Below are 54,808 nucleotides of genomic sequence, written 5' to 3'. Positions count from 1 at the left end.
GTTCCCGAGAGCGACTGGCAGCAGTTCACGCATCTCATGATCGACCACGGCCGCGCCACCTGCACCGCGATCAACCCGGACTGCGACGACTGCGCGCTCGCCGACGTCTGCCCCTCGGAGAAGGGAGACGCTGAGGTCGACCTCGCGAGCGGCGAGGCGTGGTGAGCGCGGCGAGAGGTGAGCGCGGCGAGAAGCGGTCGATGCCGATAGCGTTCGGGACGTGGTATTTAAACTCCCCTCCGATGAGGGGAACTACCCGGATCCGTCCCGCCGAGGGGGAACCCGCTCTCCGGTTTATCCGTGTCACCGGCGTATCCGGAAGTGAGGAGAGACACAATGTCCACCAGAACGAACGAGTTCGGCGGGGAGTTCGGCGGTATCACGCTGCTGGGGAAGGCGCACTCGCTGTCGGCGCTGTTCATCGTCGCGCTCCGGGCGGTCATCGGCGGGATGATCCTGTTCGCGGGGCTCGGGAAGGTCTCGGAGTGGCCGTTCGACGCCGCGGGCTACCTCGCGAACGTCGACCCCGCGAGCCCGGTCAGCGGGCTGTACGCCCTGATGGCGTCAAGCCCGGCGCTGATGGAGGTCGTGAACGTGGTCGTTCCGATCACGCAACTGCTCATCGGCGCGGCGCTCATCGCCGGGGCGTTCGTCCGGCTGGCCGCGCTCGGCGGCGCGATGCAGATGGCGCTGTTCTACCTCGGCGGGTGGAGCGGCGACGTCCTCGCGCTGTTCGACTCGACGCTGGTGTACGCGGTCGTGTTCCTCACGGTCGCGGCGTTCGGCGCGGGCCGCGTCCTCGGGCTGGACGCGTACATCGAGACCGTCGAGGTCGGCGGCGAGGCGCTGGTCGAGAAGTTCCCGACGCTCCGGTACGTCCTCGGCTGAACGGGGACGGTATCGGGTGCGAGGAGTCGGGGTGACCGGATCGGGCGCGTGAAGACGCGCCGCCGACTCGTTTTCGGTGAATTCGGCTTCGGATTCGGTTTTTACCGGTCGTACCGTCGCGGAGCGACGACAGGACGATCATCGATCGTGCGTCGGGGTCGAATCGGAGACTCGTCTGTGATGAACACTTCCAAAGCCCCAGCCGGTGAGGCGGGCGCAGGCGACGGAAGCACCACAGGGAGCGAGCGACGCGAGCGACCGAGGAGCGCAGCGAGCCTGCGCCCGTCTCACCGGCTGCCCCTTTGAGTCCCACCCCGCACCGCACAGCACCCGCACCTCACGCCTCCCCAGCCTCGCCGCTCGCTCGGGGCTCCCTGCGGTCGCCCTCGCTCACGGCGTCCCTCGCGCGTGCGGTTCGCGGCCTGTCGGCCACTCACCGGCACGCGCCACCGCGACGGTTTTCGAACGCAGAGCGTCGACACCGGCGCTCCGTTTCGGGTTCCATTCGATATAAGACCGCGGGGGCGAAACGACGGGGTAATGGATCTCGGTTCGCGGGACGCGTTCGCCCGGATGGGAACGCTCGGCATCGAGGAGGAGTTCTACATCGTGGATGCCGACGGTCGCCCGACCTCCGGAACCGACGACCTCGTCTACGGCCGCGACCCCCCGGCCGCGGTCCCGGAGGGGTTCGACCACGAGCTGTTCAAGTGCACTATCGAAGCGCAGACGGAGCGCATCGAGGACCCGGCGAACGCCGCGGACGCGCTGTCGACGGTGCGGGAGGCGCTCGTCGACCACGCCGCCGCCGACGGCTACCGGATCGCCGCCGCGGGGCTCCACCCGGCGGCGAAGTGGCGCGAACTCGACCACGTCGAGAAGCCGCGGTACACGGCGCAGCTCGACCGGATTCAGTACCCGCAACACCGCAACACCACGGCCGGGCTCCACGTCCACGTCGGCGTCGACGACGCGGACAAGGCGGTGTGGATCGCCAACCGGCTCCGGTGGCACTCCCCCGTGCTGCTCGCGCTGTCGGCGAACTCCCCGTTCTGGAACGGCTTCGACACCGGGCTCGCGTCGGCCCGCGCGAAGATCTTCGAGAACCTCCCGAACACCGGGATCCCGTCGGCGTTCGACGACTTCGAGGCGTTCCGGCGCTACGAGCGCCGGATGGTCGAGACGGGCTCGATCGCCGACCGCGGCGAGCTCTGGTTCGACGTGCGCCCCCACACCGGCCACGGCACGGTCGAGGTGCGCGCCCCGGACGCCCAGCGCGACCCCGCGGTCACCCTCGCGCTGGTCGAGTACGTCCACGCCCTGGTCGTCGACTACGCCGAGCGCTACGCGGACGGCGAGTCCGCGCCGGCGCTTCGCCGCGAGCTCCTCGACGAGAACAAGTGGCGGGCGATCCGCCACGGCCACGACGCCTCGTTCGTCGCCCGGAGCGGCGAGGAGACGGTCACGCTCGACGAGGTCGTCGACCGCGAGTGCGACCGGCTCGGGATCTCCGGGATCCGCGACGTGTACGACGCCGAGAGCGGGGTCGAGCGCCAGCGGCGGCTCCGCGAGGAGTCCGGACTGGACGCCCTCTGTGAGGACCTGGTCCTGTCGCCGTAGCCGGCGAGCGGGGACCGCGGCGGCGCGGGGCCGTTCGGACGCCCGCGTTCCGTCGGAACGAAAGCGACGAGAAACGCTTTTGGGCGCGCGGACCCCACTCTGCGGTATGACGAGCGACGAGTTCGACGATGACGACGACCCCGCTGCGGACGCCGACGGCGGCGTGGCCCTCGACCCGGAGGGCGAGGGAGACGAGTCGCCGACCGAGCGGACGCGAGAGGAACTCCGCAAGACGAGAGAGCGGCTCGGCGAGGGCGCGGACAAGGCCGTCAAGGGGTTCGACGACAACGTCGTCGACCTGCTGGCGTGGCTGCTCGACACCGAGACCCGCGCCCGGATCTACGTCTACCTGCGCGACAACCCGAACAGCACGAGCGACGAGGTCGCCGACGGCACCGGGCTCTACCCGAGCACGGTCCGCGAGGCGCTCGCGGAGCTCCACGACGAGGGGACGGTCGAGCGCGACAAGCGCGAGGCGAGCGGCGCCGGCAACAACCCCTACGAGTACGAGGCCATCGCGCCGAGCGAGCTGGTCCGCGGGGTCGTCGGCGACGTCCAGCGCGAGCTGAACGCCGTCTTCAACCTCGACCGTCGCCTCGGCGGCGAGTCGCCCGACGGCGACGCGGAGCCGGTCCAGATCTCCGTCGGCGACGACGGTGACGGGGACGAGCCGGACGGAGCCGACGAGGGCGACGCGGCCGCGGGGAGCGACGACGACGGGACGGCCGCGGGGAGCGACGAGCGCGACGACGACCGATAGCGGTGGCGCGGCGCGCGCCGGACTCGACGGACGCCGCCTCCGCGTCGGTCCAGAGTTCGGGACAATTTAAGTTCCGGCCGCGCAACCGACGGGCATGAACGTCGCGCTCGGTGGTACGTTCGATCCCGTTCACGACGGCCACCGGAAGCTGTTCGAACGGGCGTTCGAGCTGGGGGACGTCACCGTCGGGCTCACGTCCGACGAGCTCGCGCCGGAGACCCGCCACGTCGAGCGCTACGTCCGCCCGTACGACCGCCGCAAGCGCGACCTGGAGGCCGAGCTGGAGCCCCGGGCCGAGGCGCACGACCGCGAGTTCGCGGTCCGCGAGCTCACCGAGCCGACCGGGATCGCCGTCGAGCCGCAGTTCGACGCGCTGATCGTCTCGCCCGAGACGAGGGCGGGCGGCGAGCGGATCAACGAGATCCGCCGCGAGCGCGGCCACGACCCCCTCGAACTGGTCGTCGTCGACCACGTCCCGGCCGAGGACGGCGAGCGCATCTCCTCGACGCGGATCGTCGCCGGCGAGATCGACGAGCACGGGAACCTCACGCCCGACCGCGAGGGGCGCGGCGCGACCCGCCCGGAATGACGGCCGACGACGACGGCCCCGGGACCTTCGCCCGCGTCGCGCTCGGGGAGACCGGGTTCGAGCGCGCGGCCGTCTGGAGCGCGGTCGGCTTCGCCGTCTCGTACGCCGCCTTCGACGCGGTCGCGCTCGCCGGCGGACTCGTCGGGGTCGTCTCCGCCTCGGGCGCCGCCGTCCCGGTGACGTCGGGCGCCGGCGTCGTGGCACCGGTCGCCGCGGTCCTCGCGGCGCTGACCGCCGTCGGGACGGTCGCGTACGCCGCGGTCGGCGCGGGCGCGCTCCCCGCGGTCCTGCTGGCGTACGGCCCGCTCGCGGCGGTCCTCCTGCGAACGGTCGGGCCGGCGCCGTACGCGGTCCCCCTCGCCGACCCCCTCCCGTTCGCGGTCGCGGTCGCCGAACCGCTGGGCGTCGCCCTCGCGGCCGCGGTCGCGGTCGGCCTCGCGGGCTACGCGGTCGGGCGGGTCGTCGCCGGCGTCGGCGGCGATCGCGAGGCGGGAGCGGAGACCGACGGCGGGGCGACCGCCGGCGGCGACGCCGACGCGATCGACTGACCCCTTCCCCTACGCTTCCCCAAGCGTCCCGTTGAGCACCTTCGCCGCGACGAGGACCGGGTCCCACACCGGCGAGAACGGCGGCGCGTACGCGAGGTCCAGCCGCTCGACCTCCGGCACGGTCATGTCCGCCTCCAGCGCGGTCGCGAGCGTGTCGATCCGGATCGCGGCGCGGTCGGGCCCGACGATGCTCCCGCCGATCAGGCGGCCGGAGTCGCGGTCGGCGACGAGCGTCACGTCGGTCTCGGCCGCGCCCGGGTAGTAGCCCGACCGAGAGCCGGCGGTGACGGTCTCGCGGACGGGATCGAAGCCGGCGTCGCGGGCGGCGTCGTCCCCGACGAGGCCGACGCGGCCGGCCTCCATGTCGAAGGCCTTCACGACCGCGGTGCCCGCGATGTCGCCGACGGGCGTGGGGTCGCCCGCGACGGTGGCGCCGATCGCCCGCCCGGCCCGGTTCGCGGTGAGCCCGAGGGGCATCCACGCCGGCTCGCCGGTGACGGCGTGGAAGGCGGTCGCGCAGTCGCCGGCGGCGTACACGTCGGACAGGCTCGTCCGGCCGTGCCCGTCGGTCAGTATCGCGCCGCCCTCGCCGAGCTCGACGCCGGTCCCGTCGAGCAGCTCCGTGTTCGGGCGGATCCCGACGCCGACGACCGCGAGGTCGACGGGGAGCGTCTCGGCGCCCTCGCCGTCGGCATCCCCGCCGAACGTCACGGCCTCGATCCGGTCGTCGCCGACGAGCGCCTCGACGGGGGCGTTCGTGTGGACCGTGACGCCCTTCGCCCCCAGCTCCTCTGCGACGCGCTCGCCGACGGCCTCGCCGAAGTCAGAGAGGAGGTGCCCGGAGCGGTGGAAGACGTGCACGTCGAGTCCGCGACCGGCGAGCGCCTCGGCCATTTCGACGCCGACGTAGCCGCCGCCGACGATCGCGGCCGTCTCGGGGGCCGGCATCGCGGCGTTGCGCTCGACGCGCTCGCGGTCGACCGCGCTCACGTCGGCGCGGGCGGGGTCGTAGGCGTCCGGCTCGGCGACGTACGCGTCGATCGCGGCGGCGGCGTCCATGTCGTGGAGGGTGAACGCGCCGTCGACCCCGCGCGCGTCGAAGGGGCCGGTCGTCGCGCGCGCCCCGGTCGCGACGAGGAGGTCGTCGTACGGCTGCTCGAACGAGTCGCCATCGGCGGTCTCGACGGCGACGGTCTTCGCCTCGGGATCCACCGTGACCACCTCGTGGCCGCGCCGGAGGTCGATCCCCCGCTCGTCGACCTCGCTGGGCGACAGCGAGAGGAGGTCCGACATCCGCTCGACGCGGCCCTCGACGAAGTACGGCATCCCGCAGAAGGCGTACGAGATCCACCGGCCTTTCTCGAAGACGACGACCTCGCGGTCGGGCGCCTCGCGACGGAACTTGCTGGCCGCGCTCAGCCCGGCCGCGTCGGCGCCGACCACGACGAAGGGGTCGCTCATGGGCGCGACGACGGCGGGACCGCACAAAAAGCCACGCCGGGGGTGCGGGCCGGACGCCCGGCCCGGGGCCCGCCTGTCACTCGTCGCCTTTGCCGTCGACCAGCCGCGACAGCGTCTCGCGGGCGTTCTCGACGGCGGCCGCCTTCTTCGCCGGGTACGCCTCCACCTTCGCGCGGACGGTGATCCCGGGGCCGAGCCGGACCTCGCCGCGGAACGCGGCCTGCTTGTCGACGCGGAGGAACAGCGCGCAGTTGTCGTCGACGCGCTGGTCGAGCTCGTCGATCACGCGGTCGACGTCGTCGAGGTCGGCCAGCGCGTCGAGCACGTGGCGCATCCCGTCGGCGTTCTCGATCCGCGCGGAGAGCACGGCGATCCGGTCGCCGTGGTGACCGACGTTCTCGACGCGGTCGAGCTCTGCGTCCTCGGGGAGGAACCGGCGGAGGGCGTCCTCGACCCGCTTCTCGTCCTCGGTGGCGTACGCGAACGCCCGGAGGTCGACGTAGTGGAAGGGGACTTTGGCCATGCGGGTCGGAAAAGGGGGTCGGTTACTCCTCGCTCTCGACGGCGTCGAGCGCGTCCTCGGGGACGCCCGTCTCCTGGCCGTCCTCGAAGCTGACCGTGTACGTCGCGTCGCCGAACATCGTCTCCATCACCTGCGTGACCGTGCCCGTCTCGCCGTCGTACTCGCTGTGTTTGTCGTGGAGCACGACCTCGTCTTCTTTCTCGAAGCTCATGGCGTTCCGTTCCGGTGGGACGGTTAAAAGCGCGCGGATCCGGAGCGGCGGGACGGTCGCGCGGCGGGGCGAGGGGCCGACGGCGGTCACGCGACCGCGAGCAACACGGCCGCCAGCGACACCGTCAGGACGACGCCGACCGCGACGGAGACGATCACGCTGTCGACGGCGAGCGCGAGCGCGACGCCGGCGGCGACCGCGAGGAGACCGAGGACCGCCCCGGGCACGCCCCCGCGTTCCACGAGGCCGGCGATCGCGTTCGCGGCGCGCTGCCGCGGCGGGGGGTCGGGGGTGCGCTCCGGGGGTTTCGTGAACGTCTCGTCGACGGTGACCTCGTCGGGCCCGGTCTCCCGCGGGGGGTCGAGCCTGACGTCCACGTACCGGGTGTTCGAGCCGTACCCGGTGACGACCTTCAGCTTCCCGGCGATCGGCTCCTCGATCTCGGCGGCGGCGACGTGGACCCGTCTGGTCGACTCGTCGTCGACGTAGTGGTTGGCCTCGCCGATCGAGAGGGCCCGGTCGAGCTCGTCGTCGAAGTGGAGGTGGACGTGGGTCGACCGGCCGCGGTTCTCGAGGGCGATCGAGAAGGGACCGGTCGCCTCGAACCGGTCCGGCGCCCGGATCGAGTGGACGGTGTCCCCGTTCAGTTCGACGGAGAGTGTCTGCACATGCGGGTCGACGAACTCACACTAAAAAAAGATGCAGTACGATTCGAGCTACGCCGCCGCCTCTTCCCGCATGTCCGGCGGGAGCAGGTTCGGGATCCCGTCCTCGATGGGGTACGCCTCCCCGCACTCGGTGCAGGTGAGCGTCCCGGCGAGGACCTCCTCCTCGTCCCGGTCCTCGACGTCGAGTTCGAGGTCGGCCTTGTCGAGCGGGCAGCAGACGACGTCCATCAGGGACTCCTTCATACCACGTCGTTCGCGTGGACCGATAAAAAAGCGTGCGGGTCGGCCGCGCTCGGATCGACCGCCGAGAGACCGATCGTCTCGACCGCCGAGAAACCGATCGTCTCGACCGCCGATGGCAACGACTTTGCCGGTCCGTCACGCCCGGCGAGACATGGGGATCCCGTCGGAACGGATCGAGCGCCTGTTGACGCTCGCCCGCGAGGCGGTCGTCGACGGCGAGTACGACCGCTCCCGGGAGTACGTCGCGCTCGCGCGCCGGATCGCGGAGCGGAACCGCTGCGGCCTCCCGGCCGACTTCTCCCGGCGGACCTGCGACGACTGCGACGTGTACCTCCGGCCCGGGAAGACGGGCCGCGTCCGGCTCCGGCCCGGCCGCGTCGTCGTGCGCTGCCGCGAGTGCGGGTCGACGGCGCGGTACCCGTTCGAGTGAGTGCGGCGGGGACTCGTCATCCGGCGAGGTCGACCGCCACCCGCCGAACCGCCGCTGTCGCAACGCTTTATAAACCGCCGACGGGTGGTGGAGGTATGGACTACCGACGGCTCGGGAACACCGGACTGAGCGTCTCGGAGCTCTGCTTCGGGACGTGGCGCTTCGGGCGCGAGACCAACGGCGTCGTCGAGACGGGGCGCGAGGAGGCCCACGAGCTGCTCGACGCGGCCGAGGACCACGGGATCAACTTCATCGACACCGCCAACGTCTACGGGAACCCGAACGGGACGAGCGAGGAGTACGTCGGCGAGTGGCTCGCGGAGCGCGACCGCGAGGACTACGTGATCGCCTCGAAGGTGTACTTCCCGTTCGACGGGCGCGGCGAGCCCGGCCCGAACGACTCCGGGCTCGGGCGCAAGCACGTCCGGGCGCAGGTCGAGGGGACGCTCGACCGGCTCGACACCGACTACCTCGACGTCTACTACATCCACCGCTGGGACGAGGAGACGCCGATCGAGGAGACGATGCGCGTCCTCGACGAGCTGGTCTCGGAGGGGACGGTCCACTACCTCGGCGCGTCGACGATGGCGGCGTGGCAGCTGACGAAGGCGCTGTGGACCGCCGACGTCAACGACTACGCCCGGTTCGACGTGGTCCAGCCGCTCCATCACGCCGGCTACTACGAGGACGTGAAGGAGTACCTCGACGTCTGTATCGACCAGGAGATCGCGGTCTGTCCGTACTCCCCGCTCGCGGGCGGGTTCCTCACCGGGAAGTACGAGCGCGCCGACCCGGACGATCCCGAGCAGGTGATCGCGCCGGACGGCTCGCGCGCGAGCTTCGACGACCGGTTCGAGCGGTTCTACCTCTCCGAGCGCGGCTGGAAGGTGCTCGACGCGGTGCGCGAGGTCGCCGACGAGCTCGACGCGACGCCCGCGCAGGTCGCGCTCGCGTGGCTGACGGAGTGGGACGAGTTCACCTGCGTCCCCATCGTCGGCGCGCGGACGACCGACCAGCTCGCCGAGAACGTCGCCGCGACCGACCTCGACCTCTCGGACGCGCAGTGGGACCGGATCATGGACGCGCGGTACGCCCCGGACGGGACGCTCTGGGGGCATTGAACGGACGGACCGAGGAGGCCGGCCCTACTCGTCGAAGTCGGGGAGGTCGTCCGGGGCCTCGAAGTCGGCCTCCCAGTCGATGTACTCCTCCTTGAGCGTCTCGCAGACGATCTGGCCGAGCTCCGTGAGCCCCGCGTTGATCGCGGAGACGGTGCCCCACGAGTCGAGGTCGGGGTGGAGGTCGCGCTCCTTCCAGTCCTCCGGCAGCCCGGGGGCGTGGTAGCCGACGCGATCGGCGAAGTCGTCCCAGAAGAAGTCGAACCGGGAGACGAGCCTGAGGTCGACGGCGATCCGCCAGTCCGACTCGTCCATGTCGCTGCCGGCGGCCCACTCCGCGAAGGCGTCCTCCCACGCCCCCTCGCGCAGGAGGGCCTCGATGTCGTCGCGGCGGTACTCGCCGCCGGCGACCTCCGCGTCCTCGTACTCGTTCGGGTCCACGGCGGCGAGCTCTGGCGGCTCCGGCGGGTCGACGTCGAGACTCATGGCTCCCCCTCCGCACCGGCGACGCAAAACGGTACGGGGGTCGGCGGCGCGGGGAGGGGGCGGTGCGAGGGTCGACGGCGCGGGGAGGGGCGGTTCGGAAGGGCCGCCGCGGTCGCCGCGGTCGCCGGCGATCCGGTCCTTTTACCGCGGTCCCGGACCGACCGGCGCGTATGGACCTCCGCGACGCCTCGCGCCGGGTCGGGATCGCAGCCGCCGTCGCCACCGTCGTCGCGCTCGGCGCCCCGTACGCGGTCATCACGGGGCCGGAGTACGCGACGCAGCTCGCCGACTACTACGCGTCCGGGGCCGTCGGCGCCGCCGGGATCGCGCTGTTCGCGCTGCTGAGCGCGGTCGTCGTCGCCTCGGTCGAACGGGGGAACCTCGACCCCGGGACGCTCGCCGGCGTCGCGGTCGTGCTCGGGGCCGCAACGACGCTGAGCGCGGCGACGTGGGCGCTGGCGATCGAGCCGAGCCCGATGTTCCGCGACAACCTCTGGCTGGTGTGGCACGCGCGCGTCGTCGTCGCGCTGTCCGTCCCCGTACCGCTCTCCGCCGCGGCGTACGCCCGGGCGCTGCTGGCGTAGCTCGGGAGCCGCCGAACGAAAGGCCCTTATGCCGCACCCGAGTATCGCCGGACGGACTAGGTCGGGCGGTTAGGCCCCGCTCGTCACCCGTGAGGTAGTCTTCAGCGGGGACCGAACAGCGGGCGCGTCCGGTCAGACCGGCGCGGGCCCCGAGAGCCAACGTGGAAGCCTCGTCCGCCGGGGACAGCGGTCCGCGGCGCCCGCTCGCAGGAGCGGTCCGTCGCGGTTCGTCGGCGACACCGGGTCAGGCGCGGAAGCGAGCAGCCCATCGCCGAACGCCCGTCGCTCGTCGGGTCGCGGGGTGGAGAAGGCAACCGGGATACCCCGCACCGGAACGCCGGGCCACCCCGCCAGTCCGCCATTCATACGCGTTTTATTCCGGTGAGCGTGAGCGATACTCGAACGGCAATACAGACGATTGTTTATAAATGTTTGACAGCGGATCGCCGGTGAAAACTTCCAAAGCCCCAGTCGCGACGACTCGCGCGGCTTGTTGCGCTCCTCGCTCAGTCGCTTTCGCTCCTTCGCTGCGGTGCTTACTGCGCCGGGCTTCGTCCTCGCGACTGCCCCTTTGAGCCCCACCCCGCACAGCACCGAACCGCACCTCACACCTCCCCAGCCTCGCGGTTCGCTCGGGGCTCCCTATGGTCGCCCGCATCGCTCACCGCGTCCCTCGCACCGTCGGTTCGCGGCCCTCCGGGCCGCTCACCGGGGCGCGCCGGACCGGTTGGTGTGGTCTCGGCTGTCGGCTTTTATAAGCGCTACCCCGTCTCGCCGCTGTCCTTCCACGCGGAGAAGCCGCCCTCGACGAGCGTCTCGGACTGGCGGTCGATGTACTCGCGCTGGGTGTCGTGGACCGCGGTCTCGAAGTCGTCGCCGGCGTCGAGGCGGGCGCGGACCCGCTCGCGCTTCCAGCTCGCGGGAGTCGTCCGGTTCGCGACGCGCCACCGCAGCGGCGCGAGCCACGAGGCCGCCTCCTCCTCCGGGCAGCCGGCGGTGCGGAGCCCGGCCTCGGCGTGGTCGAGGAGGTCCTCGTACACGGCGTCGGTGTCGACCGTGCAGTCGCCGTCGCCGCGGACCCACTCGATGTCGGCGTCGAGCCCGTCGGCGACGGCGGCGTAGAAGTTGTCGCGGGCGGTCTCCCAGTCGAGGCCGGCCACGGGGTGTTCGCGCTGCGGGAGCGACTCCATCAGCCCGGCGAACGCCGCCTGGAAGGCGATCGAGTCGCGGACGGTGGGCTGGGCCGCGATCGGGCGGAACTCGATCCGGGCGTTCGCGCTCGACCGGCTCGCCCCCTCGAAGACGGGGCGGACCCACCGCCAGTAGCTGGCGTGTTTCGTCCGGAACGTCGCGAACGCGTCGTCGAACCGGTCGGTCCCCTCGGGCTCCGGCATCGGGATGAGCGTCTCGTCGCCGGCGATCCGGTCGATCGCGGTCTCGACGTCGTGCACGTCGCGCGGGAACCGGACCTTGTCCTCGTCGGTCCGCTGGTTGAGCACCGACTCGAACACGTGGATCCGGTTCTCCGCGGCGCCCTCGTCGAGGACGCGCTCCCCGTCCCAGCCGTCGTCGTACAGGTCCGGCGGGAAGAAGGGGGAGTTGACGCCGAGCGCCAGGAGGGGCCCCGCGACCCGCAGCGCGTACCGGAAGTGACGCGGGAGCGTCTCGGCGTGCGCGACCTGGTAGTGCGGCTGGATCGAAGTGATGAGACTCTCCGGCATCACGGTGTCCGCCGCGAGCGACACCCCCGGCGCCTCCAGGGTCGTCGCGCGCTCGTCGCCGTCGCTCGCGTTCGCCATCGCGTGGTACCGGACCGCGTCGCTCATGTTGACCGCGACGGTGACGCCGTCGACGTCGACGCTGTCCGTGAGGTACCCGTGGGCCGTCTCGCCGGTCGGCGGGATGGTCCAGAGCCCGTCGGAGACGAGCCGCATCCCCTCGACGCCCGCGGTGTTCTCGGCCGCCTCCAGCCGCGCGCGCACCTCCGCGAGCTGCGCCCGGAGCCCGTGGTCGGAGAGCGGCTGCGGGCTCGTCGACATCTCGGCGTTGTGGAGCCCGAGCTCCTTCTCGAACCCCATCAGCTCCAGTAGGCGGCGCGGAACGCGCATCAGGGCGTACTCGCCCGCCCGCGACTCCTCGCTCCACCGCCCGTCGGCGACCGCGTAGAACTCGTACTCGAAGCCGACGATCGACTGGTGGTTGTCGAAGGCCCCGTCTCGGAGCTCCTGTTTGACGATCTCCGCCTCCTCCTCGGCGCGCGCGGCGAACTCGTCGGGGTCGACGGCGAGCGCCTCGCGGACGCCGTCTGCGAGGGCGGACTCCGTGCTCATGCGACGGTCGACGTGCCCGGCTGATAAAAAGGGCTACGGCCGATCGGCGGCGTGGGGATCCTCGCCACGATCGGCGGACGCGACGCCGGGCGGTCGACGCGGAGGCCGGCGCGGGGGACCGGGGCGCTTTTGCCCGCCGGTTTCCGACCTCGCCCATGGAGTTCGCCACGTTCGCCGCCCGGGCGGAGCGGATCGCGGCCGAGCCGAGCGACATCGGGACGACGCTCGCGGTCGCCGACCTGCTGGCCGAGACCGGCGGCGAGGACGGGGCGGGCGGGAGTGAGGACGCCGGCGGCGGAGCCGACGACGACCTCGCGACGGTCACCCGCCTCCTGCTCGGGCGCGTCTTCCCGGCGCACGACGCGCGGACGCTCGATGTCGGGCCGACCCTGTGTCGGGAGGCGATCGCCCGCGCCGCGGGCCCGAACGTGACCGCCGCCGACGTCGAGGACCGGCTCGCGTCGGCGGGCGACATCGGCGCGGTCGCCGCCGACGTCGACCTCGGCGGGCAGCGCGGGCTCGCCGCCTTCGGCGACGGCCGTGACGCGCTCACCGTCGCCGAACTGGACGCGGCGCTGCGGGAGCTGGCGGCCGCGTCGGGCGACGGCAGCGAGTCCCGCAAGCTCGACGCGTTGTTCGGCCTCTTCAACCGCTGCGAGCCCGCCGAGGCGAAGTTCCTCGCACGCCTCGTGCTCGGCGAGATGCGGATCGGCGTCGGCGAGGGGACCGTCCGGGACGCGGTCGCCGAGGCGTTCCTGACCGACTCGGAGTTCGAGTCCCCCGAGAGCGACGACGCGGAGCCGACGCTGTACGCCGGCGACGAGGCGGTCGCGGCCGTCGAGCGCGCGCTCCAAGTGACGAACGACTACGGCCGGGTCGCGGTCCTCGCGCGTGACGACGGGCTCGCGGGCCTCCGGGCGGAGGGCCTCGTCGTCGGGCGCCCCGTGCAGGCGATGCTCGCGCAGGCGGGCACCGCGACGGACGCGGTCGAGTCGTTCGGCGAGGTCGCCGTCGAGACGAAGTTCGACGGGGCGCGCGTGCAGGTCCACTACGCACCGGGAGGCGAGGACGGAAACGTGCCCGGGAGCGGGGACGGGGAGGCCGCCGAGAGCCAGGACGGGGAGACCGCCGAGAGCGAGGGTGGCGGCGCCCCCGAGGGCGACGGGCTCGGCCCGCGGCTCTACTCCCGGAACATGGACGACGTGACCGACGCGCTCCCGGAGATCGCCGAGCGCGTCGCGGCCCGCGTCGACGGCCCGGTCATCCTCGACGGCGAGGTCGTCGCGGTCGACGACGGCGGCGACCCCCTTCCGTTCCAAGAGGTGTTACGGCGCTTCCGTCGGAAACACGACGTCGACCGGATGCGCGAGGAGGTGTCGCTCCGGCTCCACGCCTTCGACTGCCTCCACGCCGACGGCGACGACCTCCTCGACGAGCCGCTCCGCGTCCGCCACGAGCGCCTCGTCGACGCGGTCCCGGACGCGGCCGCGACCCTCGACCTCGCGAGCGACGTGGAGTCGATCGAGGCCGCGGAGGCGGCCGCGCTCGACGCGGGCCACGAGGGGGTGATGCTGAAGGACCCCGACGCGCCCTACACCCCGGGCGACCGCGGGCAGGAGTGGCTGAAGCGCAAGCCGGACGTGGAGACGCTCGACGCGGTCGTCGTCGGCGCCGAGTGGGGCGAGGGGCGCCGCGCGGACCTGTTCGGGACGTTCCTGCTCGGGGTGCGGGCGGGAGGAGACGGCGGCGGGGGCGAGACGGACGGCGGAGGAGGCGAGACGGACGGCGAGTTCGCGACGATCGGCAAGGTCGCGACCGGGCTCACCGACGAGGCGCTCGCCGACCTCACCGAGCGGCTGGAGCCCCACGTCGTGAGCGAGGACGGGACCGAGCTCTCGATCCGGCCCGCGGTCGTCTTGGAGGTCGGCTACGAGGAGATCCAGGCGTCGCCGACGTACTCGTCGGGGTACGCGCTGCGGTTCCCCCGGTTCGTCGGCGTCCGGGAGGACAAGTCGGTCGCGGACGCCGACTCGCTGGAGCGAGTCGCGCGGCTCGCGGGCGACTCGGCGTGATCGGCCGAGCCACACGCCGCCGGACCGAGCGCGGCTGGGTCCACGCGAAACTCCTTGGGCCTCGGGCCCGTACTCCCGTCCATGCCAGGCCCCCTCGGGGACGCGACGCGACGGCGGCTGACGGACGCGGCCGCGGCGCGGCTCGCGGACGACGGGTACGCGGTCGCGCACCCGGAGACGCGGGCCGAGCCGCCGGCGGTGGCGACCCGCCGGGACGACGAGGCGCCCGTCGCGGTCGAGCCGCTCACGGCGGACGACGCGACGCCGACGGTGGTCGCCTCGCGGCTCGCACACGCGCTCGACCGCGACCGCCGCGCCTGCTTCGTCGTCGCCGACGACGCGACGGCCGAGCGGGTGCGGTCGCTGCTCGCCGACCCCCCGCTGCTCGCCGACGAGCGAGACGGCCGACGGACGTTCCACGCGGGTCCGGACCGGATCCCCGTCGCGGGCGGCGGGTACGCCTGCGTCCGCTTCGAGGGGCTCGGCGAGCCGACGTTCGCGTGGCGCGAGACCGACACGCCGGTCGGCCCGGTCCCGGCGGGTCCGGAGGTCGACGCCGCCGCGGTCGACGAGGCGGGTCGCCCCGCCGTCCCGCGGCTGGTCTGCGAGGTCGACGGGCGCGTCGTCGCGGTCCTCGCGGGCGTCGAGAGCCTCCGGGAGCCGCCGGCAGAGGCGTTCCCGTACGCGTACAGCCGCCACCCCGACGACAAGCGGTTCCGGGTGCGTCGCGGCGCCGACGGCGCGGTCGTCGAGAGCGCGAGCGGCTTCGCGCCGATGCGCGCCGCGGGCTACGTCCCGATCCCGATGCCGATCGTCCCCGAACACGTGCTCGGCCCGGCGTTCGCGCCCGAGCGGGGCGAGACCGCCGGGAGCGGCGACGCCCTCGATGGCGAACCCGACCTCGACGACGCGTGGGACCTGATCCGCGTCGACGACGGGGGCGAGACGCCCGGCGGCGTCGATCCCGCATAGCCACCCTCAAGGCGCCCGCGCCCGGAGCGTGAGCCATGACGGTCCGCTACGACGGCTTCGCGGTCGAGTGGCTCGGCTACGCGACGGCGCGGCTCGCGCCCGAGGACGGCCCGGTCGCCTACACCGATCCCGGGCGATACGGCGTGCTCGACGACTACTGGGCGCGCGACGGCGACCTCGTCGTCGTCACCCACGACCACCACTACGACCCCGACGGGATCCGGTCGGTCGCGAGCGACGACGCGACGCTCGTGATATACGAGGCGGTCGACCCCGCGGGGATCGACCGCGACGTGGAGCCGATCGGCTCGCTCGCAGACGAGTACGACGTGGTCCGCGTCGACGACGAGGCGCGCGTCGACGTCGACACCCCCGCCGGCGAGGCGACCGTGTGGTCCGTCGCGGCCCACAACGACCCCGAGGGGCCGAACGCCGGCCCGGACGGCTCGGTGACGCACCCGCCCGGGTTCGGCTGCGGGTTCCTGCTCGGCCTCGGCGACCGCACCGTCTTCTGGCCGGGCGACTCGGACGCGCTCGACGCGTTCGCGGAGCTCGACGTCTCGATCTTCCTCGCGAACATCGGCGGGGGCGGCATCGTCTCCGACCGGCGCGCGAGCGCCGAGCTGGCCGAGGCGATGGACCCGGACCTGGTCGTTCCGATCCACTACGACACCTTCGCGCAGTTGGAGGCCGACGGCGAGGCGTTCGCGGGCGACGTGGCCGCCCGGTCGATCCCCGTCGCGCTGGACGCCCCCTCGGCGAATCAGTAGGGGTCGACGCCCGGGAACCGCCTCACGGCCGCCGCGCGATCAGCGCCGCCGCGACCGCGGCGACCAGCGCGGCGACGACGCCGAATCCGGGCGCCTCGTCACCGGTGGTCGCGTCGCCGCCGTCCTCGGTCGCCCCGTCGTCCGTGCCGTCGTCGGCCGTGCCGCCGTCGCTGCCGTCGGTCTCGCCGTCGCTTCCGTCCTCTCCGTCGCTCCCGTCAGTCGCACCGTCCTCCGTCTGGAGCTCCTCGACCGCGGTCGAGAGCGTCGTCGTCGACTCGATCACGCTGCGCGGCGCCGGCTGGTTGAGGTAGTTCACCTCCATCACGACGTAGTTGCCCTCCGCGCCGGCGGTGGTGCTGGCGTACGGCTCCTCCTCCAAGATCGCCGCGTCGGGGGTAGTGACGAGGATCAGCTCGGGGTCGGTCCGGAGGATGACCTCGTCGGAGAGCTGCGGATAGCCGTCGCCCTCCGCGGCCGCGACGTTGTCCACGCCGCCGGCCTCCATGATCGAATTGATGAACGTGTTGTTCGCGGCCACGAATCCGCCGCCGAGCGGGTACAGCGCGTCCGGGCGGTCGAGGCCGGCGGTCCGGTTCTCCGCGGCCGCGACGGCCGCGTTCATCTCCGCGTTCACGTCGGCGGCGGCCTCGCAGTTGCCGACGAGGCGGCCGACGGTCCCGGTCTTCTCCGCGATGGCCTCGATGGAGGTCGCCTCGGGGAAGTGGTACACCGTGAGCCCCTGGTCGCGGAGCGCCTCGACCTGTCCCGCCGACGCGTTCGGGGCGAGCACGAGGTCGGGCTCGGTGGCCACGACGCGCTCGACGCTCACGCCGAGCCCCTCGGCGGAGACGTTCTCCCGCTCGCTCGCCCCGTCGAGGTAGGCGGCGTACTGGGTGACGCCGACGACGCGGTCCCGCTCGCCGAGCTCCCAGAGCGTCTGGGCGGCCGACGGGTTCGTCGTCGTGATCCGCTCCGGCGCCGCGTCGAGCGTCACCGTCGTCCCCGTCGCGTCCGTGACCTCCAGCGGGAACCCGCACGTCTCGCCCGCCTGGTGAACGACCGGCCCGTCGGTCGTGGTCTCGGTCGTCGGCGACGGCGCCGTCGCCGGCTGTGCGCCCGCGGCCGGGCCCGCGACGCCGCCGACGAGGGCGGTCGTCACGAGCAGGGCCGCCGCGATGACGTGTCCGGTTCGCATTGGGTCCACGACGCGCCCCGTCCAATAAGTACTTACCTACTACAACTCCTCTTGCAGAACGAATGAACGCGTGGACGCGGGCGTCCGTCTGGTCGGCGGGGTTAGCGGTCGCGCTCGTCGCCGCGATCGTGGCGAGCGCCGCGATCGGTCCCGTCCGGATACCGCCCGCGGCGGTCGCGAAGGCGGTGTTGAACGCGGTGTCGGTGCCGACCGGGATCGAGACGAGCCCGGCCGGGGCGGGAGCGCTGATGCTGCCGGAGATCGGTCTCGCGTACGCCTCGCCGTTCGCGTATCCGGTCGACGGCGTCCACGCGCAGATCGTCGTCGGCGTCCGGCTCCCCCGGATCCTGATGGCCGCGCTGGTCGGCGCCGCGCTCGCGTCGGCCGGCACGGTGATGCAGGGGTTCTTCCGGAACCCGATGGCGGACCCCTCGATCATCGGCGTCTCCTCCGGCGCGGCGGTCGGCGCCGTCGCCTTCATCGTCTTCCCCGCGGCGCTGTCGGCGACCGTGACGCTCCCCCTGGTCGGCGCGGTCGACCTGGGGCTCTCGCACGGCGCGGGCGTCAGCCTCTCCGCGTTCGCCGGCGCGCTCGCGGCCGCCTTCGGCGTCTACGCGATCGCCACGCGACACGGCCGGACGCCGGTGGCGACCCTGCTGCTCGCGGGCGTCGCGGTCCAGACGTTCCTCGGCGCGGTCATCTCGTACCTCCAGCTGCAGGCCGGCGAGTCGCTCCGACGGGTCGTCGCGTGGCTGATGGGACACCTCTCGGGCGCCTCGTGGAGCGAGGTCGCGGCGACCGCGGTCGTGGTGCCGCCGCTGTTCCTCCTCCTGCTCGCGTACGCGCGAGACCTCAACGTCCTCCTGCTCGGCGAGGAGGAGGCGCGCGGGCTCGGGATCGCGGTCGAGCGCACCAAGCGGATCCTCCTCGCCGCCTCCGCGCTGATCACGGCCGCGGGCGTCGCCTTCGCGGGCGTCATCGGCTTCGTCGGGCTGATCGTCCCGCACATCCTCCGGCTGGTCGTGGGGCCCGACCACCGGGTCCTGTTACCGACCGCGACGCTCGCGGGCGGGTCGTTCCTCGTCGCCGCCGACACGGTCGCCCGCGCCGGGAGCACGGAGCTGCCGGTCGGCATCGTCACCGCCGCGGTCGGCGCGCCCTTCTTCGTCTACCTGCTGATGAACCGGGAGGTGCACGAGCTGTGAGCGCGGGACCGACCGCGGAGGGCGACGGGAGCGGTGGTGAGGGGATCGGCGGCGACGAGCCCCTCGTCGAGGTCGCCGGTCTGACGGTCTCGTTCGGCGACGTGCCGGTCGTCGCCGGCGTCGACCTCCGGGTCGAGCGCGGCGAGCTGGTCGGGCTCGTCGGGCCGAACGGCGCGGGGAAGACGACCGTGCTCCGGGCGATCAAGGGGACCCTGGCGCCCGACTCGGGGAGGGTTCGGATCGACGGGGACCGCGCCGGCGACCTCTCCCCGCGCGAGGCCGGCCGCCGCGTCGCCAGCGTTCCGCAAGAGACGAGCCTCGCGTTCGACTTCCGGGTGCGCCACGTGGTCGAGATGGGGCGGACGCCGCACCTCGGCCGGTTCGACGGCCACGGCGCCGACGACGACCGGGCGGTCGCGAAGGCGATGGACGCCGCGGGCGTCGCGCGCTTCGCCGACCGCTCGATCACCGAGGTCTCGGGCGGGGAGCGCCAGCGCGTCCTGCTCGCGCGGGCGCTGGCGCAGGGGACGCCGGCGCTCCTGTTGGACGAGCCGACCGCGAGCCTCGACGCGAACCACGCGGTGCGCACCCTCGAACTCGTCCGCGACCTCGTCGACGACGGGCGGGGCGCGCTGGCGGCGATCCACGACCTGGACATGGCGGCCCGGTACTGCGACCGGATCGTCGTCCTCGCGAACGGCGGGGTCCACGCGGCCGGCCCGCCCGACGAGGTGCTGACCGCGGACGCGCTCCGGGCCGCGTTCGACGCCGAGGCGTTCGTCGGGCGGAACCCCGCGACAGGGACGCCCGCGGTCACCGCCTTCGACGCGGTCGAGGGGACGGGCGAGGGCGACGCGGACGCCGACGACGCCGACCGGCGACGCCTCCACGTCGTCGGTCGGGGGCGGGCGGCCTCGAGGGTCGTCGCCCGCCTCGCGGCCGCGGGCCACGAGCTCTCGGTCGGGGTGGTCCCCGAGGGCGACGCGGCCGCCGAGACCGCCCGCGACGCCGACGCCGCGCTCGTCACCGCGCCCGCGTTCGAGCCCGTCGACGCGGAGGCCCGCGAGGCGGCAGTGGCGCTCGCGCGCGAGGCCGACGCGACGGTCGCCGTCGGCGGCGGCGCGAACGACGGCGTCGCGACCGGCGGCGTTCCCCCGACCGAGAGCGACCGGGCCGACCCGAACGCGGCGGTCCTCGCGGCGGCCGACCGGCTCGTCGAGGTCGACGCCGACGGCGACGCGGGCGCCCTGCTCGACGCGGTCCGCGACCCCGACGGCGACGCGGGACGCTCGCGTGACGCGTGACGGCAATCGGTTCCGGTATCGGACACGGCCGGTTTCGGAGGGCTCACGGGCCGCGAGGCGAGCGCCTCGCGCGAACCGTCGTCTGCGTCTCCGAGGCGGCGGATCGATCCCTGTGGTCGTCTCGCACGCTCCGTAATTAATTATCATCAAGCATCATAGCTGCAGATAAGTATTCTCCATAGGCATACGTCCTTATCAGTGGGTCCGGTACGAGGTGGTACGATGGAACGAAGACGGTTCCTGCGCGGCACCGGCGCGGCGATCGGCGGCTCGCTGCTCGCCGGCTGCGCCGGGAGCGACGGACGGACTGTGACGGTCGACTACGCCTACTACAACCCGGTCAGCCTCGTGTTGCGCGAGAAGGGGTGGCTGTCGGCGGCGTTCGCGGAGACGGACGTCGACGTCGAGTGGGTGCTGAGCCTCGGCAGCAACCAGGCCAACGAGTACTCGCAGAGCGGACAGGCTGAGGTCGCCTCCACGGCCGGGATCGCGGCGCTGATGGCGCGGTCGAATGGCGTCCCGATCACGACGCCGTACGTCTACTCGGAGCCGGAGTGGACCGCGCTCGTCACGTTCGCGGAGACGGGCGTCGAGTCGGTCGCCGACCTGGAGGGGAAGCGCGTCGCCGCGACGCGCGGCACCGACCCGTACTTCTTCCTGTTGCAGGCGCTCGACGACGCCGGGCTGAGCGAGGAGGACGTCGAGGTCGTCCACCTCCAACACCCCGAGGGGCAGTCGGCGCTGGTGGGGGGCGACGTGGACGCGTGGGCCGGGCTCGACCCCCACATGGCCGAGCTGGAGCTGGAGCACGACGGCGCGGAGCTGTTCTTCCGCGAGCCCGCGTACAACACCTACGGCTTCCTCAACTTCCTCGACGGCTTCCTCGCGGACCATCCCGAGGACGCCCGACGGGTGCTCGAAACCTACGAGCGCGGCCGCGAGTGGGCGATCGACAACCCGACCGAGACCGCGGGGATCCTCGCGAGCGAGTCGGAGATGTCGCAGGCGGTGGCCGAGCGCGTGTTCACGCGCCGCACCGACCTCTCCGAGCCGCTTCCCGGGGAGTCCCACGGCGAACTGCTCTCCGACCTCGCGCCGATCCTGGAGCGCGAGGGGCTCGTCACCGACGACGCCGACCCCGCGGGGAGCGTCGACGACCTGCTCGACCCGGAGTTCGCGGCCGAAGTCGTCGGCGACGCCGGGAACGGGGGCGAGTGAGATGGCGACGACGCGCGAGGCGGAGCGCACGGGGATCGAGACCGCCGCCGGCGTCCTCCCCGACGCCGACCGGTTCCGGTGGCTGCTCGGCTTCGTCGTGCCCGCGGCGATCGTCGTCGCCTGGCACCTGCTGGTCGCGACGGGCGTCTTCGCCGCCCACCAGCTCCCGACGCCGCTGCGGGTGGTCGAGACCCTCTACGGGCTCGGCGCCTCCGGCGAGCTCTGGGGACACGTCGCGATCACGGTCCGGCGCGTGTTCCTCGGCGCCCTCCTCGGGACGGGCGTCGGAATCGCCCTCGGCACGCTCACCGGGTTGTACGGCCTCGCCGACGACCTGCTCGACCCCCTGCTCCAGAGCCTGAAGAACATCCCCTCGCTGGCGTGGGTGCCCCTGTTCCTGCTGTGGTTCGGGATCGGCGAGGGCGCGAAGGTGCTGCTGATCGCCGTCGGCGCCTTTTTCCCCGTCTACCTCAACCTCTCGGCGGGGATCGGGAACGTGAGCGAGGACCTGCTGGAGGTCGCCGAGGTGTACGACCTCGGTCGGGTCGAGTCGCTCCGGCGGGTGGTGTTCCCCGCGGCGGTGCCGAGCCTGCTCGTCGGGATCCGCGGCGGCGTCGGGCTGGCGTGGATGTTCGTCGTGGCCGCGGAGCTGATCGCGGCCAGCGAGGGGATCGGGTTCCTGCTGAGCGACGGCCGCGTGCTCGCGCGCCCTGACGTCATCGTCGGCTCGATCCTGCTGTTCGCGTTCTTCGGGAACCTCTCGGACCTGGCGGTCAAGGAGGTGAAAGACCGTGTCGTCGTTCGGTAAGGGCGTGCTCGCGGACGAGGACGTCGACACGGACGGCGGTGACGCCGCGGCGACCGTGGACGCGGCCGAGACGGGACGAGGCCCCGACTCGACGGCGGACCCGACCCTCGCCGTCCGCGGCCTCACCGTGCGCTACGGCGAGACGGTCGCGCTCGACGGCGTCGACCTCGCGGTCGGCGACGGGGAGTTCGTCGCGGTGGTCGGCCCGTCCGGCTGCGGGAAGTCGACGCTGCTGCGCGTGCTCTCCGGGCTGGAGGGGCGGTTCGAGGGCGACGCGACGGTCGACGGGACCGACGTGCGCGAGGGCGGCAGCGACGACGTCGGGATGGTGTTCCAGGAGCCGCGGCTGCTCGCGTGGGGCGACGTGCGGGAGAACGTCGCGATCGGGCTCCCGGCCGACGTCGACCGCGACGACCCCGCCGCACGCGACCGCGTCGACGACCTGATCGAGACGGTCGGGCTCGACGGCTTCGAGGAGAGCCGCCCGGACGAGCTCTCCGGCGGGATGGCCCAGCGCGTCTCGCTGGCGCGCGGGCTCGCCTACGACCCGGCGGTGCTGCTCCTCGACGAGCCGTTCTCCGCGCTCGACCGGCTGACGAAACACGAGCAGCAGGACCACCTGCTCGACGTGTGGGCGGACCGGGGGACGACGGTCGCGCTGGTGACGCACGACGTCGAGGAGGCCGCGTACCTCGCGGACCGCGTCGTCGTCCTCGGCGGGCGGCCCGGGACGGTCGAGACGGTGGTCGACGTCGACGCCGACCGCCCCCGCGACCGGACCGACGAGGCGCTGCTGGCGGCGCGCCGCGAGATCACCGACGCGCTCGGGCTCTGAGCCGGGCGAAACGCGACGCCGTCCGTCCGGACCGAGGCTTCGCGACGGTGCGCCCGGACGCGGCCGAAACGAAACGAACGTCGATCGAGCGTATGACCCGGGTTCCGAAACCGCATCTCCGATCGTGTACCGTCAGGGGATAAGGAGGGTACGGAACCGGTACGTCGCTTGCGTCGGGCGGTTTCTCGACGGCGCCGATCCGCGCGTCGCCGTCGGCGGAGCGCCGTTCTTGCGAGCGGCACAAGCGTTAAGTTCTCGACCGTCCTGTCGTCAGTCGATGACAGACATCACGGAGGCTTCGTCGGACACCCCGGCGGATCGAGTTCTTCCAGGGCACGATAGCTTCTAACATCGAAATCGGTCCTGTACGGATCTTCGACACGACGTTACGAGACGGAGAACAGTCACCACGTACTTCGTTCAGCTACGACGAGAAACGCCGCATAGCGGCGACGCTGGACGACATGAACACCCACGTCATCGAGGCGGGGTTCCCGGTCAACTCGGACGCGGAGTTCGAGGCCGTGAGCGACATCGCCGCCGCGACGGACACCACCGTCTGCGGGCTGGCGCGGGTCGTCGAGGGCGACATCGACGCCGCCATCGACTCCGGCGTCGAGATGGTCCACGTGTTCGTCTCCACCAGCGACGTGCAGCTGGAGGACTCGATGCACGCGACCCGCGCGGAGGCGAAGGAGCGCGCGATCGACGCCGTCGAGCAGGTGAAAGACGCCGGCGTCGAGTGCATGTTCTCGCCGATGGACGCCACCCGGACCGACCCCGACTACCTGACGGAGATCGTCGAGGCGGTCTCGGACGCCGGCACGGACTGGATCAACATCCCGGACACGTGCGGCGTGGCGATGCCGACGAGCTTCGGGAAGACGGTGAAGGCCGTCGTCGAGGCGACCGACGCCCGCGTCGACGTGCACACCCACGACGACTTCGGGATGGCCGCGGCCAACGCCGTCACCGGCTTCGAGAACGGCGCGGAGCAGGCGCAGGTGTCGGTCAACGGGATCGGCGAGCGCGCCGGCAACGCCGCCTACGAGGAGGTCGTGATGGCCGTCGAGTCGGTGTACGGCGTCGACACCGGGATCGACACGACCCAGATCACCAAGCTGGCCCGGATCGTCGAGGAGGCCTCGGACATCCCCGTGCCCGCGAACAAGCCCGTCACCGGGCGGAACGCGTTCGCGCACGAGTCGGGCATCCACGCCGCCGGCGTCATCGAGAACGCCGACACGTTCGAGACCGGCGTGATGACCCCGGAGATGGTGGGCGCCGAGCGCGAGTTCGTGCTCGGGAAACACACCGGGACCCACAGCGTGCGCAAGCACCTCGTGGAGGCCGGTTTCGACCCGACCGACGGCGAGGTCCGGCGCATCACCAAGCGCGTCAAGGAGTACGGCGCCGGCAAGCGGCAGGTGACCGCCGGGGACGTCGAGCGCTTCGCCGAGGAGGCGGGCGTCGACCGCGAGGAGGAGGTCCGGGTCTGATGGCCGCCCCCCCGACCGGGGAGCCCGCCGAGCGACCGCCGGGCGCGTCGGCGGGGGCTCCCGCGAGTCCGCCCGCGGCGGCGCGGACCGGAGCCGCGGACCGGTTCGAGGTCGCGAGCCGACCGGCCGGGGCGGCGCCCCGACAGGGATTTATACCTCGGCTCCGTTGGTCAGGGCGAGATGCGACGGCACGCCGCGACCCCGACGACAGCCGACGTCGCCGGAGCCGTCGCGCCGATCATCGTAGGGGTCTGATCCCCTACAACACCCTTTCCTCACCGACTCGACGCACCGACGAACGCCCGCGGGCGAACCGCCGTCCGCCCGCGCGCCCGGCGTTCGGACCGAAATCCCACGCGCGAGAGACCCACCACCGAACACCACCACGACAATGAGCGACACAGCAGCACACCCACGAGAGGACGACCCCGAGGGCTCCGAGGAGCCGCCGGCGGGAGCCGACGAGACGCCCGACGCCGAGCCCGACGACGCCGCCGCCAGGGGGGCGGTCTCGACCGGCGCGGAGTCGGTCGTCGCCGCCCTCGAAGCGGCCGGCGCGGAGACCGCTTTCGGCGTTCAGGGCGGCGCGATCATGCCCGTCTACGACGCGCTGTACAGTTCGTCGATCGACCACGTCACGATGGCCCACGAGCAGGGCGCCGCCCACGCGGCCGACGCGTACGGCGTCGTCTCCGGGGAGCCGGGGCTCTGCCTGGCGACCTCGGGCCCCGGCGCGACGAACCTCGTCACCGGGATCGCCGACGCCGACATGGACTCGGACTCGATGCTCGCGCTGACCGGCCAAGTGCCGACCGAGTTCGTCGGCAACGACGCGTTCCAGGAGACCGACACCATCGGGGTCACCCGCCCGATCACGAAGCACAACTACTTCGCGAGCGGCGCGGACACCGTCGGCGACACGGTCGGCGAGGCGTTCGAGCTGTCGCGGGCGGGCCGCCCGGGGCCGACGCTCGTCGACCTCCCGAAGGACGTCACGCAGGACGAGACCGACGAGACGCCGGGGCCGGCGGCGCCGCCGGCCGGGACCGACCCCGACCCGAGCGCCGACGCCGACGCGGTCGAGGCGGCCGCCCGGACCATCGAGGCGGCCGATCGCCCGCTCTGCCTGTTCGGCGGCGGCGTGATCAAGGCCGAAGCGAGCGACGCCGCGCGGACGTTCGCGCGGACGTACGGGATCCCCGTGACGACAACGATGCCGGGGATCGGCTCGTTCCCCGAGGACGACGAGCTCAGCCTCTCGTGGGCCGGGATGCACGGCACCGGCTACGCGAACATGGCGATCACCCACACCGACTGCCTGATCGCGGTCGGAACCCGGTTCGACGACCGGCTCACGGGCGGGATCGACACGTTCGCGCCGGAGGCCGAGGTCGTCCACGTCGACATCGACCCGGCCGAGATCAGCAAGAACGTCCACGCCGACCACCCCCTGATCGGGGACGCGGGACGGGTCCTCGACCAGCTCACCGCGGCGGTCCGCGAGGCGCCCGACGCCGAGGCGTGGCGCGAGCGCTGCGCCGACTGGAAGGAGACGTACCCGCTCACGTACGCGACGCCCGAGGACGAGCCGCTGAAGCCGCAGTTCGTCGTCGAGGCGTTCGACGAGGCGACCGACGACGACACCATCGTGACGACGGGCGTCGGGCAACACCAGATGTGGGCCTCCCAGTTCTGGACGTACACGGAGCCCCGGACGTGGGTCTCCTCGCACGGGCTGGGGACGATGGGGTACGGCGTCCCGGCCGCGGTCGGCGCGCGCGTCGCCGCGAACAACATGGGCGAGGCGGACCGCGACGTGGTCTGTTTCGACGGCGACGGCTCCTTTTTGATGACGATGCAGGAGCTCTCCGTGGCGGTCCGCGAGGACCTCGACGTCACGATCGCCGTGCTCAACAACGAGTACATCGGCATGGTGCGCCAGTGGCAGGACGCCTTCTACGAGGGGCGCCACATGGCCTCCGACTACACGTGGATGCCCGAGTTCGACAAGCTCGCGGAGGCGTTCGGCGCCCTCGGCCTCCGCGTCGACGACTACGACGAGGTCGCGCCCGCGGTCGAGGAGGCGCTCGACTACGACGGGCCCGCGGTCGTCGACTTCCACGTCGACCCCGAGGAGAACGTCCTGCCGATGGTGCCGAGCGGCGGCGCGAACGGGAAGTTCGCGGCCGCGGAGGACCAGCTATGAGCGGCGACGCGCCCGACTCCCGACCGGCGACCGACGGCGGCTCCGCCTCGGACTCCGGCGTGCCGGAGCCCGACTCGCGGCCCGCGCCGGGCGAGCAGCCCGGCCCCGAGGAGCGGGACCACCCGGAGGGCCGCCGGAACCTCGAAGGGATCCGGATCGACCCCGTCGTCGAGGCGGAACACGAGCCGCGGCGCGCCGTCATCTCGGCGCTCGTGGAGGACGAACCGGGCGTGCTCGCGCGCGTCTCCGGGCTCGTCTCGCGCCGCCAGTTCAACATCGAGAGCCTCACCGTCGGGCCGACGACCGTGGAGGGCCACTCGCGGATCACGATGGTCGTCGAGGAGACGGACCCCGGTATCGACCAGATCGAGAAGCAGATGGCGAAGCTGAAGCCGGTGATCTCGGTCGGCGAGGTGTCCGGGAATGCGGTGACCGCCGAACTCGTCCTGCTGAAGGTCGAGGCCGACGACCCCGCGGCGGTCCACGCCGTGGCCGAGATGTACGACGGCCGGACGCTCGACGCCGGGCCGCGGACGATCACCGTCCAGCTCACCGGCGACGAGGCGCGGATCGACGACGCGCTCGACGCGTTCGGCCAGTTCGGGATCATCGAGATCGCCCGGACGGGCCAGACGGCGCTCGCGCGCGGCGACACGCCGACGGCGCCCGGAGAGAAACCCGGAACGGCCGGCGAACCGACCACCCACGACGACTGACACGCGGACCCACACGATACACATGACCGAAGACACGCAGACGTTCGACTCGACAGTATACTACGACGAAGACGCCGACGAGGAGGCGATCGCCCACGAGACCGTGGCCGTGCTCGGCTACGGCTCGCAGGGCCACGCCCACGCGCAGAACCTCGCGGACAGCGGGGTCGACGTGGTCGTCGGCCTCCGGGAGGGCAGCGCCTCGCGGGCCGCCGCCGAGGGCGACGGGCTCCGCGTCGCGACCCCCGCGGAGGCGGCCGCCGAGGCCGACATCGTGAGCGTGCTCGTCCCAGACACGGTCCAGCCGGACGTGTACGAGAACGCGGTCGAACCGAACCTGGAGGCGGGCGACACGCTGCAGTTCGCCCACGGGTTCAACATCCACTACAACCAGATCCAGCCGCCGGCGGACGTCGACGTGACGATGGTCGCGCCGAAGTCGCCGGGGCACCTCGTGCGCCGGAACTACGAGAACGACGAGGGGACGCCCGGCCTGCTCGCGGTGTATCAGGACGCCACCGGCGACGCTCACGCCCAGGGGCTCGCGTACGCGGCCGCCATCGGCTGCACCCGCGCCGGCGTCGTGGAGACGTCGTTCCGCGAGGAGACCGAGACCGACCTGTTCGGCGAGCAGGCCGTCCTCTGCGGCGGCGTCACGTCGCTCGTGAAGCAGGGGTACGAGACGCTCGTCGACGCCGGCTACTCCCCGGAGATGGCGTACTTCGAGTGTCTCAACGAGCTGAAGCTCATCGTCGACCTGATGTACGAGGGCGGGCTCGGCGAGATGTGGGACTCCGTGTCCGACACCGCCGAGTACGGCGGGCTCACGAAGGGCGACGTCGTCGTCGACGAGCACGCCCGCGAGAACATGGAGGAGGTGCTCGAAAAGGTCCAGAACGGGCAGTTCGCCCGCGAGTGGATCGCCGAGAACCAGGCCGGGCGACCCTCCTACACGCAGCTCCGCACCGCGGAGAAGAACCACGAGATCGAGGCCGTCGGCGAGGAGCTCCGCGGCCTCTTCGCGTGGCAGGAGGCCGACGACGAGGAGGAGGAGTCGGCCGAGGTGACGGCCTGATGAGCGAGGGGACGCTGTACGACAAGGTGTGGGAGCGGCACAAGGTCACCGAGCTCCCGAACGGCCAGGACCAGCTGTTCGTCGGGCTCCACCTCGTCCACGAGGTGACGAGCCCGCAGGCGTTCGGCATGCTGCGCGAGCGCGAGCTCGACGTCGCCTACCCCGACCGGACGTTCGCGACGACGGACCACATCGCGCCCACGGAGGCCGACAAGCGCGAGCGCCCGCTGGCGGACGACCAGGCCGAGGAGATGCTCTCCGCGCTCGAACGCAACGTGAGCGAGAGCGGGATCACGTTCTTCGGCTTCGAGTCGGGCAAGCAGGGGATCACCCACGTCGTCGCCCCCGAGCTCGGGCTCTCTCAGCCGGGGATGACCGTCGCCTGCGGCGACAGCCACACGGCGACCCACGGCGCGTTCGGCTCCGTCGGCGTCGGCATCGGGACGAGCCAGATCCGCGACGTGCTCGCGACGGGCTGTATCGCGGCGGACAAACAGAAGGTCCGCCGAGTCAACGTCGAGGGCGAGCTCGGCGAGGGCGTCTACGCGAAGGACGTCATCCTGAAGGTGATCCAGGAGCTCGGCGTCGACGGCGGCGTCGGTCACGTCTACGAGTACGGCGGCCCCGCGATCGAGGCGCTCGACATGGAGGGCCGGCTCGCGGTGTGTAACATGTCCATCGAGGGCGGCGCCCGCGCCGGCTACATCAACCCGGACGAGACGACCTACGAGTACCTGAAGGGCCGCGAGTACGTGCCCGAGGGCGAGGCGTTCGAGGAGCGGAAGGCGTACTGGGAGTCGGTCGCGTCCGACGACGACGCCGAGTACGACGACGTCGTCACGGTCGACGCGGACGGGATCGACCCGCTCGTCACCTGGGGGATCAACCCCGGACAGGTGATCGAGATCTCCGAGCCGGTCCCGGCGCCCGACGACTTCGCGGCCCGGACCGACCGGGAGGCCGCGGAGCAGGCGCTCGACCACATGGGCATCGAGCCCGGCCGGTCGATGCTCGGCTACGACGTCGACGTGGCCTTCCTCGGCACCTGTACGAACGGCCGCCTCTCCGACTTCGCGGAGGCCGCGAAGATCCTGGAGGGCGAGACGGTCGACGAGGGCGTCCGCGCGCTGGCCGTCCCCGGCTCCGAGACCGTGCGCCAGCAGTGCGAGGAGCGCGGCATCGACCAGACGTTCATCGAGGCCGGCTTCCAGTGGCGCCGCGCCGGCTGCTCGATGTGCCTCGCGATGAACGACGACGCCCTGGAGGGCGACGAGGTCTGCGCGTCCTCGTCGAACCGCAACTTCGTCGGGCGGCAGGGGTCGAAGGACGGCCGCACCGTCCTGATGAGCCCCGCGATGGTCGCGGCCGCGGCCGTCGAGGGCGAGGTCGCCGACGCGCGCGACTACCTCGACGACGGGCCGACCGGCGGCGCCGGCGGCGTCGAGGAGGTGGCGGACTGATGGCCCCCGACGCGAGCGGCGGCGACGGGGAACAACACATCACCGAGGTCGCCGGCACCGGCGTGCCGATCCCCGGCGACGACGTCGACACCGACCAGATCCTGCCGGCGAAGTTCATGAAGGAGGTCACGTTCGACAACATGGCGGACTACCTCTTCTACGACGCCCGGCGGGACGACGACGGCGAGTTCAACGACCACCCCCTCAACCGCTTCGAGGGCGCGTCGATCGCGGTCGTCAACTCCAACTTCGGCTGCGGCTCCTCGCGGGAGCACGCGCCGCAGGCGATGATGCGGTGGGGGATCGACGGGATCGTCGGCGAGTCCTACGCCGAGATCTTCCGCGACAACTGCAAGTCGCTCGGGATCCCGGCGGTCACCGCCGACCACGAGACGGTCACCGAGCTCCAGGAGTGGATCGAGGCGAACCCGGACGGCGAGATCGACATCGACGTCGAGGCGAAGACGGTCACCTACGGCGACACCGTCATCGACGTCGAGATCGACGGCGCGATGCGGGAGGCGCTGGTCGACGGCATCTGGGACACGACCGCGCTGATGTACTCGAACCGGAGCAAGGTCGACGCGACCGTCGACGGGCTCCCCTACGTCGAGGGGGACGACTGAATGGGCGAGGAGATCGCCGTCATCGAGGGCGACGGGATCGGCCGCGAGGTCGTCCCCGCCGCCGTCGAGGTGTTGGAGGCGTTCGACGTCGACTTCGAGTTCGTCCGGGGAGACGCCGGCGACGCGACGAGGGAGCGGACCGGCGAGGCGCTCCCGGCCGAGACGTACGAGCTCGTCGCGGACGCGGACGCGACGCTGTTCGGCGCGGCCGGCGAGACGGCCGCCGACGTCATCCTCCCGCTGCGCGAGGCGGTCGACTCGTTCGTCAACGTGCGCCCGGCGAAGGCGTATCCCGGCGTCGACGCGGTCCGGCCGGAGACGGACGTCGTCTTCCTGCGCGAGAACACCGAGGGCGTCTACGCGGGCCACGAGGACCGCCTCTCCGAGGACCTCTCGACGCTCACGCGCGTCGTCACCTCGTCGGCCTCCCGGGAGCTGGCGGAGTACGCCTGCGAGTTCGTCGCGGACGGCCGCGGGCCCATGGGCGACCCCGACGAGGGGTTCACCGTCGCGCACAAGGCGAACGTGATGCGCGAGACGGACGGCCGGTTCCGCGAGGAGGTGCTGTCGGTCGCCGAGGAGCGCGGCGTCGACGCCGACGAGGAGCTGATGGACGCGTTCGCGACGAAGCTCCCGCTCGACCCGACGGGGTACGGCGTGGTCGTCTGTCCGAACCTCGCGGGCGACGTGCTCTCGGACCTCGCGGCCGGGCTCGTCGGCGGGCTCGGCCTCCTCCCGTCGGCGAACGTCGGGCACGACAACGCGCTGTTCGAGCCGGTCCACGGCACCGCGCCCGACATCGCCGGGGAGGGGGTCGCGAACCCGACCGCGGCGATACTGTCGGCCGCCATGCTGCTGGAGTACCTCGGCCACGTCGAGGAGGGGCAGCGGACGCGCGACGCGGTCGAGGCGGTCCTCGCCGACGGCCCGCGCACCGGCGACCTCGGCGGCGACGCGACGACCGACGAGGTCACCGCGGCGATCGTCGACCGGCTGTAGCGGCGGACTCGCCCGGGTTCGATCCCCGAGACGCCGTTTCACGCGGTGACCGCGGGCGAACCACAAGAAAGGAAACCCTGCGGCCCGTCGGTCGGGTATGAGCAACTACGAAGTCGCGATGGAAGCCGCCTGGTTGGTCCGCGACGTCGAGGAGACCGACGACGCCATCGGCGTCGCGGTCAGCGAGGCCGGCAAGCGACTCAACGAGACGGACAAGCAGTACGTCGAGGTCGAGCCCGGCGTCACCGGCTGTCCGGCCTGCGGCGAGCCGTTCGACGCCGCGTTCCTCGCGGCGAACACGGCTCTGGTCGGGCTCCTCTTGGAGATCGACATCTTCAACGCCGACAGCGAGGAGCACGCGGAGCGGATCGCGAAGAGCGAGGTCGGCGGCGCGCTGCGGGACGTCCCCCTCGAAGTCATCGAGATCGTCGAGACGGAGGGCGACGAGGACGACGACCGCGACGACGAGTGAGCGAGGATCGGGCGAGACGGCCGGTCGGTCCTCACGGCCGGTCGAAACGCGCGCTCGCCGCCGCGATATCGGTCGCCGCCGAAACCTTTTCTAATAACCCGGAGTTATTCACCGTATGGAACTCCCGACGCCACAGGACCTCCGCGAGCGGCGGACGACGCTGGAGCTGACCCAGAGCGAGCTGGCGGACGCGGCGGACGTCTCACAGCCCCTGATCGCGCGGATCGAGGGCGGCGACGTCGACCCGCGGCTCTCGACGCTCCGCCGGATCGTCAACGCGCTCCAGGAGGCGGAGGGCGAGGTCGTCCGCGCCAGCGACCTGATGAACGAGACGGTGATCAGCGTCGCGCCCGACGACGCGGTGCGCGAGGCGGTCGACCTGATGGAGGAGGAGGCGTACTCGCAGCTCCCGGTGCTCCAGAACGGGGTCCCGGTCGGTTCGATCAGCCAGGGCGACGTGGTTCACGCGGGCGAGAACGTGGGCGATCACCCCGTCAGCGAGGTGATGAGCGAGTCGTTCCCCACGGTCGCGCCCGGCGCGACCGTCGACGAGGTCCGGAACCTGCTGGACCACTACAAGGCCGTGATGGTCACCGACGGCGGCGAGACGGTCGGGATCATCACCGAGGCCGACATCGCCGCGCACCTGTCGTAGCGGGCTACTCCTCGCGCTCCGCCGCCCGTCGCTCCGTCTCTCGGCGCTCCGAGAGGTGTTCCCAGACCTCCGTGCAGCCGGCGCCGTCCTCGATCTCGTCGAGGTACTCCAAGCCGTCTTCCTCGGGCTCGTCGCCGTCGTCCGCGTCGTCGTTCGCGGCGACCGCCGGCTCCGACGACTCGGATCGGTCCGTCATTGACTGAGGGTACGTGTCTCGCCGTGATAAGGCGGCGCTCGTTGGTAAATCGAGCCGCGGCTCGTTGATACCGGCAACAATAGCTTATTGTTTCCCGGCGCGCTCACAGCACCAGTCCGCGGATCGCGACGCTCCCCTCGTCGTCCTCTCCGTCCCCTTCCTCCACGCGCCCGATCACGCGCCCCCCGCTTTCGTCGGCCAGCGACTCGGCGTCGTCGGGGTCGAGCGCGGCGACGAAGCCCGTCCCCATGTTGAACGTGCGGTGCATCTCCTCGTCGGAGACGCTCCCCTCGCGCTGCACGAACTCGAAGACGGGCTGGGGGTCGAACGCGTCGTCGACGACGTACCGGTGGTCACCGAGCCGCGTCAGGTTCGTCCAGCCGCCGCCGGTGACGTGGGCCGCCGCGCGCACGCCGTGTCCGCGCATCGGGTCGAGCAGGTCCGCGTAGATCCGGGTCGGCTCTAGCAGCGCCTCGCCGACCGTCTCGTACCCCTCGAACGGGCAGGGATCGGTGTACGCGTGCTCGCGGGTGGCGGCCTCCCGGGCGAGCGTGAGCCCGTTCGAGTGGATCCCCGAGGAGCGCCAGCCGACCAGGGCGTCGCCCGGCCGCGCGGCGCCGTCGAAGACGGCCTCCTTCGCCGCGAGCCCGGCGCAGGTGCCCGCCAGGTCGAGCCCCGAGATCACGTCCGGCATCACCGCGGTCTCGCCGCCGACGAGCTCCATGTCGGCGAGCTCCGCGCCGCGGGCGAGCCCGTCGCCGACCTGCTCGGCGAACCGCTCGTCCGGCTCGTCGACGGCGAGGTAGTCGACGAAGGCGACGGGGCGGACGCCGGCGGCGACGAGGTCGTTGACGTTCATCGCGACGCAGTCGATCCCGACCGTCGAGTAGTCGCCGAGCGCCTCGGCGACGAGGAGCTTCGTCCCGACGCCGTCGGTCGCGAGCGCGAGGTACCGGTCGCCGATGTCGAGGAGGCCGGCGTAGTCGCCCTCGGCCTCGCCGACCGCGCCGATGAGCGCCGCCGTCGCCGCCTCGCTCGCGTCGATGTCGACGCCCGCGTCGGCGTAGGTGAGCTCGTCGCCGCCGTCGCTCCTCGATCTCTCGTCGCCGTCGCTCGTCTTTCCCTCGCCGTTCCCGGTCGCGCCTCCGTCGTCTCCGCCCTCGCCCTCGGTCATGTGTGTCGAGGGACGGCCGCGGAGCAAAAGCGCACCGTTCCCGCCGGGCGGCCGTCCCGTCGCCCGCCTCAGAACGGCCCCCCTCAGAACGGCCCGCCGAAGCCGAGCCCGCCGACGAAGACGAGCCCGACCGTGAGCGCCACCGAGACGAGGAAGAAGCCGGCCCACGCTCCCTTGCTCCAGTCGAGCACCGTCTTCCCGTCGAGGGGGCCGTACGGGATCAGGTTGAACGCCGCGAGGAAGACGTTGATCGCGATCCCGCGGGAGCCGATCAGGGTGATCACGGGGCTCCCGACGACGGGGCCGAGCAGGAGCGCCGGGAGGAAGACGAGCGTGAGCAGGAGGTTGGCAACCGGGCCCGCGAGCGCGATGTGGCCGTGCTCCCGCGGGGTCAGCCGCCCGCGGTGGTGGACCGCGCCGGGCGCGGCGAAGATGAACCCGAGGAGCGAGCTCATCACGGCCAGGAACAGCATGCCGTTGTCGGCTCGGAACTCGGCCACCTGATCGTAGCGGACCGCGACGACCTTGTGCGCGATCTCGTGGAGGAGGAACGCGACGCCCGCGGTGAGCAGCCCGACGAGCAGCGGCGGGACCACCCCCGCCGCCAGCAGCCGGTCGAGGCCGGCGGTGCCGTCGACGAAGAAGAGCGTGAACGCGACGCCGAGCGCGAGCCACGCCACGAGCAGGTCCCGCAGCTCCGTGCCGCTGAAGTAGAGGCCGGCGATCCGGCGGCCTCGGAGGGTCGAGCTCACGCTCGCCCCCCGCGCGCCAGTCGGGTCACGCGCCACCCCCGCCGCCCGTGAGGACGCCTCTGACCAGCTCCGCGCCGGCGTAGGCGCCGTCGATCAGCAGTCGACCCACCTCGTCGACGCCGCCGACCTCGGCGCCGAACATCGCCGGGATCACGTAGACGGCGAACAGGAAGCTCGCGACGATGCTGCCGACGTTCGTCATCGCGACGACGACGATGAGCCTGAACAGGGGGACGTCGAGCATCGAGGAGACCAGCTCGGAGGGCGACAGCGTCTCGTCCGTGAGCAGGTCGTTGAGCGTCCCGATGTCGCCGACGTTCACGGTGAGGCTCCTGAGCTCGACGTAGCCGGTGAACCAGCCGGGCGCGAGCACCGGGTTGATCGAGGTCATCCACGCGACCGCGCCGCCGACGCCCGCGGAGGTCCACCGCGCGCCGGCGACCTTCGCGAAGGCGAACGCGAAGGCCCCGTTGATCAGGAACCACGCGCCGAACAGCCGGAAGAGGAAGGCGTTCTCGACGCCCGCCAGCGCGAGCAGGACGAAGAAGCCGACGAAGCCGACGGTGATCGCGTAGCCGATCGCCTTCTTCCACGGCAGCCTGCTCCCGCCCCGCTCGCGGCCGACGAGCTCCTCCATCGGCGGGAGGGTCGCGGGGTTCGCGAGGTACCCCTCGATCCCCGCGCGGTGACCCGCGCCGACGACGGCGACGACGTCCTTCCCGGCCTCGCGGAGCGCGACGAGCCGGTGGGCGATGAACGCGTCGCGCTCGTCGATGAGCGCCTCGGCCCCGCCCGGGGAGAACTGCCGGAACTCCTCCATCATCATCGTCACCACGTCGGTGTCGGTGAGCTCCTCGACGTCGAGCTCCTCGATGCCGCCGTGGTCCGGCTCCCCGCCGCGACCGGCCAGCCCGAGCAGCGCCGACACGGCGACGCCGAGGGTCAGCCCGAGCGAGATCCCGAGCCCGAGGCTGCCGATCGCCGTCACGGCGAAGCCGCCGAGGGACGCCGAGACGAACCCGTCCGCGACGCCGGAGACCGCCGCGGCGATCCCGGCGGTCACGCCGAGCCCGCTCGCCGCGTAGAGCCGGCCGTCCGGCGAGAGCGCCAGCTTCCCGACCTGGTCGACGGCGACGCCGACGGCGACGGCGACGAGCACGCCGGCGGTCACGCTCGTCAGCAGCGCGTCCGTGACCCCGAGCGCGCCGCCGAAGAGGCCGATCGCCGGCCCCGCGAGGACCCCGACGAACAGCCCCGCGAGGACCCCGACGACCCGCGAGTCGGTGACGCCGAACGCGAGCCCGCCGACCATCCGGAGCTTCTCCGTGACGGTCATGCGGGCCCAGAAGCGCTGGATCGTCGTCTGGATGTCCCGGTCGACGAGGGCGACGTCGATCCCGAGCCCCTCCGCGACGTCGATGGCCGCCCGCATGTCGGCGCCCGGCTCGATGTCGAAGCGCTCGCCGAGCTGGGTCTGGACGTACGAGAGCATCCAGTACGCGAGGAACTGGAAGACGGTGTTCCCGCGCAGGAGGTCGCCCGCGTCGAGGTCGTCGGGGGTCTCGCCCTGCAGCTGGCGGTACCGCCCCTCGTCGAGCTCGACGGCGACGACGTCGGGGCGCTCGCGCTCGATCGCCGCCTCGACCTCGTCCACCGAGCGCTCGGAGACGTGCGCGGTGCCGACGACCGTCACGGAGCCGGCCGCGTCGCCGTCGGTCCCGCCGTCGCCGGCGGACCCGACGCCCTCGCCGTGGCCGGGCGCGGCCGGGGGGTCGCTCGCCGTCGGGGGCGCGGACGCGCCGTCGGAGCCCCCTGGCGTCTCTGTCATTACGGGGACGTACCCCCTCGCCGCGTTTAGGGTTTGTGAGTCGGTAGCGGACCGCCGGGGTCGTCGCCGATCCAACAAATTTGTATCCTCACGGCGCGGATCGGCGGTCATGTCGCGGCTGTTGCCCTCCCTGCCCGACGCGACTCCCGAGGACCGGGAGCCGCGGGTCGTGGGCGTCGACGACGAGGACGCGGACGACCTCATCGCCGCGCTCGGCTCCGAGACGGCCCGCGAGATCCTCACGCACCTCCACGACGAGCCGGCGACGAAGTCGGAGCTCGCGGCCGAGGTCGACACGTCGCTCCAGAACGTGCAGTACCACCTCTCGAAGCTCGACGGCGCCGACCTCGTCGACGTCGTCGACACGACCTACTCCGAGAAGGGCCGCGAGATGGACGTGTACGCCGCCGCCGACGAGCCCCTCGTGCTGTTCGCCGGCGGCGAGGAGGAGTCGGCCGGCATCAAGAGCGCGCTGACGCGGCTGCTCGGCGGGTACGCGCTCATCGCGCTCGCGGCCGCCGTCGCGCAGCGCCTCCTCGCGGTCGCGGACCCGACGGCGCGCGTGACGACCACGACCGGGAGCGGGGGCGACGACGCGGGCGTCACCACCGAACAGGCCGGCGACGGCGGCGGGGCCGACGCCGCCGCGGACGGGGAGGCGATCGACGGGACGGTCGAGTACGTCGTCGACCCCCTCGCCGAGTACGCCGTCTCCGCGCTCGAACCCGGCGTCGTCTTCTTCCTCGGCGCGGCGCTCGTGTTCACGGTCGCGTGGGCGTACTGGTACCGGACGAGCGGGACGTGAGCGACCGGACCGCCGGGGCGTGAGCGACCGGACCAGCGGAGCGTGAGGGCCCAGGCCGCCGGGGCGTGAGCGGGCGCTCCGCGCGGCGGGCGGGGTCGGCCGTGGGACAGCTATTCATGCCGCCGCCACCACGGTCCGGTATGGAACACGAAGCCGATGTGGTCGGGGTCGGAGCGGGCTCCGCGCCGGGCGGCGACGTGCCGGCGGTCATCCTCTCGGTCCGCGACGAGTACGTCCCGATCTTCGTCAGCGCCGACCAGGCGCAGTCGATCGGGATGGCGTTGGAGGGAGAGCCGTTCGATCGACCGCTGACGCACGACCTGCTCGTCGAGGTCCTCACCGAGTTCGGCGGAGCGATCGACCGCGTCCGGATCGACGACCTCCGCGACGGCACCTTCTACGCGAAGGTCGACGCGGAGCGGTACGAGGACGGCGAACCGGAGCGGTTCGTCTTCGACGCGCGCCCCTCCGACGCGCTCGCGCTCGCCGTGCGGATCGACTGCCCCATCGTCGTCTCCGACGAGGTGGTCGACGAGGCCGGCCGCTCCCCCGACTCCGTCCACTTCGACGACGGTCCGCCGGAGGGGTCCTGACGGCGACCCGAGCCCCTACCGCCGAGGGTGGGGCCCCGAGGGACCGATCCCGGGAGCCGGCCCCGAGAGCCGGAGGTTCAAGTCGCCCGCCCGCCCACCGCCGGTATGGACGAGACGGCGACCGTCGCGGAGTCGTACACCGAGATGACCGAGATGCTGCTGCCGAACGACACGAACAACCTCGGCCGGGCGCTCGGGGGCGCGGTCCTCCACTGGATGGACATCTGCGGCGCGATCGCCGGGATGCGCTTCGCGAACCGACAGGTGGTCACCGCCTCGATGGACCACGTCGACTTCATCGCGCCCATCGAGATGGGGGAGGTCGCCGTCATCGAGGGGTACGTGTTCAACGTCGGGCGCACGAGCCTCGACGTGAAGGTCGACGTGCGCGCGGAGAACCCGAGGACCGACGAGGAGCGCCGGACGACGACCTCCTACTTCACGTTCGTCGCGCTCGACGACGAGGGCGCCCCGGCGGGCGTCCCGGAGCTGACTTGCCCGACGCCGGAGGAGGAGGCGCTCCGCGAGGAGGCGATCGACGGGCGGCGCGAACAGCTCACCGACATCGTCGACCGGTACGACCTGTGAGCGGAGCTCGGTGCGACCGCTACTCGCCGGCGACCACGTCGACGCGCGCGTCGCTCTCGGCGGCGTCGGTCGCGTCCTCGCTCTCGCCGGCCGCGCCGGCGTCGGCCGATTCGACCGCCGCCTCGTGCGCGTCCCGGACCCGCGCGGCGAACGCGTCGAGCGACTCCCCCTCGTCGCCGGCGGCGAGGTGGCTCTTACAGCCGCAGTCCGACGCGCCGAACCCGTCCACCGGGCCCGCCGAGAGGCGGTCGGCGACCGCGCACTCGACGTCGGCGCCGACGCTCCGGACGACGCGGTCGATCCGGGCGTCCGGGTGCCCGAGCAGGTGGTCGACGTGCCAGTGGCGGACGTCGTGCTCCCCGCGTGCGGTTCGGCGGTGGCGGTCGACGCGCGAGAACCCGCCCGCGCCGAGTGCGCTCCCGGTGTACGCGTAGACGCCGGCGTCGATGGCGTGCGCCCCGAGCGCGCCGACCCCGATCTCCGCGGGGGCCGCGAGGTCGATCAGGAGGGTGTAGGTGCCGCCGTCGGGGTCGCCGACCGACGCGTCGCTCTCGGGGTTGCCCGCGTCGGCGCCCTCCCCGCTCACGACAGCGCCTCCGGCGGGTCGCTCGCGGCCGGGCGCAGGTCGTCGACGAGGTCGCGCGCGGCGTCGGTCAGCCGGTACTCCTCGTGGACGTCGTCGGGGTCGCGGTCGCGGCCCGAGAGGGTCCCGACGACGTCGGCGATCCGGTCGTAGTTGTCGCGGACGAGCCCGCCGACGATCCCCGGGGTGCCCGCGCGGTCGGCGAGCTCCTCGGCGGCCGACCGGCCGGCGTACACCCGGCGTTCGCCGGGGTCGACGAGCACCATCGCGAACGGGCGCGAGCCGAACTGCGCGTCGAGGAACGGGCCGACCGGGTCGGCCTCCCACGGCACCGCGACGACGCCGTCCAGCCGGCGGAGCGCGAGCGCCGCGACCGAGCAGTACGGACAGTCGCCGTCGAAGATCAGCACCGGCGCGTCCGAGTCGTGACTCATGAGTGCGCGTACGTGCCGCGGCGGCTTAAGCGACCGGCCGCCGGTGAGAACCGAGGGCCGGAGTCGCCGTCGCGTCTCAGTGCGAGTGGCCGAGCGCGTCCTCCAGCGACTGCCCGAACCGCTCCTCGAACAGCTCCGCGGCCGTCTCGTTCATCGCCGCGATGTCCTCGGGGACGTCGCCCTCGCTGTGGTGGACGATGACGTGCGCCTGCTGGGCCATCGCCTGCACCACGACGTCGCTGACGACGCGGGTGCCCCGCTCGCCCTGCTCGCTGAGCACGTCGACGAGACCGGCGGGCAGTTCGAACGACTCCTCGTCACCGTCGGGACCGGTGATCGTGTAGGTTTCCGTCTCTCCCATACGCCTCACTCGCGGCCGGGACATAAGGGTCTGTGGAAACCGCGCGACACGGGCGCACACGCGCGCCGGTCCCGTGTGGCCCGACCCGCCGTCCGAGGGTTACCCGTGCGCAGAGATCGCGTTCACCGAGGAGCCCGAGAGGGCGACGGTCGCGAGGTACACCGCGATCGCGGTGACGACGATCGAGCCGCCGGAGGGGAGGCCGAGCCCGATCGAGACGGCGAAGCCGCCGAGCACCGAGAGCTGGCCGAAGATCACCCCGAGGTACGTCGTCTCGCGGAAGCTCCGCGCGACCTGCGAGGCCGCCGCGACCGGAACGACGAGCATCGCGGCGACGAGGATGACGCCGAGCACCTGCATCGCGCCGACGACGACCACCGCGGTCAACACCACGAGCAGCGCGTTGTAGCCGGTGACGTTGAGCTGGGCGACCCGCGCCGCCTGCTCGTCGAAGGTGATGAAGAGGAGCTGCTTGTACGTCAGCGCCACGCCGGCGACGACGAGCAGCGAGAGCGCGCCCATCAGCCGCGCGCCCTCGGCCGTGACGACCGCGAGGTTCCCGAACAGGTACCCCTCGATGTTGATCGCGGTCAGCCCGCGCCCGTAGCTGACGATCAGGGTGCCGACCGCGAAGCTCCCGCTGAGCATGATCGCGATCGGCACGTCGCCGTAGGCGTCGGTGCGCTCGGTGAGCCACTGGACGGCGAGCGCCCCCGCGACCGCGACGACGAGGGCGACGAGCAGCAGCGACCCGTCCCACCCGGTCGACGCGTTGACGAGGATGCCGATCGCGACCCCCGCGAACGCCGTGTGCGCGAGCGTCTCGCCGATCAGCGCCATCTCCCGGTGGACGAGGAACGACCCGACGAGCGGGGCGACGACCCCGACGAGCACGCCGACCGCCATCGACTGCCACATGATCGGGTGCCGGAACACGTTCGTCCCGAACGCCGCGTCCATCCCCCGGCCGAGCGCGCGGAACGCGACGTACAGGTCACTCGCGACCGGGAGGTCCTGCGCCCAGTAGAGCAGGAGGAACGCGAGCATGCCGACCGCGACGGCCGCCGTGACGCCGAGCGCTGCGAGCTCGGCCGTCCGGCGGAGCCCGCGGTCGGGCCTCGCGACCGCGTTCGCGCCCGGCTCGTCCTCGCCGTCCGTCGCCGTGGTCCCGCTCATCAGTGGTGATGGTGGACGACCTGTCCGGTCGCGCCGTACGCCTCCGCGAGGGCGTCGCTCTCGACGAACGACTCGGTGTCGCCGTGGTGGTACAGCTCGGTGTTGATACAGGCGACGCGGTTCGCGCGGTCGGTGACGACGCCGATGTCGTGCTCGATGAGGATGACCGTGATCCCGTCGTCGTTGAGCTCGTCCAGGAGCGCGTAGAAGGCGTCGCGCGACTCGGCGTCGACCCCCACGGTCGGCTCGTCGAGCGCGAGCAGGTCCGCGTCGCTCGCGAGCGCGCGGGCGATGTACGCGCGCTGCTTCTGCCCGCCGGACAGCTCGGTGACGAGCCGGTCGGCGAGGTCGCCGATCCCGACCGTCTCGATCGCGTCGGCGACGGCGGCGCGGTCGGCCTCGGAGAGCCGCCCGCGGCCGGCGTGCGCGAACCGGCCCATCGTGACGCACTCGCGGACGGTGACGGGCATCGACCCGCCGCGGCTCGTCGCCTGCTGGGAGACGTAGCCGATCCGGCCGCCGTCGTCGAACTCGTCGACCGGGCGCCCGAACAGCTCGACGCTCCCCTCGTCGGGCTCGTGGAGCCCGAGCATGAGGTGGAGCAGGGTCGTCTTCCCGGAGCCGTTCGGCCCGACGAGCCCGAGGAACTCGCCCGCCTCGACCGTCAGAGAGACGTCGCTCACGGCGACGGTGTCGCCGTAGGCGAACGTCACGCCGTCGAGGTCGACGATAGCGGTCACTGCGTGTCCCTTCGCTGTGTCGGCCGAACGTTTAGCTCTTTTACTCCGCGCTCGCGCCGGGGGTCGTCGCCGCCGGCGGCGGGGCGGTCGAGGTCGTCGGAGGCTCCGAGGCGCCGGTTCACTGCGCCCCGAACGCCCGCTCGAACGCGGGGACGTTGACCTCGGTCATCTGTTCGAGGTAGCCGTAGCCGGCCTCGTTCCACTCCTCCGTGGTCCCGCCGGCGGGGCTGACGGGCATCGTCGCCGTCGCGTCGCTGTTCTCGACGATCGTCTCCGCGAGCCGCGTCGACTCGAACCGGCTGTAGAGGACGGTGTCGATCCCCTCGCTATCCACCAGCTCGATGGTGTCGGCGATCTCGCCCTGGCTCGGCTCGTTCTGCGGCGAGACGCCGACGGGCGAGTGGAGGCGGAACCCGTAGCGCGCCTCCAGGTACTGGAAGGAGTTGTGGCCCGCGATGACCGCCACGTCGCGCTCGGCGTCCTCGGCGATCGACTCGAAGGCGGCGTCGACCGCGTCGAGCTCCGCCGCGTAGGCGTCGGCGTTCTCGGCGTAGGCGTCGGCGTTCTCGGGGTCGGCCTCGCCGAGCCCGGTCGCGACGGTCTCGACCATCCGCGCCGCGAGGACCGGGTCGACCCAGACGTGGGGGTCGTACTGGCGGTCGTCGCGGCTCGCCTCGTCGCCGTCGTGGCCCTCGTCCTCGTGATTCTCCCCGTCGTGACCGCCCTCGTCGTGGCTCTCGTGCGAGTGGTCCCAGGCGAGCAGGTCGTCCTCGACGTCGGCGAGCGCGTCGACGACCGCGACGGAGTCGTAGTCGGCTTCGAGCGTCGCGGCGAGGTCCTGCGCCCACGCGAACTCGGGGCTGTCGAGGTAGACGAACGCGTCCGTGGCGGCGACGTCCGCGGCGAGGGTCCCGTCCGGCGTCCAGCCGTGCCCGAGGCGGCCGACCTCGACGGGGCTCTCGAAGCTCGCGCGGTCGCCGACGACCTCGTTGGCCCAGTCGTTGAGCGTGAAGAAGGCGGCGTACCCGCCGTCGAACCCCGCCGAGCCGCCGGAGCCGCCGCCCGCGGCGCCCGAACAGCCGGCGAGCGAGGCCGCCGAGCCGGCCGCCAGCAGGCCCGCCCCGCCCCGTAACACCGACCGACGTGAGTGAGTCATACCGATCCGTACCGCCCGTTAATAGAAAAGTGTTGTTACTTCACAACCCAGAGTTAATAACCGAGGGCGAGGAGCGCGGGTTCGATCACCAACGGCGTCGTCGTCGATCGGCGGCGTCGGCGGCGTCGGCGGCGGGACCCCCGTCCGCCCTCACTCGGTGAGGTCGACGGTCGTCGCCTCGGCCAGCGACGCGAGCCGGTCGGGGTCGATCGCGAACACGGCGCTCGGCGTCCCCGCGGCGCCGTAGACGGTGTCGTAGCCGGCGAGAGTCGGGTCGAAGACGGTCGGGAGCGCGGCGTCGTGACACAGGGGCGGCACGCCCCCGATGCTCCAGCCGACGGTCTCACGGATGCGCGTCGGGTCCGCCATCGCGGCGCCGTCGGCGCCGAAGTGAGCCGCGACCGCGTCCAGGTCGAGGCGATTCGCGCCGCTGGTGATCGCGGCGACCAGCCGACCCTCGTCACCCTCGACGTCGCCGCCCGAGAGCGACACCACGATCGTGGAGGCGATCGCCGCGGTGTCGCAGCCGACGGCGTCGGCCGCCGCGGCCGCCGTCTCCGTGCCGGCGTCGAACTCCAAGATCTCGAGGTCGACGCCGTATCTGTCCCGCGCCCGTGCCGCGAACTCCGCCGCGCGCTCGTGCATGGAGGGAGGAGGCTCGCGGCGGGGTATGAAGCTCTCGGCCGCGGCACGTATGGCGACCCGTCAGGGAGACGTCGCGAGCGCGACGAGTCCGGCGTCGACCGCGACGTGCACGCCCTACCGCGTCCGCAGCTCGTCCTTGTCCTTGATCACGCGGGCGTCGCCCTCGCCGGAGGTGACCTCGTTGACGAGGTCGTACAGGTCGTTCTGGAGGCCGGCGGGGAACGTGAGCACGCCGACCCACGAGCCGTCGTTCTGCCACTCCTCGCGCTCCAGGTCGCCGAACTCGCGGATCTGCGCCTGTCCGGAGCCCGCGTAGTCGGCCGGGAGCTGGACCGCCATCGTCACCTCCTCGAACCGGATCGGGATGACGGGGCGGAGCGCCTCCAGCGCGTCGTCGACCTGGTTCTCCACCGGCTCCATCGGGTCGACCTGGAACCCCGCCTCCTCCAGCGCGCGCTCGATGCGCTCCGGCGGGTGCGGCGAGTCGTCCATCTGGGGGTTCACCGCGTTGCGCGTGATGGTGGTGACGAGCTGGTTGTGCTTCCGCTCCTGCATCTCCTCGCGCTGCTCGGCGGTGATCTGGATCTCCCCGCGCTCGACGACCTCGGGGATGATCTCCAGGGCGTCGGTCGTGCCGAAGACGGTCTCCAAGTCCTCCTCCGCCGGCCGGTCGCCCCGCGAGGCGTTCTCGAACACGTCCTCCGCGGCGATCACGTCCTCCAGGTCGCCCTCGAACTCCCCGCGCTTCATCGCGAGCGCCGCGTCCGGATCGATCAGCACCTCGAACCGTTCGCCGTGCGACTCCAGTCGGGCCGTCACGGCCTCGTCGAGCGATATCATACCCCCAGATACCACCCCCGTACTGAAAAACCCTCCCGCGCGGGGTCCGCGCCGTCGTCTCCCGGGTCAGCCGCCCGCCTCGGGTCGTTCGTCCGCCCAGTCGTCGCGACAGGTCTGCGAGCAGAAGTGCCGGTGTTCGACGTCGACGCCGTCGACCCACGTGAGGGTTCGACGGTCGACGCCCAGCGCCGGCTCCCCGCAGGTCGCACAGCGCGGCGCGGACTCCTCGTCGACGTCCTCCTCGAGGTCGGAAGTCGGGTCTACCATACCCGTCCCTACACCCCCGGACACTTGAACCTGCGAGGGGCGGCAGTTCTGTCCGGGCGATCGGGGGTGACGGCCCTCGCCGCCGTCTGCTACCGCCCGACCGACCGGTCGCCGCGGAGGCGGCGTCCCCCGCTCGACGGCGACCGCCGCTCCGAGGGGTGTTCGACCGCGACCTCCGCGTCGGGCGCGGGGTCGGAGAGGATCCGCTCGCGGCCGTCCGGCCACCGGACGACGACCCGCCGCGGCGCCGCCCCGCCGAGCCCGAAGTGCGCGACCGGCTCGGTCTGACAGAGGCAGCCGCCGCCGGCGTCGACGGTGCGGCGCTGGATTCCGGCCGTCGTCTCCAGCCTGACGACGGCGCCGCGGGCGGGGGCGCCGTGACGGGTCGTCGGCCGGACGCGGAGCCAGCCGGCGTCGGCGGCGGCCGGGACGTCGTAGACCGCGACCGGCTGGGCGGCGACCTCGCCGTGGACGACGAGGAGCTCCAAGACGCCGTCGCCGTCGAGGTCGGCCGCCACCGCGCCCGTGCCGAAGCCGTCCGGCTCGGCGGCGGGACCGGGGTCGACGGGCTCCCAGCGGGAGGCGTCGTCGCCCGCGTCCGACCCGTCCCCGCCGACGCGCTCGTAGAGCCGGTTCGGCTCCCCGGAGACGTTGTAGAACAGCTCCTCGCGGCCGTCGTTGTCGAAGTCGGCCGCGACGACGGTCCGGACGCGGTCGGGCTCGCTGAGGGCCGGGGGCGCGACGTCCTCGAACCCGCCGGCAGAGCCGCGACGGAGGAGGCGGTTCGGCCCGTCCTCGTTGCCGACCGCGAACGCGAACCGCCCGCCCTCGTCGACGAGGGCCGCCCCGCGGGTGTCGCCCGCGGGGTCGGACAGCGAGCCGCCGCCGGTCGGGTCGTAATGCCCGTTCTCGTTCCGGAACAGGCGGTTCGGGCCGCGCTCGACGCCGGCGAACAGGTCGCCGGCCCCGGAGCAGTGCGGGACCGCGAGGAGGGACCGACAGCCGCCGTCGACCTCCAGCCCGACGGCGTCGGCCATGTCGGTGACCTCGCCGTCGTCGCCCAGCTCGTAGAAGGCGAGCGGCGCGGCGTACCCGGAGACGGCGACGCCGTACCGGCCGGTCCCCAGCCTGTCGAGCGCGGCGACGGACCGGCCGGCGCGCACGTCGAAGCGGTCCGCGTTGACGTCGAGCGCGAACACGTCGGTCCAGCGGTAGCCGTCCGATTCGAGCCGGCTCAGGAGGAGGTCCGGGTCGCCGCCGCCGTCGACGCCCTTGGTGCAGTTGTGGACGTACACCTCCTCGCAGCCGTCGGCGTCGAGGTCGGCCGCGCAGACGCCCATCCCGTGGCGGGTCCCGTCGGCGACGATGCCGCAGGCCGTGTCGACGAGGCGGTCGCCGTCGCGGGCGTAGAGCCGGTTCGGTTCGCCGTAGCCGGCGACGAAGACAAGCGGTCCGTCCCGTCCCGGCGTCACCGCGACGCCGTACCCGCGGATCGGGTCGTCGTCGCCGACGAGGTCGGACCGCTCGGTGAACATGGTCGCCCGTCACCGCTCGGGGAATATGAACTCACGGGTTGGATTCGGCCCGAGAAACCTAAATACGACGCCGGGGTCCGACCGCGGATTTCGCCCGACGTCGCGGATCCGGTTACGGATCCCGCTCGGCGTAACGGGTGCGAGTCCCGCCCCGCGTGACTGGTCCCGTCAGAGGTTCCGCTCGATGTAGCGGTTCATCGCGCGGACGCGCCCCGCGTCGAACGTCCACGTCCCGCGCCAGACCCGGGGCTCCGACTCGACGGCGAGGAGGCCGACGCCGCCCTCGACGCCGCGCCCGAGGTCCGCCCCCGCGTCGCCGCCGACGGAGTGCGGCCCCTCGGGCGGTCGGTACACGACGAACCAGCTGTTGGTGAAGTCGGGGCCGTCGCCGCCGTGGACGACCGCGTCGAGCCCCCGCGGCAGGTCGTCGGGCACGCCGTACAGGTGGGTGTCGACGCCGGCGTCGGCCACGCTCTCGTACACCCGGCGCGTCCCGACCTCGTCGTCGATCCGCGAGAGGCGCTGGAACGACGACCGCAGCGTCCCGTCGCCGGCCGTCCACGCGACGCGCTCGATGAACCGGGAGACGGTGATGAGGAGGAGCTTCTGTCGGTTGGACTCCGGGTACCCGCGGAGGGTGAACGTCGTGTCGTCGAGGCCGCGTATCACCGACGGGAGGTCGACGTCCGCCAGCGTCCGCGTCCCGGTGACGTACAGGTCGGAGTTCACGAACAGCACCGCGTCGCCGAGCTCGCCGAGCGTCGAGCCGGCGACGACCTCGTCGCCCTCGACGAGCAGCGCGAGGTTCTCCACCGCCTCGGGGTCGTCGCCGTCGAACGGGACCGCGTCGTTCCGCCGGAGCGCGTCGACGTCTATCACCGGCCCCTCGCCCGCGTCCGCCGAGCGCATCGTCAGCCGCTCGGCGGAGAGGCCGGCCCCGCCGGTGACGTCGTTGACCCCGCCGACGCCGCCCGACCGGGACCCGGCGGAATCGGATCGGGTCCCGGCGCGGCCGGATCCGGTGCCGCCGTCGCCGGCGAGGCTCCCGTCGGTCACGTCCACCGGGCTCTCGCCGAACGTGTCGGCGAGCATGTTGAGGACGGGGTCGGGGTCGGTGCGGTTGACGACCACGATGGACCGCTCGACGCCGTCGAACCGATCGAGGAGCCGTTCGAGGGACACGTACCCCGACTGCGGAACTCCGAGGAATAAGCGTTCGTCTGTGGTTATTTAATCTGAGAAACGAGGCGCCGGCGCGTCGGTGAACTTCTCGGTCCGCTTCGGGCGCAGGCGGGTCGGGTCGGCGGGAGTCGGACGCCGACGGACGAGACGCCGGCGAGCGGGGCGGCCGACCGATCAGGCGCCGACGGTCTCGTCGAGCAGCTGGAGGGGGTGTTTGATCTCGTAGCCGGTGCCGTGTTCCATCTGCATCGCGCAGGTGGGGCACTCGGTCATCCCCACGTCGCCCTCGGCGTCCTCCATGTGCTCGAACATCTCCTCGCCGATCTCCATCGACTTCTCGTACTTCTCCTCCTTCCAGCCGTACGTGCCCGAGATGCCGGAACAGGAGTCGCCGACGTCTTCCATCGTCACGCCGTCGACGTCGCGGAACGTCTCGACGGCCTGCCGCGAGAGCCCCTGGTTGCGGGCGTGACACGGCGCGTGGTAGGCGAACGCCCGCTCGTCGGCGAGCTCCGTGTCCGCCAGCTCGCCCTCCAGGTCCTCGTTGATCCGGAGGTACTCCAGCGCCTCGTAGGTGTGCTCGGAGACGTCCTCGATCCCGTGGATGTCGAACAGCTCGGGGTACTCCTGTCGGAGCGACATCGAGCAGGAGGTACAGGAGGCGATCACGTCGGCGCCCTCGCCGATGGCCTCGATCAGGCTCTCGACGTTCGTCTCCGCGTGCCGGCGCGCGTCCTTTAACATCCCGTTCGCGAACATCGGGGTGCCGGAGCACTTCTGCGGGGGCACCATCACCTCGTAGCCGAAGTGCTCGTAGACCGAGACCATCGCCTTGCCGACCTCGGGGGTGTTGTAGTTGGAGTAGCAGCCGTGGAAGTACGCGACCCGCTTGTCCGGGTTCTCCACCTGCGCGCCGCCGCGGGCCTCCCACCACTCGCGGAACGTCTCCGTGGCGAACTCGGGGAAGTCGCGCTCCTTCGGAATGCCCAGCGTCTTCTCCATCGCCCAGCGGACCGGTCCGAAGTTCATCGCGAGCGAGGCGGTGCGCGGGACGATGCTCGCCAGCCGCGCCGACGTGCGGTAGTTCGCCAAGATTCGGTTGCGGACGTACTCCACCGACAGCTTCTCCATCTGCTCCTCGACGAACTGGCCGCGGGCCTCGTTGTGCATCTGCGAGAGCGGCACGGAGGAGGGGCAGGCGTCGTCACAGCGCATGCAGTTCGAACAGGAGGTGATCGACTCGTCGATGTCGTGGTCGTCCTTGCGCTTGAGCCGCCACTGCTCCGGCCCCTGGAACTTCGGTCCCGGGAACTCGTCGTCGACCTCGGCGACCGGACAGGAGGTGTCACAGCTCGTGCACTTGTAACAGGAGTCGGCCCCCTCCCGGAGGTCGAGGTCCCCGCCGGGGAACACGTCGACGGGGTCGTACGCGTCCGGGTCGAGTTCGGTCGAGTCGCTCCCGCCCGACGCGCTCTCGACGCCGCCGTCGGTGGCGGCGCGGTCGCTCGCACCGCGATCGCCGCCCGCCGCTCCCTCGGGCACCTCCCCCTCGTCGGGGACGAATATCGACGGCTGCTCGTCGCGACCGGCCTCCGGGACGCCGGGGCTGGCCCGGGTCTCGCTCCCGCCGTCGCGCTCTCCGCCCGTTGCGTCCCCCGCGTCGCCGTCGTCTGCTGTGTCTCGTGTCATTGGGTCGCCTCCGTCGCCGCCTGCCGCCCGGCCACGAGGCCGGTCGCGAGCGACACCCCGCTCGCGGACTTCTCTCGCGCGACGTCCGCGCCGCCGACGACCCCGCCGGCCGCGAAGACGTTCGCGTACTGTGCCTCGCCGTCGCCGTCGAGCGGGCGCCCGCGCTCGTCGGGGCGCACGCCGAAGCGCGCGTACGGCTGGTCGCCGAACGCGTCGTCGACGAACCACTCGTAGCGGTCGTCCGGCTGCCCGACGTGCAGGTCGAAGACGGGCTCGCGGACGCCGTCGCGGTCCGAGTCGAGCCCCTTCCCGACGAGCCCGCCGGTCGCGAGCACGAAGGCGTCAGCGCCGTACGGGGTCTCGCGCCCCTTCCGGTCGACCGCGACGGTCTCGACGCGACCGTCGGCCTCGGTCTCGACACCGACGACGGGGTTGCCGGTCTCGAACCGGACGCCCTCGGCGTCGAGCGCGTCGAAGAGTCGGTCCTCCAGCCGGAGTCCGGGGAGGCTCGGCGGCCCCATCGGGATCTCGAAGACGTCGGCGCCGAGGCGGTCCGCGAGCTCGGCGCGCACCTCGTCGCCCGCGTCGTCGCCGAGGAACGCCGGGAAGCCGACGCGCTCGACGCGGTCGACCCCGCCCGCCTCGTCGACCACGTCGTGGAGGTGCGGAGCGACGGCCTTCGCCAGCGCCTCGCGGGCGGGGACGCCGTCGATATCCTCGTCGTGGTCGAGCGCCTTCGCCAGCCGGGTTACCTTCGCGTCGGCCCGGAACGCCTCCGCGAACTCCACCTCCGCGCCGGCGGCGTCGAAGGGGACGCCGGCGGCCTCCAGCCGGCCGGCGAACGCCCGCGCGTCGTACTCCGTCAGCGACCGGAACCCCACGATGAGCGCGGGCCGGTCGTCGCTCGCGAGCCCCGCCTCGGCGGCGGCCGGGTAGCGCGCGGTCGGCTTCACGCTCCCGCCGAAGGTGGGGAGGAGCGCGTTGCGGTCGGTGTGACCCCCGCGGTACGCGTCGCCCGCGAGCTCGTCGAACAGGTCGAGCCCCTCCCGGAGCGCGTCCGCGCCGACGATCCGGTACGGGTGCGTCTCGGGGAGCCGGTCGACCGCTTCGAAGGGGTCGGCGAGCGGTCCCTCCGGGTCCGGCCACTCGTCGCGGTCGAGCTCGCGGCCCGCGGTCGGCGGCCCCTCGCGGAGCGGCGTCGCCGGCTCCGTCGCCGGGACGTAGCCGAGCGCGTCGATCAGCCCGGAGGCCTGCCGGAGCGTGCTCGACTTGTGGGAGACGAGCCGCACGTCGGCGCCCTCGCGCGAGGCCGCGATCGCCGCCGTGATCGCCGCCAGCCCGCCGCCGACGACGAGGACGTCGCTGTCTATGGCCATCAGCGCCCTCCGTCGGTGACCGCGTCGTCGGCTGCGCGGTCCTCGTCGGCGGTCGCGTCGCCCGCTGCGCGGTCCTCGTCGGCGGTCGCGTCGCCCGCTGCGCGGTCCTCGTCGGCGGTCGCGTCGCCCGCTGCGCGGTCCTCGTCGGCGGTCGCGTCGCCCGCTGCGCGGTCCTCGTCGGCCGCCGCCGTCCCGGACTCGCCGCCCGCGTCGGCGTCGGCGCCCGCCGGCCCCGACCCGGCGCCCGCGTCGAAGGCGCCGAAGTCGACCTCGCCGTCGAGGTTCGCCGGGTCGCCGTCGCGGTTCATCGTCGTCGCGTGCAGCAGGTGATTCAGCATCGCCTGCGAGAGCTGCTCGCCCCACAGCGCGTGGCGCTGGCCCTTCCAGCGCTCCTGGTACAGCTCGTCCTCGGCGTCGCGGACGACGGGCTCCGGGTACTCCCGCGCCAGCTCCGCGGCGATCCGGTGGGTGCAGAAGCCGCCCTGGCAGTTGCCCATCGAGGCGCGGGTGCGGAGGCGGACGGCGTTGAGGTCGCTGCCGGCCTCGCCGATCGCGTCCTGCACCTCGGCGCGCGTGACGCTCTCGCAGTTACAGACGATCGGGTTGGGGTCGTACTCGTCGAGCACGTCCTCGGCCCGGGACCCGAGCCGCTGGCCCGAGCGTCGCGCGACCGGCGAGCGGAGGCCGAACTCGTCCATCAGCTCCGCCATGCGCGCCTCGCTCTCCGAGCCCGGCAGCGGCGCGTCGGCGGTGTCGCAGGTCGCCTCGTGGCCGAGCGTCTCGCAGACGTGGTCGGAGATGGACTCGGCCATCATCCGGTAGGTGGTGAGCTTCCCGCCGACGATGGTCGTCATCCCGGGGAGGTCGTCGCGGTCGCCGTGGTCGAGCAGGAAGTAGTCGCGCGTGATGTCCGTCGGGTCCTCGGTGCCGGTCCCCGGCGGCTCGTAGAGGGGGCGGACGCCCCAGAATGACCGCAGCGTCCGGGCGTCCTTCAGCGCGGGGACGAGCTCCGAGAGCGTCTCGATCATGAGGTCGACCTCCCACTCCTCCTCGGGGTAGTCCTCGGGGTCGTCGACCTCCTCGTCGGTCGTGCCGAGGATGCAGGCCGTCTCGTGGGGGACGACGATGTCGGCGTCGCCCTTCGGCCGGCACCGGTTGATGACGGTGTCGACCTGCCGGGTGTTCATCACCGTCATCACGCCCTTCGAGGGGCGCACCTCGACGTCGACGCCGGCCATCTCGCCGACGTTACCGGCCCACGCGCCGGTCGCGTTGACGACGTGGCGCGCGCGGATCTCCTCGGTCGCGCCGGGCTCGCGGTGGACGCGCTTACCCGGCCCGGTCTCGTGTTCGACCTCGACGCCGACGACCTCGCCGTCCTCGACGAGCACGTCCGTCACCGGGGCGTGCGTCTCGATCCGCGCGCCGTGCTCGCGGGCGTCGGCCGCGTTGGAGACGCAGAGCCGGAAGGGGTCGACCGCGCCGTCCGGGAGCGCGATCGCCTTCTCGACGTCGCGCGCGAGGTACGGCTCGCGGCGCCGAGCCTCCTCGCCGTCGAGCACCTCGACGGGGATGTCGCACGCGCGACACCCCTCCAGCTTCTCCTGGAAGTACTCCTCCGAGTCCTCGGGGCGCTTGACGAACATCCCGCCCGTCTCCTCGACGCAGTGAGACGCGATGTCGCGGAGCACTCGGTTCTCCTCGATACACTCCTTCGCGCTCTTCTGGTCGGAGACCGCGTACCGGCCCCCGCTGTGGAGGAGCCCGTGCATCCGTCCCGTCGTGCCGTGCGTCAGGTTCCCCTTCTCGACGAGCACCGCGTCGAGCCCCCGTCGCGCGAGGTCCCTGACGACGCCGCAGCCGGTCGACCCGCCCCCGACGACCACGACGTCCACCTGTTGGTCCATATCCGGCCGCTCGGACTCCGTGCACTTTACTTTACCCCCTCCCCGCCGGTTTGCATAACTATCAGGGACGTTCAAGTGGTGTAAGCGTTGGCGGGAGCGACTTGTTTATATATTACCTTTTTGAATCGCGCTGAGAAGCGGATTTTAAGGGTTAGATTATTATGGTAGTACATTATGTTCACGAACGGCGTGGTAGCTTCCGTGAAGATATACCGCGGTGACGGCGATGGTGCCCCCCGAACTCGGGTCGTGCGGCCGGCGCGCGGGCCGGACGCGGCCGTTCGGGTCGGGTCACCTCGCGGAACCGACTCCCGGTCCGGCCGGGAGCCGTCCCGCCCGGGGGTCGCCCGGAGCGGGACCGGCGTCGTCGACGCGCGCGGACCAGCGCCACAGGAGGGATCCAAAACATGACACAGTACGTCGGTGCGATAGACCAAGGGACGACCGGCACCCGGTTCATGGTGTTCGACCACGAGGGCCAGGTCGTCGCGAACGCTTACGAACAGCACGAACAGATATACCCGAACCCCGGATGGGTCGAGCACGACCCGATCGAGATCTGGGAGAACACGCAGCAGGTCGTCCTCGACGGCCTCGCGGACGCGGGGCTGGAGGCGAACCAGCTCGACGCGATCGGGATCACCAACCAGCGCGAGACGACGATCGTCTGGGACAAGGACTCCGGGAAGCCGGTCCACAACGCCCTCGTGTGGCAGGACCGGCGGACGACCGACCGCGTCGAGGAGATCCAGGAGGCGGGCAAGGTCGAGGAGATCCGCGAGAAGACCGGGCTGGAGTGCGACGCCTACTTCTCCGCGACCAAGACCGAGTGGATCCTCGACAACGCGGAGCCGCTCAAGATGCAGAGCTCCCGCGGCGGCGACCTCCGCGACCGCGCCCGCGAGGGCGAGCTCGTCATGGGCACGATCGACTCGTGGCTCATCTACAACCTGACGGGCAACCACATCACGGACGTCACGAACGCCTCCCGGACGATGCTGTACAACATCCGGGAGATGGAGTGGGACGACGAGCTCTTAGAGGAGTTCGGCGTGCCGAAGGAGATGGTCCCCGAGGTACGGCCCTCCTCCGACGAGGAGTACTACGGCCACACGGACGCCGACGGCTTCCTCGGCGAGGCGGTCCCGGTCGCCGGCGCGCTCGGCGACCAGCAGGCCGCGCTGTTCGGCCAGACCTGCTTCGACGAGGGCGACGCGAAGAACACGTACGGCACGGGCTCGTTCTACCTGATGAACACGGGCAACGAGGCCGTCGAGTCCGACCACGGACTGCTGACCACGATCGGCTTCCAGATGTCCGGCGAGCCCGTCCAGTACGCGCTTGAGGGCTCCATCTTCATCACCGGCGCCGCCATCGAGTGGCTGGAGGACGTCGACCTGATCAACAACGCGGCCCAGACCGCGGAGCTGGCCCGCTCGGTCGACTCCACCGACGGCGTCTACATGGTCCCGGCGTTCACGGGGCTCGGCGCCCCGCACTGGGACGGCCGCGCCCGCGGCACCATCGTCGGGATGACCCGCGGCACGAGCAAGGAGCACATCGTCCGGGCGACGCTCGAATCGATCGCCTACCAGACCCGCGACGTCGCCGAGGCCATGGAGGCCGACTCCGGCGTCGAGACGACCAGCCTCCGCGTCGACGGCGGGGCGGTCAAGAACAACTTCCTCTGTCAGCTCCAGTCGGACATCATCCAGACGGACATCGCCCGACCCGAGGTCGACGAGACCACGGCGCTCGGCTCGGCGTACGCCGCCGGCCTCGCCGTCGGCTACTGGGACAACGTCGACGAGCTCCGCGACAACTGGCAGGTGGACCGCGAGTTCAGTCCCGAGAAGGACCAGGCCGAGGTCGACAAGCTGTACGACCGCTGGGGCGACGCGGTCGAGAAGTCACTCGACTGGGCACGGGAGGACGAGTAGATGAGCGGAGTGATCGCGGCGGACGTGCTCGCGCAGTCGGCCGGGTGGAGCGCCGGGTCGATCGGTGCCGTCCTCGACATCCTGCTCGACCCGACGATCTGGCTCGGCGCGGCGGCCGGCGGGGCGTTCGGCGCCGCGCTCGGCGCGCTCCCGGCGTTCATCTTCACCGGCTTCCTCGTCATCGCCGGCGTGTTCGGCGGCGACGCGGCCTCCGGGGCCGGCGTCGGCGTCGGCTTCGGTCCCGTCTTCGGCCCGCACATCTCCTTCGCGGGCGGTGCGGCGGCCGCGGCGTACGCGGCGAAAGACGGCGCGATGGAGTCCGGCTTCGACTACCACAACGCGAAGGACATCGGCTTCGCGCTGGGGAGCCGGCCGGACATCCTCGCGGTCGGTGCGGCCTTCGGGGTCTTCGGTATCGTCCTCGAACAGACGCTCCGGAACCTGGCGATCCCGACGGACCCGATCGCCTTCACCGTCGTCGCCAGCGCGCTGCTC

Annotated in this window: 57 protein-coding genes and 1 other RNA gene (2 of these 58 running past the window's edge); 32 read left to right on the top strand and 26 right to left on the bottom strand. The window is 72.4% G+C overall.

Features of this window, described 5'->3' with window-relative positions:
- The 6 genes from nth to ACFQMF_RS05815 form a co-directional block, all read left to right on the top strand.
- Positions 1–165: the 3' end of an endonuclease III gene (nth, locus tag ACFQMF_RS05840; RefSeq protein ID WP_256408497.1), read on the top strand. It extends 519 nt beyond the left edge of the window; 165 of the gene's 684 nt are visible here — the last part of the coding sequence; its start codon lies beyond the left edge, outside the window; the stop codon is at positions 163–165.
- A gap of 171 nt (positions 166–336) precedes the next feature.
- Positions 337–888 carry a DoxX family protein gene (locus ACFQMF_RS05835; protein WP_256408498.1) on the top strand — a complete coding sequence of 184 codons (552 nt, stop codon included), beginning with the start codon at positions 337–339 and terminating at the stop codon, positions 886–888.
- Positions 889–1,428: 540 nt separating this feature from the next.
- On the top strand, positions 1,429–2,508 hold the full coding sequence (locus ACFQMF_RS05830; protein ID WP_256408499.1) for a glutamate--cysteine ligase: 1,080 nt from the start codon (positions 1,429–1,431) through the stop codon (positions 2,506–2,508).
- Positions 2,509–2,614: 106 nt separating this feature from the next.
- Positions 2,615–3,268 carry a winged helix-turn-helix domain-containing protein gene (locus tag ACFQMF_RS05825; protein ID WP_256408500.1) on the top strand — a complete coding sequence of 218 codons (654 nt, stop codon included), beginning with the start codon at positions 2,615–2,617 and terminating at the stop codon, positions 3,266–3,268.
- 94 nt (positions 3,269–3,362) lie between these two features.
- Positions 3,363–3,857 carry a phosphopantetheine adenylyltransferase gene (locus tag ACFQMF_RS05820; RefSeq protein WP_256408501.1) on the top strand — a complete coding sequence of 165 codons (495 nt, stop codon included), beginning with the start codon at positions 3,363–3,365 and terminating at the stop codon, positions 3,855–3,857.
- Positions 3,854–4,405 carry a hypothetical protein gene (locus tag ACFQMF_RS05815; protein WP_256408502.1) on the top strand — a complete coding sequence of 184 codons (552 nt, stop codon included), beginning with the start codon at positions 3,854–3,856 and terminating at the stop codon, positions 4,403–4,405. Before ACFQMF_RS05820 ends, ACFQMF_RS05815 begins: the two co-directional genes overlap by 4 nt.
- A 9-nt stretch (positions 4,406–4,414) precedes the next feature.
- Here the strand turns inward: ACFQMF_RS05815 and ACFQMF_RS05810 are convergent, their stop codons facing one another.
- The 5 genes from ACFQMF_RS05810 to ACFQMF_RS05790 all read right to left on the bottom strand — a co-directional run bounded on the left by ACFQMF_RS05810 (position 4,415) and on the right by ACFQMF_RS05790 (position 7,511).
- Positions 4,415–5,866, bottom strand: coding sequence for an FAD-dependent oxidoreductase (locus ACFQMF_RS05810; RefSeq protein ID WP_256408503.1), 1,452 nt, complete (start codon positions 5,864–5,866; stop codon positions 4,415–4,417).
- 76 nt (positions 5,867–5,942) lie between these two features.
- Entirely contained in the window at positions 5,943–6,389 is a 447-nt protein-coding gene (locus tag ACFQMF_RS05805) for an RNA-binding protein (protein ID WP_256408504.1), read from the bottom strand.
- A 22-nt stretch (positions 6,390–6,411) separates the two neighbouring features.
- Positions 6,412–6,600, bottom strand: a complete 189-nt coding sequence (locus ACFQMF_RS05800; protein WP_256408505.1) for a DUF1918 domain-containing protein — start codon at positions 6,598–6,600, stop codon at positions 6,412–6,414.
- Between the two features lie 86 nt (positions 6,601–6,686).
- The gene (locus tag ACFQMF_RS05795) at positions 6,687–7,268 is read right to left on the bottom strand and encodes a DUF7524 family protein (RefSeq protein WP_256408506.1); all 582 of its coding nucleotides are present in this window, start codon (positions 7,266–7,268) and stop codon (positions 6,687–6,689) included.
- Between the two features lie 48 nt (positions 7,269–7,316).
- Entirely contained in the window at positions 7,317–7,511 is a 195-nt protein-coding gene (locus ACFQMF_RS05790; protein ID WP_256408507.1) for a methytransferase partner Trm112, read from the bottom strand.
- Positions 7,512–7,662: 151 nt separating this feature from the next.
- Here ACFQMF_RS05790 and ACFQMF_RS05785 point away from each other — a divergent pair, with 151 nt between their 5' ends.
- Both ACFQMF_RS05785 and ACFQMF_RS05780 read left to right on the top strand, forming a co-directional pair.
- Positions 7,663–7,941, top strand: a complete 279-nt coding sequence (locus ACFQMF_RS05785) for a ribonuclease P protein component 4 (protein WP_256408508.1) — start codon at positions 7,663–7,665, stop codon at positions 7,939–7,941.
- Between the two features lie 95 nt (positions 7,942–8,036).
- Positions 8,037–9,062 carry an aldo/keto reductase gene (locus ACFQMF_RS05780; protein WP_256408509.1) on the top strand — a complete coding sequence of 342 codons (1,026 nt, stop codon included), beginning with the start codon at positions 8,037–8,039 and terminating at the stop codon, positions 9,060–9,062.
- A gap of 24 nt (positions 9,063–9,086) precedes the next feature.
- Here ACFQMF_RS05780 and ACFQMF_RS05775 read toward each other — a convergent pair whose 3' ends face one another.
- Entirely contained in the window at positions 9,087–9,545 is a 459-nt protein-coding gene (locus ACFQMF_RS05775) for a hypothetical protein (RefSeq protein WP_256408510.1), read from the bottom strand.
- 170 nt (positions 9,546–9,715) lie between these two features.
- On the opposite strand from ACFQMF_RS05775, the gene ACFQMF_RS05770 reads away from it, so the two are divergent.
- Together ACFQMF_RS05770 and ffs are read left to right on the top strand one after the other, a co-directional pair.
- Positions 9,716–10,129, top strand: a complete 414-nt coding sequence (locus ACFQMF_RS05770) for a DUF7548 family protein (RefSeq protein ID WP_256408511.1) — start codon at positions 9,716–9,718, stop codon at positions 10,127–10,129.
- 49 nt (positions 10,130–10,178) lie between these two features.
- Positions 10,179–10,490: signal recognition particle sRNA (gene ffs / locus ACFQMF_RS05765), an RNA gene on the top strand.
- A 400-nt stretch (positions 10,491–10,890) separates the two neighbouring features.
- On the opposite strand, the gene ACFQMF_RS05760 is transcribed toward ffs, so the two are convergent.
- Positions 10,891–12,459, bottom strand: a complete 1,569-nt coding sequence (locus ACFQMF_RS05760) for a glutamate-cysteine ligase family protein (protein ID WP_256408512.1) — start codon at positions 12,457–12,459, stop codon at positions 10,891–10,893.
- Positions 12,460–12,614: 155 nt separating this feature from the next.
- Here ACFQMF_RS05760 and ACFQMF_RS05755 point away from each other — a divergent pair, with 155 nt between their 5' ends.
- The 3 genes from ACFQMF_RS05755 (at position 12,615) to ACFQMF_RS05745 (ending at position 16,273) form a co-directional block, all read left to right on the top strand.
- Complete coding sequence (locus tag ACFQMF_RS05755) at positions 12,615–14,531, top strand: ATP-dependent DNA ligase (RefSeq protein ID WP_256408513.1); 1,917 nt, start codon at positions 12,615–12,617, stop codon at positions 14,529–14,531.
- 81 nt (positions 14,532–14,612) lie between these two features.
- Positions 14,613–15,503: a hypothetical protein gene (locus ACFQMF_RS05750; RefSeq protein WP_256408514.1), complete on the top strand. Its 891-nt coding sequence runs from the start codon at positions 14,613–14,615 to the stop codon at positions 15,501–15,503.
- A gap of 35 nt (positions 15,504–15,538) precedes the next feature.
- Positions 15,539–16,273, top strand: coding sequence for an MBL fold metallo-hydrolase (locus ACFQMF_RS05745; RefSeq protein WP_256408515.1), 735 nt, complete (start codon positions 15,539–15,541; stop codon positions 16,271–16,273).
- A 22-nt stretch (positions 16,274–16,295) separates the two neighbouring features.
- On the opposite strand, the gene ACFQMF_RS05740 is transcribed toward ACFQMF_RS05745, so the two are convergent.
- Positions 16,296–17,468 (bottom strand): PGF-CTERM-anchored ABC transporter substrate-binding protein, encoded by a 1,173-nt coding sequence (locus ACFQMF_RS05740; RefSeq protein ID WP_256408516.1) that lies wholly within the window; start codon positions 17,466–17,468, stop codon positions 16,296–16,298.
- A gap of 62 nt (positions 17,469–17,530) precedes the next feature.
- On the opposite strand from ACFQMF_RS05740, the gene btuC reads away from it, so the two are divergent.
- The 14 genes from btuC to ACFQMF_RS05670 all read left to right on the top strand — a co-directional run bounded on the left by btuC (position 17,531) and on the right by ACFQMF_RS05670 (position 32,546).
- Positions 17,531–18,673: a vitamin B12 ABC transporter permease BtuC gene (gene btuC / locus ACFQMF_RS05735; protein ID WP_256408518.1), complete on the top strand. Its 1,143-nt coding sequence runs from the start codon at positions 17,531–17,533 to the stop codon at positions 18,671–18,673.
- Positions 18,670–19,977 carry an ATP-binding cassette domain-containing protein gene (locus tag ACFQMF_RS05730; RefSeq protein WP_256408520.1) on the top strand — a complete coding sequence of 436 codons (1,308 nt, stop codon included), beginning with the start codon at positions 18,670–18,672 and terminating at the stop codon, positions 19,975–19,977. The genes btuC and ACFQMF_RS05730 overlap by 4 nt, the downstream gene beginning before the upstream one ends.
- 222 nt (positions 19,978–20,199) lie before the next feature.
- A complete protein-coding gene (locus ACFQMF_RS05725) occupies positions 20,200–21,195 on the top strand; it encodes a substrate-binding domain-containing protein (protein ID WP_256408521.1) in 996 nt (331 codons plus the stop codon).
- Position 21,196: 1 nt separating this feature from the next.
- On the top strand, positions 21,197–22,003 hold the full coding sequence (locus ACFQMF_RS05720; protein WP_256408522.1) for an ABC transporter permease: 807 nt from the start codon (positions 21,197–21,199) through the stop codon (positions 22,001–22,003).
- A 55-nt stretch (positions 22,004–22,058) separates the two neighbouring features.
- Positions 22,059–22,838 carry an ABC transporter ATP-binding protein gene (locus ACFQMF_RS05715; protein ID WP_256408903.1) on the top strand — a complete coding sequence of 260 codons (780 nt, stop codon included), beginning with the start codon at positions 22,059–22,061 and terminating at the stop codon, positions 22,836–22,838.
- Positions 22,839–23,155: 317 nt separating this feature from the next.
- Entirely contained in the window at positions 23,156–24,337 is a 1,182-nt protein-coding gene (locus ACFQMF_RS05710) for a LeuA family protein (protein WP_425492666.1), read from the top strand.
- 391 nt (positions 24,338–24,728) lie between these two features.
- Positions 24,729–26,543, top strand: a complete 1,815-nt coding sequence (gene ilvB, locus ACFQMF_RS05705) for a biosynthetic-type acetolactate synthase large subunit (RefSeq protein ID WP_256408523.1) — start codon at positions 24,729–24,731, stop codon at positions 26,541–26,543.
- Positions 26,540–27,259, top strand: coding sequence for an acetolactate synthase small subunit (ilvN, locus tag ACFQMF_RS05700; RefSeq protein ID WP_256408524.1), 720 nt, complete (start codon positions 26,540–26,542; stop codon positions 27,257–27,259). Before ilvB ends, ilvN begins: the two co-directional genes overlap by 4 nt.
- A gap of 22 nt (positions 27,260–27,281) precedes the next feature.
- Entirely contained in the window at positions 27,282–28,334 is a 1,053-nt protein-coding gene (gene ilvC, locus ACFQMF_RS05695; RefSeq protein ID WP_256408525.1) for a ketol-acid reductoisomerase, read from the top strand.
- Complete coding sequence (gene leuC, locus ACFQMF_RS05690) at positions 28,334–29,794, top strand: 3-isopropylmalate dehydratase large subunit (protein ID WP_256408526.1); 1,461 nt, start codon at positions 28,334–28,336, stop codon at positions 29,792–29,794. Before ilvC ends, leuC begins: the two co-directional genes overlap by 1 nt.
- Positions 29,794–30,420, top strand: a complete 627-nt coding sequence (leuD, locus tag ACFQMF_RS05685) for a 3-isopropylmalate dehydratase small subunit (RefSeq protein ID WP_256408527.1) — start codon at positions 29,794–29,796, stop codon at positions 30,418–30,420. The genes leuC and leuD overlap by 1 nt, the downstream gene beginning before the upstream one ends.
- Complete coding sequence (locus ACFQMF_RS05680) at positions 30,421–31,419, top strand: isocitrate/isopropylmalate family dehydrogenase (RefSeq protein WP_256408528.1); 999 nt, start codon at positions 30,421–30,423, stop codon at positions 31,417–31,419.
- Positions 31,420–31,516: 97 nt separating this feature from the next.
- Positions 31,517–31,891, top strand: a complete 375-nt coding sequence (locus ACFQMF_RS05675; RefSeq protein ID WP_256408529.1) for a DUF555 domain-containing protein — start codon at positions 31,517–31,519, stop codon at positions 31,889–31,891.
- 115 nt (positions 31,892–32,006) lie between these two features.
- Complete coding sequence (locus ACFQMF_RS05670) at positions 32,007–32,546, top strand: CBS domain-containing protein (RefSeq protein ID WP_094525959.1); 540 nt, start codon at positions 32,007–32,009, stop codon at positions 32,544–32,546.
- A gap of 4 nt (positions 32,547–32,550) precedes the next feature.
- Here the strand turns inward: ACFQMF_RS05670 and ACFQMF_RS05665 are convergent, their stop codons facing one another.
- From ACFQMF_RS05665 to ACFQMF_RS05650, 4 genes are all read right to left on the bottom strand, one after another.
- On the bottom strand, positions 32,551–32,742 hold the full coding sequence (locus tag ACFQMF_RS05665; RefSeq protein WP_256408530.1) for a hypothetical protein: 192 nt from the start codon (positions 32,740–32,742) through the stop codon (positions 32,551–32,553).
- 103 nt (positions 32,743–32,845) lie between these two features.
- A complete protein-coding gene (purM, locus tag ACFQMF_RS05660) occupies positions 32,846–33,916 on the bottom strand; it encodes a phosphoribosylformylglycinamidine cyclo-ligase (protein WP_256408531.1) in 1,071 nt (356 codons plus the stop codon).
- Between the two features lie 83 nt (positions 33,917–33,999).
- On the bottom strand, positions 34,000–34,668 hold the full coding sequence (locus ACFQMF_RS05655; RefSeq protein ID WP_256408532.1) for a zinc metalloprotease: 669 nt from the start codon (positions 34,666–34,668) through the stop codon (positions 34,000–34,002).
- Positions 34,669–34,693: 25 nt separating this feature from the next.
- Positions 34,694–36,496 carry a TraB/GumN family protein gene (locus tag ACFQMF_RS05650; RefSeq protein WP_256408533.1) on the bottom strand — a complete coding sequence of 601 codons (1,803 nt, stop codon included), beginning with the start codon at positions 36,494–36,496 and terminating at the stop codon, positions 34,694–34,696.
- Positions 36,497–36,605: 109 nt separating this feature from the next.
- On the opposite strand from ACFQMF_RS05650, the gene ACFQMF_RS05645 reads away from it, so the two are divergent.
- From ACFQMF_RS05645 to ACFQMF_RS05635, 3 genes are all read left to right on the top strand, one after another.
- A complete protein-coding gene (locus ACFQMF_RS05645) occupies positions 36,606–37,301 on the top strand; it encodes an ArsR/SmtB family transcription factor (RefSeq protein ID WP_256408534.1) in 696 nt (231 codons plus the stop codon).
- A gap of 140 nt (positions 37,302–37,441) precedes the next feature.
- The gene (locus ACFQMF_RS05640; RefSeq protein WP_256408535.1) at positions 37,442–37,894 is read left to right on the top strand and encodes a bifunctional nuclease family protein; all 453 of its coding nucleotides are present in this window, start codon (positions 37,442–37,444) and stop codon (positions 37,892–37,894) included.
- A 105-nt stretch (positions 37,895–37,999) separates the two neighbouring features.
- On the top strand, positions 38,000–38,482 hold the full coding sequence (locus tag ACFQMF_RS05635; RefSeq protein ID WP_256408536.1) for an acyl-CoA thioesterase: 483 nt from the start codon (positions 38,000–38,002) through the stop codon (positions 38,480–38,482).
- Positions 38,483–38,501: 19 nt separating this feature from the next.
- Here the strand turns inward: ACFQMF_RS05635 and ACFQMF_RS05630 are convergent, their stop codons facing one another.
- The 14 genes from ACFQMF_RS05630 to glpA form a co-directional block, all read right to left on the bottom strand.
- The gene (locus ACFQMF_RS05630) at positions 38,502–39,068 is read right to left on the bottom strand and encodes a GIY-YIG nuclease family protein (RefSeq protein WP_256408537.1); all 567 of its coding nucleotides are present in this window, start codon (positions 39,066–39,068) and stop codon (positions 38,502–38,504) included.
- Entirely contained in the window at positions 39,065–39,499 is a 435-nt protein-coding gene (locus ACFQMF_RS05625) for a thiol-disulfide oxidoreductase DCC family protein (protein WP_092562467.1), read from the bottom strand. Before ACFQMF_RS05625 ends, ACFQMF_RS05630 begins: the two co-directional genes overlap by 4 nt.
- 76 nt (positions 39,500–39,575) lie before the next feature.
- A complete protein-coding gene (locus tag ACFQMF_RS05620) occupies positions 39,576–39,860 on the bottom strand; it encodes a DUF7545 family protein (RefSeq protein WP_256408538.1) in 285 nt (94 codons plus the stop codon).
- 99 nt (positions 39,861–39,959) lie between these two features.
- Complete coding sequence (locus ACFQMF_RS05615) at positions 39,960–41,036, bottom strand: metal ABC transporter permease (protein ID WP_256408539.1); 1,077 nt, start codon at positions 41,034–41,036, stop codon at positions 39,960–39,962.
- Positions 41,036–41,776, bottom strand: coding sequence for a metal ABC transporter ATP-binding protein (locus ACFQMF_RS05610; RefSeq protein WP_256408540.1), 741 nt, complete (start codon positions 41,774–41,776; stop codon positions 41,036–41,038). The genes ACFQMF_RS05615 and ACFQMF_RS05610 overlap by 1 nt, the downstream gene beginning before the upstream one ends.
- Positions 41,777–41,894: 118 nt before the next feature.
- A complete protein-coding gene (locus tag ACFQMF_RS05605) occupies positions 41,895–42,932 on the bottom strand; it encodes a metal ABC transporter substrate-binding protein (RefSeq protein WP_256408541.1) in 1,038 nt (345 codons plus the stop codon).
- A 150-nt stretch (positions 42,933–43,082) separates the two neighbouring features.
- Entirely contained in the window at positions 43,083–43,577 is a 495-nt protein-coding gene (locus tag ACFQMF_RS05600; protein ID WP_256408542.1) for a YbaK/EbsC family protein, read from the bottom strand.
- A gap of 114 nt (positions 43,578–43,691) precedes the next feature.
- Positions 43,692–44,417, bottom strand: a complete 726-nt coding sequence (locus tag ACFQMF_RS05595; protein WP_256408543.1) for a ribosome assembly factor SBDS — start codon at positions 44,415–44,417, stop codon at positions 43,692–43,694.
- A 66-nt stretch (positions 44,418–44,483) separates the two neighbouring features.
- Positions 44,484–44,684 carry a DUF7576 family protein gene (locus ACFQMF_RS05590; protein ID WP_256408545.1) on the bottom strand — a complete coding sequence of 67 codons (201 nt, stop codon included), beginning with the start codon at positions 44,682–44,684 and terminating at the stop codon, positions 44,484–44,486.
- 89 nt (positions 44,685–44,773) lie between these two features.
- Positions 44,774–46,219, bottom strand: a complete 1,446-nt coding sequence (locus ACFQMF_RS05585; protein WP_256408546.1) for a CRTAC1 family protein — start codon at positions 46,217–46,219, stop codon at positions 44,774–44,776.
- Positions 46,220–46,387: 168 nt separating this feature from the next.
- A complete protein-coding gene (locus ACFQMF_RS05580) occupies positions 46,388–47,401 on the bottom strand; it encodes a hypothetical protein (protein ID WP_256408547.1) in 1,014 nt (337 codons plus the stop codon).
- Between the two features lie 174 nt (positions 47,402–47,575).
- Positions 47,576–49,090, bottom strand: a complete 1,515-nt coding sequence (locus tag ACFQMF_RS05575; RefSeq protein WP_256408548.1) for an anaerobic glycerol-3-phosphate dehydrogenase subunit C — start codon at positions 49,088–49,090, stop codon at positions 47,576–47,578.
- On the bottom strand, positions 49,087–50,466 hold the full coding sequence (gene glpB, locus ACFQMF_RS05570) for a glycerol-3-phosphate dehydrogenase subunit GlpB (protein WP_256408549.1): 1,380 nt from the start codon (positions 50,464–50,466) through the stop codon (positions 49,087–49,089). The genes ACFQMF_RS05575 and glpB overlap by 4 nt, the downstream gene beginning before the upstream one ends.
- Positions 50,466–52,373: an anaerobic glycerol-3-phosphate dehydrogenase subunit GlpA gene (gene glpA / locus ACFQMF_RS05565; protein ID WP_379791675.1), complete on the bottom strand. Its 1,908-nt coding sequence runs from the start codon at positions 52,371–52,373 to the stop codon at positions 50,466–50,468. The genes glpB and glpA overlap by 1 nt, the downstream gene beginning before the upstream one ends.
- A gap of 407 nt (positions 52,374–52,780) precedes the next feature.
- On the opposite strand from glpA, the gene glpK reads away from it, so the two are divergent.
- Together glpK and ACFQMF_RS05555 are read left to right on the top strand one after the other, a co-directional pair.
- Positions 52,781–54,313, top strand: coding sequence for a glycerol kinase GlpK (gene glpK / locus ACFQMF_RS05560; protein ID WP_256408551.1), 1,533 nt, complete (start codon positions 52,781–52,783; stop codon positions 54,311–54,313).
- Positions 54,314–54,808 carry the beginning of a DUF7973 family transport facilitator gene (locus ACFQMF_RS05555; protein ID WP_256408552.1) on the top strand. 585 nt of this gene lie beyond the right edge of the window, so the window shows 495 of its 1,080 coding nt (coding positions 1–495); it begins with the start codon at positions 54,314–54,316; the stop codon falls past the right edge of the window. It abuts the gene before it with no gap.

The sequence above is a fragment of the Halorubrum rutilum genome (assembly GCF_042665015.1).
GTDB classification, from domain to species: Archaea; Halobacteriota; Halobacteria; order Halobacteriales; family Haloferacaceae; genus Halorubrum; species Halorubrum rutilum.
This window is presented reverse-complemented; position numbering and strand designations above follow the sequence as displayed.

Excerpts from the sequence above, each read along its gene's own strand:
- ACFQMF_RS05835 (WP_256408498.1), top strand. The coding sequence starts at position 337 with ATGTCCACCAGAACGAACGAGTTCGGCGGGGAGTTCGGCGGTATCACG.
- ACFQMF_RS05830 (WP_256408499.1), top strand. The coding sequence starts at position 1,429 with ATGGATCTCGGTTCGCGGGACGCGTTCGCCCGGATGGGAACGCTCGGC.
- ACFQMF_RS05825 (WP_256408500.1), top strand. The coding sequence starts at position 2,615 with ATGACGAGCGACGAGTTCGACGATGACGACGACCCCGCTGCGGACGCC.
- ACFQMF_RS05820 (WP_256408501.1), top strand. The coding sequence starts at position 3,363 with ATGAACGTCGCGCTCGGTGGTACGTTCGATCCCGTTCACGACGGCCAC.
- ACFQMF_RS05815 (WP_256408502.1), top strand. The coding sequence starts at position 3,854 with ATGACGGCCGACGACGACGGCCCCGGGACCTTCGCCCGCGTCGCGCTC.
- ACFQMF_RS05810 (WP_256408503.1), bottom strand. The coding sequence starts at position 5,866 with ATGAGCGACCCCTTCGTCGTGGTCGGCGCCGACGCGGCCGGGCTGAGC.
- ACFQMF_RS05805 (WP_256408504.1), bottom strand. The coding sequence starts at position 6,389 with ATGGCCAAAGTCCCCTTCCACTACGTCGACCTCCGGGCGTTCGCGTAC.
- ACFQMF_RS05800 (WP_256408505.1), bottom strand. The coding sequence starts at position 6,600 with ATGAGCTTCGAGAAAGAAGACGAGGTCGTGCTCCACGACAAACACAGC.
- ACFQMF_RS05790 (WP_256408507.1), bottom strand. The coding sequence starts at position 7,511 with ATGAAGGAGTCCCTGATGGACGTCGTCTGCTGCCCGCTCGACAAGGCC.
- ACFQMF_RS05785 (WP_256408508.1), top strand. The coding sequence starts at position 7,663 with ATGGGGATCCCGTCGGAACGGATCGAGCGCCTGTTGACGCTCGCCCGC.
- ACFQMF_RS05780 (WP_256408509.1), top strand. The coding sequence starts at position 8,037 with ATGGACTACCGACGGCTCGGGAACACCGGACTGAGCGTCTCGGAGCTC.
- ACFQMF_RS05775 (WP_256408510.1), bottom strand. The coding sequence starts at position 9,545 with ATGAGTCTCGACGTCGACCCGCCGGAGCCGCCAGAGCTCGCCGCCGTG.
- ACFQMF_RS05770 (WP_256408511.1), top strand. The coding sequence starts at position 9,716 with ATGGACCTCCGCGACGCCTCGCGCCGGGTCGGGATCGCAGCCGCCGTC.
- ACFQMF_RS05760 (WP_256408512.1), bottom strand. The coding sequence starts at position 12,459 with ATGAGCACGGAGTCCGCCCTCGCAGACGGCGTCCGCGAGGCGCTCGCC.
- ACFQMF_RS05755 (WP_256408513.1), top strand. The coding sequence starts at position 12,615 with ATGGAGTTCGCCACGTTCGCCGCCCGGGCGGAGCGGATCGCGGCCGAG.
- ACFQMF_RS05750 (WP_256408514.1), top strand. The coding sequence starts at position 14,613 with ATGCCAGGCCCCCTCGGGGACGCGACGCGACGGCGGCTGACGGACGCG.
- ACFQMF_RS05745 (WP_256408515.1), top strand. The coding sequence starts at position 15,539 with ATGACGGTCCGCTACGACGGCTTCGCGGTCGAGTGGCTCGGCTACGCG.
- ACFQMF_RS05740 (WP_256408516.1), bottom strand. The coding sequence starts at position 17,468 with ATGCGAACCGGACACGTCATCGCGGCGGCCCTGCTCGTGACGACCGCC.
- btuC (WP_256408518.1), top strand. The coding sequence starts at position 17,531 with ATGAACGCGTGGACGCGGGCGTCCGTCTGGTCGGCGGGGTTAGCGGTC.
- ACFQMF_RS05725 (WP_256408521.1), top strand. The coding sequence starts at position 20,200 with ATGGAACGAAGACGGTTCCTGCGCGGCACCGGCGCGGCGATCGGCGGC.
- ACFQMF_RS05720 (WP_256408522.1), top strand. The coding sequence starts at position 21,197 with ATGGCGACGACGCGCGAGGCGGAGCGCACGGGGATCGAGACCGCCGCC.
- ilvB (WP_256408523.1), top strand. The coding sequence starts at position 24,729 with ATGAGCGACACAGCAGCACACCCACGAGAGGACGACCCCGAGGGCTCC.
- ilvN (WP_256408524.1), top strand. The coding sequence starts at position 26,540 with ATGAGCGGCGACGCGCCCGACTCCCGACCGGCGACCGACGGCGGCTCC.
- ilvC (WP_256408525.1), top strand. The coding sequence starts at position 27,282 with ATGACCGAAGACACGCAGACGTTCGACTCGACAGTATACTACGACGAA.
- leuC (WP_256408526.1), top strand. The coding sequence starts at position 28,334 with ATGAGCGAGGGGACGCTGTACGACAAGGTGTGGGAGCGGCACAAGGTC.
- leuD (WP_256408527.1), top strand. The coding sequence starts at position 29,794 with ATGGCCCCCGACGCGAGCGGCGGCGACGGGGAACAACACATCACCGAG.
- ACFQMF_RS05680 (WP_256408528.1), top strand. The coding sequence starts at position 30,421 with ATGGGCGAGGAGATCGCCGTCATCGAGGGCGACGGGATCGGCCGCGAG.
- ACFQMF_RS05675 (WP_256408529.1), top strand. The coding sequence starts at position 31,517 with ATGAGCAACTACGAAGTCGCGATGGAAGCCGCCTGGTTGGTCCGCGAC.
- ACFQMF_RS05670 (WP_094525959.1), top strand. The coding sequence starts at position 32,007 with ATGGAACTCCCGACGCCACAGGACCTCCGCGAGCGGCGGACGACGCTG.
- ACFQMF_RS05665 (WP_256408530.1), bottom strand. The coding sequence starts at position 32,742 with ATGACGGACCGATCCGAGTCGTCGGAGCCGGCGGTCGCCGCGAACGAC.
- purM (WP_256408531.1), bottom strand. The coding sequence starts at position 33,916 with ATGACCGAGGGCGAGGGCGGAGACGACGGAGGCGCGACCGGGAACGGC.
- ACFQMF_RS05650 (WP_256408533.1), bottom strand. The coding sequence starts at position 36,496 with ATGACAGAGACGCCAGGGGGCTCCGACGGCGCGTCCGCGCCCCCGACG.
- ACFQMF_RS05645 (WP_256408534.1), top strand. The coding sequence starts at position 36,606 with ATGTCGCGGCTGTTGCCCTCCCTGCCCGACGCGACTCCCGAGGACCGG.
- ACFQMF_RS05640 (WP_256408535.1), top strand. The coding sequence starts at position 37,442 with ATGGAACACGAAGCCGATGTGGTCGGGGTCGGAGCGGGCTCCGCGCCG.
- ACFQMF_RS05635 (WP_256408536.1), top strand. The coding sequence starts at position 38,000 with ATGGACGAGACGGCGACCGTCGCGGAGTCGTACACCGAGATGACCGAG.
- ACFQMF_RS05625 (WP_092562467.1), bottom strand. The coding sequence starts at position 39,499 with ATGAGTCACGACTCGGACGCGCCGGTGCTGATCTTCGACGGCGACTGT.
- ACFQMF_RS05620 (WP_256408538.1), bottom strand. The coding sequence starts at position 39,860 with ATGGGAGAGACGGAAACCTACACGATCACCGGTCCCGACGGTGACGAG.
- ACFQMF_RS05615 (WP_256408539.1), bottom strand. The coding sequence starts at position 41,036 with ATGAGCGGGACCACGGCGACGGACGGCGAGGACGAGCCGGGCGCGAAC.
- ACFQMF_RS05605 (WP_256408541.1), bottom strand. The coding sequence starts at position 42,932 with ATGACTCACTCACGTCGGTCGGTGTTACGGGGCGGGGCGGGCCTGCTG.
- ACFQMF_RS05600 (WP_256408542.1), bottom strand. The coding sequence starts at position 43,577 with ATGCACGAGCGCGCGGCGGAGTTCGCGGCACGGGCGCGGGACAGATAC.
- ACFQMF_RS05595 (WP_256408543.1), bottom strand. The coding sequence starts at position 44,417 with ATGATATCGCTCGACGAGGCCGTGACGGCCCGACTGGAGTCGCACGGC.
- ACFQMF_RS05590 (WP_256408545.1), bottom strand. The coding sequence starts at position 44,684 with ATGGTAGACCCGACTTCCGACCTCGAGGAGGACGTCGACGAGGAGTCC.
- ACFQMF_RS05585 (WP_256408546.1), bottom strand. The coding sequence starts at position 46,219 with ATGTTCACCGAGCGGTCCGACCTCGTCGGCGACGACGACCCGATCCGC.
- ACFQMF_RS05575 (WP_256408548.1), bottom strand. The coding sequence starts at position 49,090 with ATGACACGAGACACAGCAGACGACGGCGACGCGGGGGACGCAACGGGC.
- glpB (WP_256408549.1), bottom strand. The coding sequence starts at position 50,466 with ATGGCCATAGACAGCGACGTCCTCGTCGTCGGCGGCGGGCTGGCGGCG.
- glpA (WP_379791675.1), bottom strand. The coding sequence starts at position 52,373 with ATGGACCAACAGGTGGACGTCGTGGTCGTCGGGGGCGGGTCGACCGGC.
- glpK (WP_256408551.1), top strand. The coding sequence starts at position 52,781 with ATGACACAGTACGTCGGTGCGATAGACCAAGGGACGACCGGCACCCGG.